The sequence below is a fragment of the Roseovarius sp. MBR-51 genome (genome assembly GCF_053628575.1).
Genome location: NZ_JBRJGQ010000008.1, coordinates 1 through 56,321 on the forward strand (window position 1 = coordinate 1; position 56,321 = coordinate 56,321).

Here is a 56,321-nt window from a genome sequence, read left to right on the forward strand (position 1 = left end):
TCTCGCAGACTGGCGAGGACGCCGGAACCCGCAAGGCGACCTATGAGGAATCCGTCGGCTGGTATGCGGGGATCACCGCGGACATGTTTAACTGAGCGGATAAGTGTAGATGAACACCTCATGCTGGCCGGGCGCGCATTGCGCCCGGTCGCCTCGTAATCCCGCCTCAGACGGCGGCCTTCATCAAGCCTTCGTCGCGGATCTGCTTCTCCGCCTGATCAAGCGACATCCACGCCCGCTCGATCAGCGTGTCGATCTCGGATTTCGAAATCACCAGCGGCGGTGAGATGATCATCCGGTCGCCAACGTGGCGCATCACCAGATTATTGGCAAAGCACCGCTCACGACAGATATAGCCCGCCGTGCCCGGCTCGGATGCAAACTTCGCGCGGCTCGCCTTGTGCGGGGTCAGCGCCAGCGAACCCATCATGCCGATGATCCGGGTTTCGCCCACCAGCGGATGCTCGGCCAGCGTGTTCCATTTCTCTTGCAGATAAGGCCCGGTATCCTGCGCCACGCGCTCTACAATCTTTTCCTCGTCAAGAATCCGCAGGTTCTCCAACGCGACGGCGCAGGACACCGGATGCCCGGAATAGGTATAGCCGTGGTTGAACTCACAGTCGTTGATCACCTTGGCCACCCGGTCCGACACCAAAGAGCCGCCAATCGGCGCATAGCCAGAGCTCAGCCCCTTGGCGATGGTCATGATATCGGGGCGAATGTCATAGGTCTGACTGCCAAACCAATTGCCGGTGCGCCCAAACCCACAGATCACCTCATCGGCAATCAGCAGGATGCCATATTTGTCGCAAATCCGCTGAATCTCGGGCCAGTAGCTGTCGGGCGGGATGATCACGCCGCCCGCGCCCTGCACCGGCTCTGCGATAAAGGCCGCGACACGGTGCGCGCTGAGTTCCTCGATCTTGGCCTCAAGCTGCCGCGCGCGCTCCAGTCCAAACGCCTCGGGGTCGCTATCGCCGCCTTCGGCATACCAATGCGGCTGATCAATGTGGTGAATGTTCGGAATGGGCAACCCGCCTTGGGCATGGATACCCGACATGCCGCCCAGACTGCCGCTGCCCACGCTCGACCCGTGATAGGCATTCTTGCGGCTGATGATGATATTGCGCTCCGGTTCGCCCAACTGTGCCCAATAGGTGCGGACCATGCGGATATTGGTGTCATTCGCCTCAGACCCCGACCCGGCGTAGAACACATGATTGAGATCACCCGGCGCCAGTTCGGCCAGTTTTGCAGCCAGTGCGATGGCGGGCACATGGCTGGTCTGAAAGAACGTGTTGTAGAACGGCAGTTCCAGCATCTGCCGTGCCGCCACGTCCGCCAGCTCCTTGCGCCCATAGCCGATATTGACACACCAGAGACCGCCCATCCCGTCGAGGATCTCATTGCCTTCGCTATCCGTAAGGGTCACACCCTTGGCGCGTGTGATGATCCGCGCGCCTTTGGTCCCCAATTGATTGCCATGGGTAAAGGGGTGCATGTGATGCGCGGCATCCAGCGCCTGCAATTCAGCAGTCGGCATGTGATTGGTGATCATCGTCATGGCATTCCCTTTCCAGAGTCGGTTGAACTGCGCAAGCGCAGCCGGTGCACCCAAAATATGATCAAATTATCTGGTGTCAATCGAATCAGTAAGCGGCACCAGATCGCTCAAGAGAATGGCGCACTTGCTCCATTCCCTGAATCACATCCTCACGAATGGCGCGCGCTGCGGCCTCTGCGTCATGGGCATGCATCGCGGCCAGCATGTCCTTGTGCTTGTCCGGCAGGTTCTGCGTGCCCATGCGTCCACAGACCACCCGGAGCGATGGCCCGAACCGAAGCCAGAGCCCATCCGCGACATCCGCAAGGATCGGCGCCTGCGCAATCTCATAGAGCCGCTTGTGAAATCGGTAGTTCAGTTCAAGATAGGCCCGCAAATCCCCCCGCAGGATTGCACGATCCAATTCATCATCCAACGCTGCCAGTTGATCCAGATCCACAAGACTCGCCCGCTCTGTGGCGCGTAGCGTCAAATATGGGTCAAGCCATTGTCTTGCATAGATCAATTCGCTGATATTATCGGCCGTCAACAGGGGCACACAGACCCGGCGATTGCCCTGAAATTCCAACGCGCCTTCTGCGATCAGGCGGCGGATTGCCTCGCGCACCGGGGTCATGCCCGCCTCCAGACGCTCCGACAGCCCTTGAATTGTCACGGCCTGACCGGGCGCAAGATCCCCGAACAGAACCAAATCGCGAAGCTGTCGATAAATCAACTCATGCGCGGGCAGGCGGGGCATATCGCCCCCGTCAGTGCTGAATTTCTGTGCGGCGGTGTTCATCTACAAAGCATTCCGATCAAGCAGGTCTACGTCTGGCCTTGCGAGTTTAGCTTCTGCATGAAAACATTACCATATTGCCATGAGCGGTATTTTTTGATCAAATCCGCTTTAAGGCAGACACATGCCGACCAACGGGAGAACATGATGCGAAATCTGATACTGACCACGACAGCCACGATCGCGCTCGGCGCTTTTGCCGCGCAGGCGCAAGAGGTAAGGGTCTACAACTGGTCCGACTATATCGACGAGGAACTTCTGACCAAGTTCGAGGCGGATACCGGGCTCAAGCTTATCTATGACGTGTTTGACAGCAACGAGGTTCTGGAAACCAAGATGCTTGCTGGTGGGTCAGGCTACGATGTGGTCGTGCCGACTGGGACCTTCCTGCAACGGCAAATACAGGCGGGCGCATTCCAGAAGCTGGACTTGTCGAAACTGCCCAATCACGAGAACATGTGGGACGTGGTCAGCTCGCGTACCGAGCAATACGATCCCAACAACGCCTATTCGATCAACTACATGTGGGGCACCACCGGCATCGGTGCCAATGTCGGCAAGGTCAAGGAACTGCTGGGTGAGGATGCGCCGCTCGATAGTCTCGAACTGGTTCTCAACCCCGACAACATGGCAAAGCTTGCGGAATGTGGCGTGCACTTCCTCGACGCCCCCGCTGAAATGATCCCGATGGCGCTGAAATATATCGGCGAAGACCCCAACAGCCATGACCCCGACGTGATCGCCAAGATCGAGCCTGTGTTGATGGCGGTGCGTCCGCATATCCAGAAATTCAACAGCTCGGAATATATCAACGCGCTCGCCAATGGCGATATCTGCGTGGCTGTGGGCTGGTCCGGTGACATTCTTCAGGCCCGTGACCGCGCCGCAGAGGCCGACAATGGCGTCGAAATTGTCTACAACGCCCCCAAGGAAGGCGCACAGATGTGGTTCGACCAGATGGCGATCCCCGTTGATGCCCCCAATCCCGACGGCGCGCATGCGTTCCTGAACTTCATCATGGACGCGCAGAACATGGCCGCCGCGTCGAACTATGTCTATTACGCCAATGGCAACAAGGCGAGCCAGGAGTTTCTCATTGAGGACGTGATCGGCGATCCGGCAATTTATCCGTCGGAAGAGGCTCTGAACAATCTCTTCACGACTACACCCTATGACGCCAAGGTTCAGCGCGTCGTGACCCGTCTCTGGACCAAGATCAAATCTGGCACCTGACCCGGACAGACAAGTTACCCGCGCATGGCCAATCCATGCGCGGGCGATCTCAAACAGTCGGGGGCAGGTATGGCACAAGTTGTTTTCGAGCCTTGGAACGATCCAGCGGCAAAGCCACTCATTCAGTTCAAAGGCGTGACCAAGCGGTTTGGTGAATTTACCGCGATCGACAATCAGACATTCGACATCTACGAGCGCGAGTTCTTCGCGCTGCTTGGCCCCTCAGGCTGCGGCAAGACCACGATGATGCGTATGCTGGCAGGCTTTGAAAAGCCGACGGAGGGCAAGATTCTCCTTGCTGGTCAGGATCTTGCACCGATCCCCCCCAACAAGCGCTCTGTGAACATGATGTTCCAGTCCTATGCGCTTTTCCCGCATCTCTCAGTCTGGGAAAACATCGCCTTTGGTCTCAAACGCGATAGTAAACCCAAGGACGAGATTGCCGCCCGCGTCGACGAAATGCTCAAGCTCACGCGCCTGCAACAATTCGCCAAGCGCAAGCCGCACCAGATTTCCGGTGGTCAGCGTCAGCGCGTTGCCCTTGCCCGCAGCTTGGCCAAGGCCCCCAAACTCTTGCTGCTCGACGAACCGCTTGGCGCGCTCGACGCCAAATTGCGGCAGGCGACCCAGTTTGAACTGATGGATATTCAAGAGAAAACCGGCACCACATTCGTGATCGTGACCCACGATCAGGAAGAGGCGATGACCGTGGCCAGCCGCGTCGCGGTGATGGACAACGGGAGCATCATTCAGGCCGACACGCCCGCGCGCATCTACGAAATACCCAATTCCGTCTATGTCGCCGATTTCATCGGCGAGGTCACGATCATCCCCGGCACCGCCCGTAAATCCGGCGAGGGATATGAAATCGCCTATGCCGAAGGCATGCCGCCTCTCTATGCTGAGAGCGAGACCAGTTTCGACAATGGCGAGACCTGTCACATTGCGCTACGCCCGGAAAAGGTGGTGATCAGCGCCGAGCAACCGACAGACCGTCGCAACGCCGTGCAGGGCAAGATCATCGACATCGCCTATCTTGGCAACCTCTCGACCTATCACGTTGCCTTGCCCAATGGTCAGATGATCAAGGCGCAGACCGCCAATACCCGCCGCCTGTCCCGGCGTGGCTTTACTTGGGAAGACACCGTCTGGCTATCTTGGACCGACACCGCCGCCGTTTTGTTGAAAGGGTGACGTGATGCGCCGCTTTACCCTGATTTTCCTGCCCTATATCTGGCTTCTAGCCCTCTTCATGGTGCCGTTCCTGATCGTCTTCAAGATCAGCCTCAGCGATATCGCCACAGCCATTCCACCCTATACGCCAACCTTGGATTTCACTGAGGGCTGGCAGGGGATCAAGGCGTTTTTCAGCGCGCTGGACCTAGAGAATTTCGCCTTTCTGACGACCGATGATCTCTACTGGAAGGCGTATGTCTCGTCACTCCAGATCGCCTTCTTTGCCACCCTCCTGACCCTGTTGGTGGGGTATCCCATCGCCTATGGCATGGCCAATGCGCCGGATCACTGGCGCCCGACCCTGATGATGCTGGTGATCCTGCCGTTCTGGACCAGCTTTCTCATCCGGGTCTATTCTTGGATGGGCATCCTCTCGACCGAGGGCTACCTCAATCAGCTTCTCTTGAAACTCGGCCTGATTTCCGAGCCGCTGATCATCCTCAACACGCCCACGGCGGTCTATATCGGCATCGTCTACACCTACCTCCCGTTTATGATCCTGCCGATCTATTCCGCGCTCGAGCGGATGGATGGCTCCCTGCTCGAAGCGGCCGAGGATCTGGGCTGTTCGCGGATCAAGGCATTCTGGTTGATCACGGTCCCCCTATCGAAAACCGGCATCATTGCCGGATGCTTTCTGGTCTTCATCCCGGTGATCGGTGAATTTGTCATTCCCTCGCTCTTGGGCGGGTCGCAAACCCTGATGATCGGCAAGGTGCTCTGGGAAGAATTCTTCAACAACCGGGATTGGCCCGTGGCCAGCGCCGTGGCCGTCGTTCTGTTGCTGATCCTGATCATCCCCATCGTGCTCTTTCAACGCAACGAGCAAAAACAGCGGGAGGCCGAAGAATGAGACGGCTCACATGGTTCAACACCACCTCGCTCACGCTTGGATTCGCCTTTCTCTACCTGCCGATGATCATCTTGATCACCTATAGTTTCAACGAATCCAAGCTGGTGACGGTCTGGGCCGGGTTCTCGACCAAGTGGTATGGCGAATTGCTCAGCAACCAGTCCTTCCTCGATGCCGCTTGGGTGACGGTCAAGGTGGCGGTGGCCTCCTCGACCATCGCCACGATCTTGGGCACCATGGCGGCTCTCGTGTTGGTGCGTGCCGGGCGGTTCTATGGCCGCACGCTGTTTTCTGGCATGATCTACGCGCCTTTGGTCATGCCCGAGGTGATCACCGGCCTGTCGCTCCTTCTGCTCTTCATCGGCATTGGGATGGATCGCGGGATTTTCACCATCATTCTCGCGCACACCACCTTTTCGATGTGCTTCGTCTCGGTCGTTGTGTCGTCGCGCCTTGTGACCTTTGATCGCTCGCTCGAAGAGGCGGCGCTCGATCTGGGCTGTTCGGCCTTCGATGCCTTCCGCCTCGTGACCCTGCCCATCATCGCACCCGCGGTCATTTCCGGCTGGCTTCTGGCCTTCACCCTGTCGCTCGATGACCTCGTGATCGCCAGCTTCACCGCCGGTCCCTCGGCCACCACCCTGCCGATCAAGATCTGGTCGGCGGTGCGTCTTGGTGTCTCGCCAGAAATCAACGCGCTCTCGACCATCATGATCGGGATCGTTGCGGTTGGGGTCATCTCCGCCTCGCTGATCACGAAACGCGCCTCGCTGCGCCAACAGGCTGACGAACGCGCCGCCGTGCACGCATGACCCGTGTTTTCCCCGCCCATGCTTATGGGGAAGGCCCGCGCGAGCGCTGTTATTGGCCGACCACGGCGACGCCGCCCGATTACCCCTCAGCAGAGGGGGACATCACCTGTGATGTCGCGGTGATTGGCGCTGGCTTTACCGGCCTGTCCACCGCGCTGCATCTTGCGGAGGCGGGGCAGGATGTCCGGGTGTTCGAGGCCCAGATACCCGGTTGGGGCGCATCGGGCCGCAATGGTGGCTTTTGTTGCCTCGGTGGCTCTGCCGCCTCTGACGCGATGCTGCGCAAAATTCACGGCGAATCCGCCCGGCGCGAGTGGCGCCGCACCGAGGTCGAGTCGGTCAATTTCACCCGTTCCCTGATAGAATCCCACGGCATCGCCCCGGACATCCATTCCGATGGCGAAACCGTGCTCGCCCATACGCCCAAGGCCGCCGCCAGCTTTGCCGACCGTGCGATACGGATCAAATCCGATTACGGGCTCACGCCCACCTTGATCCCCGGCTCCGAATTGACCCAGATGGGGATGAAAGGCCCGTTCTACGCGGCGCTCACCACGCCCCTTGGCGTGGCCCTCAACCCGTTCAAATACACAGCTGGTCTGGCACAGGCCGCAAGCCGGGCGGGCGCGCGTATCCATTCCAACACGCCCGTTACAGCGATCCAACAAACCGGACCCTTCACTCTCACCACACCCAACGCACGCATTACAGCCCGCCGCCTGATCGTCGCCACCAACGGGTATTCCTCGGATGACCTGCCGGGTTGGATGCGCGCGCGGTATATTCCCACCCAATCCAACGTCATCGTCACCCGCCCCCTGACCGAGGATGAGCTGGCCGCCCAAGGCTGGACCACGCGGCAGATGTGCTATGACGACCGCTTTTTTCTGCATTACTTCCGCTTGATGCCCGACAATCGCATGCTCTTTGGCATGCGCGGCGGTCTCTTCAGCTCGCCGGGCTTTGATGCCCGGATGCACCGCACCATCCGGCGGCATTTCGAGGCGATGTTTCCCGCTTGGGCGCATGTCGAAACACCGCATAGCTGGAATGGCCTCTTGTCCCTTGCTCCGGATCTGACCCCCTATGCCGGGCCGATCCCGGATATGCCGGGCGCCTTCACTGGCCTCTCCTATCACGGCAATGGCGTCGCAATGGCGAGCTATGCCGGTGCGATCCTTGCCGACCTGGCGCTGGACCGCACCCCACGCGCCCTTTATCCTGAGATCATGCGCAAACCGCCGCGCCGCTGGCCTCTGGGCCGGTTCCGGCGTGCGATGCTCTGGCCACCCTATGCTCTGGCCACGCTGACCGGAGGCTGATCCTATTCCGGCGTCCGGGCCGAACGTGCCCGATTGCGCTGAATACCCAACTGCCGCTCACGCAGAATGATGATGATGCCCGCGAGAATGACCAGAGACGCCCCTGTCAGCATCGCGCGCGTCGGCACCTCATCAAAGATGAAATAGCCAATCCCCAAGGCAAAGAGGATCGACGCATAGTCAAACGGGGCCACCACACTGGCATCAGCAAAGCGATACGAAGACGTCAGAAAGATCTGGCCCAATCCGCCAAGCAATCCCGCCAGAACAAGCAGCCCAAGCTCCGGTCCGGTCGGCATGACCCATCCGAACGGGATCGTCAGAAACGACAGCAATGTCGATGTGACCGAGAAATAGAACACAATCGCGCTGGTCTCCTCGGTCTGCACCAATTTGCGGACATAGATTTGCGCGAGCGCGGCACAGATCGCCCCCGTCACAGCCAGCATCGCGCCCACCGCCTGCATCGTCTCTACCGTCGGCCCACTCAGGGCCGTCAGGCGCGGTGCGAGAACGATCAACACACCCCCAAGGCCAAGCGCCACCGCGCCAATCCGAAAGACGCCGACCTGTTCATTGAGGAACATCGCGGCAAAGATCACCACCAACAGCGGCGCGGCATAGCTGAGCGCCGTCACCTCTGGCAACGGCAACATGCCCAAGGCGGCAAAGCCAAGGCCCATCGCCGCCGTGCCCACGAATCCCCGCCAAAAATGGCTCATCGGGGAGGTGGCCCTGAGACCCGTGCGCAGATCCCCTCGCAGCGTCAGCCAGATCAGGATCACCGGAATCGCAAAGAACGAGCGAAAAAACACCGCCTCGCCCGGCGGCACATGCGCCGCCGTGGCCTTGATCAGCGATGACATGGTGATGAAGAGCATCACCGAAATGAGCTTGAGCGATATTCCGGTCAGAGGGCGCATGTTCTTGGGTCCATCGCCCTATGATCTGTCAATTCAGTCTCTGTTCCGCCTCAGGCGTCGGTTTCCGCCGCCTTGCGTGGCAACACCCAATCGGCCCGCGGGAAATGACAGGTATAGCCCTGCGGGAACCGCTTGAGATAATCCTGATGCTCCGGCTCCGCCTCCCAGAACTCCCCGACCGGCTCCACCTCTGTCACAACCTTGCCGGGCCACAGCCCACTCGCCTCGACATCGGCAATCGTGCGCAGCGCCTCGGCCTTTTGCGCTTCGTTGCAAAAGTAGATCGCCGAGCGATAGCTCATGCCCATGTCATTGCCCTGCCGGTTCACCGTGGTCGGGTCATGGATCTGAAAGAAGAACTCCAACAACCGACGATAGGTGACCTTGGCCGGATCAAAGTGGATCTCGAGTCCTTCGGCATGCGTCCCGTGATTGCGATAGGTGGCATTGGGAACATTGCCGCCGGTATAGCCCACGCGGGTCGATATCACGCCCGGAATCTTGCGGATCAGATCCTGCATACCCCAGAAACAGCCCCCTGCCAGTACGGCACGTTCGCTCATGCTACATCCTCCACCTGATCGAGATACGCTTCGTATCCCTCTGCTTCCATGTCATCACGATGTATGAATCGCAGGCTCGCTGAATTGATGCAATAGCGTAACCCGCCCCGATCCCGCGGCCCATCGGGAAAAACATGGCCAAGGTGGCTATCGCCATGCGCGCTGCGCACCTCCGTCCGGATCATGCCCATCGTGAAATCGTGCGACTCTTTCACATGCGCAGGTTCAATCGGCTTGGTGAAACTCGGCCAGCCGCACCCCGATTCGTACTTGTCCGAACTGGCAAAGAGCGGCTCGCCGCTGACAATATCCACATAGATCCCCGGCTCCTTGTTGTGCAGATACTTGCCGGTGCCGGGATGTTCTGTTCCGCTCTGCTGCGTCACCCGGAATTCTTCGCGGCTGAGCGCTGCGAGTTTCTCCGGGGTTTTGCTGTATTGGGTCACGGTAGACACCTCCTGTTATCATTCTATGGTAACAGATGGGGTGGCGCTGCAAAAATCAAATAGCGTGGCGTGATCCGCAATGCCTGTGACGGCGTATCTCTACAGGTTGACAGGAGGATATCATGCGCCTGCTCGTTCTCATTCTTGCGTCCCTCTTCGCCCTGCCCGCCGCAGCGCTCGACCTCACCGCGCCCTTTGGCAATATCGACGGCGGTGAGATCAGGCTGTCGGATTGGTCTGGCCAGCCCGTGCTTGTGGTCAACACCGCGTCACGCTGCGGCTTTACCCCACAGTATGACGGGCTTCAGACGCTCTATGACCGCTACCGTGACAGGGGTCTCGTCGTGCTTGCCGTGCCATCGGACGATTTCCGCCAAGAGCTGTCCAGCGAGGCAGAGGTCAAGGAATTCTGCGAGGTCAACTTTGGCCTCGATCCACCCATGACCACCATCACATCCGTGAGCGGCGATGCTGCGCATCCGTTCTATGCGTCCCTCCGCACTGAGACCGGATTTGCCCCGTCCTGGAACTTCAACAAGGTTCTGATTGCGCCCGATGGCCGCGTGATCGGCACCTGGGGGTCGACCACTCGCCCAACCTCTGGCCAGATCACGCAAAAGATCGAGGCGTTGATCAACTAAGGCTGGGATGCCCGGTAGCCCTCGGCGGCACAAACTCCAGCGATCTTAGAAAAATGCCCCGGCGTTTCCACCGGGGCCAACTGGCAAGCACTTTCGTGAGTGATGGCGCTGCCAATTTGATCGTACACTGCGCGCAACTCGTAAACCTGACCACTCGGGCACATGTCGCAGAAATCAACCTTGTCTTCATGGGGAATAACCGGGCTTTTGTCCCGTATGGAAAACCTTACCTTAGGGCCAATTCAGGGCATGACGTTGCGTAAACCACGGCATGAAAAAGGCCCCGGCGTTTCCACCGGGGCCAATATCAAACGACGACTGCGTTTCAGTCGGCGTCTTTATCACCCTTCTCGGGCGCGACCTCTTCACCAGTGACCTGATCGACCACCTTCATCGACAGACGCACCTTGCCGCGATCGTCAAAGCCCAAGAGCTTGACCTTCACGTCCTGACCTTCCTTGAGCACGTCGCTCGGATGGTTCAGACGACGGTTCTCGATCTGGCTGACATGCACCAGACCATCCCGCTTGCCAAAGAAATTGACGAAAGCGCCAAAATCCACAAGCTTGACGACCTTGCCGTCATAGACCTTGCCCTCTTCCGGCTCTGCCACGATCGACCAGATCATGTCATAGGCCTTCTTGATCGACTCACCATTCGGCGAGGCGATCTTGATGATGCCCTCGTCGTTGATATCGACCTTGGCACCCGACACTTCGACGATCTCGCGGATCACCTTGCCGCCCGATCCGATGACTTCCCGGATCTTGTCGGTGGGGATCTGCATCGTCTCGATGCGCGGCGCATGAACGCTGAACTCTGCCGCACCCGACAGCGCCTTGTTCATCTCGCCGAGGATGTGCAAACGACCGGCTTTCGCCTGCTCCAGAGCTTTCTTCATGATCTCGGGCGTGATGCCCGCAACCTTGATATCCATCTGAAGCGAGGTGATGCCATCGGCGGTGCCCGCCACTTTGAAATCCATGTCGCCCAGGTGATCTTCATCGCCCAGAATATCCGACAGGATCGCAAAAGAGCCGTCTTCTTCCAGCACCAGACCCATGGCCACACCGGCCACGGATGTCTTGAGCGGCACCCCCGCGTCCATCATCGACAGCGACCCGCCACAGACCGAAGCCATGGACGAAGAGCCGTTCGATTCGGTGATCTCAGACACCAGACGGATCGTGTAGGGAAAATCGGTCGCGGGCGGCAGAACCGCCTGAAGCGCACGCCAAGCGAGCTTGCCATGGCCGATTTCACGACGACCCGGAGGGCCAACGCGCCCAGCTTCGCCCACCGAATACGGAGGGAAGTTATAATGCAGCAAGAAGTTCGATTTGAAATTCCCGTGCAGCGCGTCAATGAACTGCTCGTCATCGCCGGTGCCCAGCGTGGTCACGACCAGCGCCTGCGTTTCGCCGCGTGTGAAAAGCGACGACCCATGGGTGCGCGGCAAGAGACCGGTTTCGCAAACGATCGAACGGATCTCATCCAGACGACGCCCGTCGATCCGGTTGCCATTCTTGACCACATCGCCGCGCAGAACACTCGATTCCAGCTTCTTGAACGCTGAACCGAGGTTTTCATCGGCAAGCTGCTCATCGCTCAGCTTGGCCTTGATGGCCTCGCGAGCCGCAGAAATCGCATGGGTGCGTTCTTGCTTGTCGCGAATGGCAAAGGCGGCGTGCATCTGCTCTTCACCGGCGGCTTTGACCGCTGCGTAGAGCTCCGAATAATCCGGCGGGGTAAAGTTGAACGGCTCTTTCGCGCAGTCTTCGGCGAGCGAGATGATCAGGTCACAGACCGGTTGAATTTGCTCATGCGCAAACGTCACGGCGCCCAGCATTTCCTCTTCAGTCAGCTCATAGGCCTCGGATTCGACCATCATCACGGCATCTTTGGTGCCCGCGACAACCAGATCGAGCCGCTGCTCGGGATTGTTGCGCAGATTGTGCATGTCGTCGATTTCGGGGTTGAGGATATACTCCCCATCTACAAAACCCACCCGGCAACCGGCGATCGGACCCATGAAGGGCGCGCCCGAAATGGTCAGCGCCGCAGAGGTTGCGATCATGGCCACGATATCGGGGTCATTGACCAGATCGTGGCTGAGAACGGTGCACATCACCAGCGTTTCATGTTTGAAACCCGGCACGAACAGCGGGCGGATCGGACGGTCGATCAGGCGTGCGGTCAGCGTCTCTTTCTCAGAGGGCCGTGCTTCACGCTTGAAAAAGCCGCCGGGCACTTTGCCGGCTGCATAGTATCTCTCTTGATAATGAACGGTCAGCGGAAAAAAGTCCTGACCGGGCTTTGCCTCTTTGGCAAAGGTTACATTGGCCATGACCGAGGTCTCGCCAAGGGTGGCAATGACCGTTCCATCCGCCTGACGGGCGATCTTGCCAGTTTCCAGAGTGAGGGTCTCTTCCCCCCACTGCATCGATTTTTTCGTCTCTTTAAACATCACGTTTCCTAATTTGGCCGATCCGGGCGTATCCCGTCGGGCCCATTTGCATCCGGGGCCGCATTGCCCCGCGGCTTTTTGTTCTTCATCCTGCGCTCCCGGCAAAGCCAAACCGAGACAGCAATCGGATCATACGAAAACCGCGCCCTTTTAGAGGCGCGGTATTTTGTCTTAGCGGCGGATGCCGAGGCGCTTGATGAGGTCCAGATACCGGCCCTCGTTCTTGACCTTGAGGTAATCCAGCAGCTTGCGGCGCTGTGCGACCATCATCAAAAGGCCACGACGACCGTGGTTGTCTTTCTTGTGGGTCTTGAAATGCTCGGTCAGCGTGGTAATCCGCGAGGTCAGAATGGCAACCTGCACTTCCGGCGAACCAGTGTCGCCTTCTTTGGTTGCGAATTCCTTGATGACGCGGTCTTTTTCTTCTGCGGTAATCGACATCGGGGTCTCCTTGCATAAAGTGTGTCGGGCACAAGCCGGGATGTCGTCCAGCAAGGTCCATGGAAAGCCCTCGGGACCGTGCCCAAAGGATACGCGCGTATAGGAGAAAATCTCTGGAATTGAAAGCGCGAATCGCTGCGGCTGCGCCCTGCGGCTAGAGGCCGCTGATTTCGGCCAGCGCGCTCTTCGGTATCAGCGCGATGTGATCCAGCGTCAAGCCGGATGCATTGGCGATAGTTGCAATGGCAACACCGTTCAACATCAGGTTTTGAACCGGGCCGCCCTCTGCATCTGGTTCAAGGCTGAGCGTGGGATCACCGCCACTCAACGGATCATAAAAGACCAGGAGCCGGTCCTCTTCAGCGTCAAAATCGACGATCTCCGCCGCGTGACCCGCCGAAATCCAATCCCCCAGCAGAATCAAATCGGCCCCCTCCCCCGCATCCACCACATCGTCCTGACCGGCGAGGATCAGATCGTCACCGGGGCCACCATTGAGAAAATCACCACCGTCGATGTCATCCAGACCAACGGTCGCCGGATCATCAACCAGCCCAACGACCACATCATCATCCCAGCCGCCAAACAGCGTATCACGCCCCAAACCCCCATGCAGCGTGTCATCGTCCAGATCACCGTGCAGCGCATCGTCGCCCGCATCCCCGCGCAAGAGATCATGTCCGGCGCTGCCGACAAGGCTGTCATCGCCCACCCCGCCAGACAGATCATCCGCGTCATTATGGCCATAGAGCGCGTCGCGCCCCTCCCCCCCCGCGAGCACATCGGCCCCGTCGCCGCCATGGAGGGTATCATCGCCAGCCTCGCCGGAAATCCGATCATCACCCTGAGCGCCAAGCAGACTGTCATTCCCGGTCCCGCCGGAAATCGTATCATCTGCGTCCAGACCGTTGATCTGATCATCCCCCTCGGTCCCGGTGATGTCCTCTGCCTCAGGTGTCCCACTGACGATCGCGCCCGCGGCGACAGGCGGCTGCGGACCAAACACGCTCTCGATCAGGTCAGGCCCCTCGGTGCCGTCCTCATCTTCGCCGCTGTCGGTCTCAACCTCCTCCGCCACGGGTTGAAATCCAACGAACGCCGCCGCGCCAACGGCGACCATTCCCAGAAGACTCGCAAACATCAGCATCGCACGCCACTCACATTGACCCGCGATAATTAGAAGCCCTCTGCGCCCTTCTGGCAAATCTTTCCCGACGCCATGGTTAACGGCCTAGCGCCCCGGCGGGACAACCTCATAGCCCTGCTCTTCGGGCTCATCATCCACCATTTCCGCCGGAAACCCAGGCGCGCGAATATCAAGACCGGTCGCCTCTTCCAGTCGCCGGATGATATCATCCGATTGCGCCCGCGCGCCATAACGCCGGATACCGTCGTCAAAGATCGAGATCATCAGAGGCGAAATTTCCAGCGGCACGCCCGCATCATCGGCGATCTTCTGAAACAGCCCGATATCCTTTTTGACCAGATCCATCGTGAAACTGATGTCGCGGCTCCCGTTGAGGATCACCTGACTTTCGGTCTCATGCACAAAGGACGTGCCCGAACTGATCTTGATCGCCTCATAGGTCGTCGCAAGATCAAGGCCGGCCCCCTTCATCGTCACCATCGCCTCGCAGAGCGTCAGCAGATTGGCGGTGGCCAGATAATTTGTCATCACCTTGAGCAGAGACGCGCTGCCAAGGTCACCCGTATGCAGAACGCGCCGCCCCAAGGTTTTCAAGAGCGGCAGAATGCGTTCGAACGTCGCCCGGTCACAGCCAGCGAAGATCGAAATATTGCCGGTATCGGCGCGGTGACAGCCGCCCGACACCGGACAATCCACCGCCGCCCCGCCCGCCGCGATGACCAACCCGCCCAGACGGCGGATTTCATCGGCGTCGGTGGTCGACATTTCCATCCAGATCTTGCCGGGTCCGACCTCGGGCAGCATCTGTTGCATGACCGCATCCGAAGCGGCAGGCGAGGGCAGGCAGGTGATCACCACGTCGCAATCGCGCATCATCTGCGCTGGGCTTGCGGCCGCCTTGGCCCCGCGCGCGACAAAATCGCCAACCAGCTCGGCGTTCAGGTCATGCACCGTCAGATCGTGACCGTTGCGCAGCAGGCTGCCTGACAGCTTGCCACCAACATTCCCCAGCCCGATGAAACCGATTCTCATGTCGCTCATTTCCCTTCCCTGCACCGCTCTATGGACGGCTGAGCGCAGCCTTTTGCGATTCGCCTCAGAAATGCAAAGCCATTTGCGACACAAACAGGGAAAAGTGTTCAGCGTCGGCGCAGCGTGTCACCAAGGCTCAGCGTCGGTTCCAGCGTGATGCGCTGCGCACCGGCTCCGCTTCACCGGGGCTCACGGCCCGCGCTGCGATGATCTCGGCCGCCTTACGCCCGATTTGCAGCCGGCAGGCATCCATCGTCGCCAATTCGCGCGGCAGCCCCTTGAGAAGGTCCACACCGTTGAACCCCGCCAGCCCCATCTGTTCTGGAATGTCGATTCCCTGTTCCAGCAGATAGAGCAAACCGCCGGCCCCGATCATGTCATTCGAGTAGTAGAGGAAATCCAGATCAGGCGTGCGCCGCAGCATCTCAGCGGTCATTTCCCGCCCCTTGAGCAGCGCCGATCCCCCCGAATAAAACTCGTGATCCGCCATCTCGATCCCGGCCTTGGCCAGCGCCTCTGTGAACCCCTCGAACCGTTTGCGCGCCCGGTGATCGAGCGGCATCTTGGTGCCCATGAACCCGATCCGCCGATAGCCCGCCTTGATGATCGCCTGCGCCATCTGTTGCCCAGCGCGCCGGTGCGAAATCCCCACGACCGAGTCGATGGGCGTGCCGTCCACATCCATGATCTCGACCACGGGTATCCCGCTCGCCCGCAGCATGGCGCGGCTGGCATCCGAATGTTCCAGTCCCGCGATGATCACCCCAGAGGGCCGCCAGGACAGCATCTCATAGAGTACTTTTTCTTCCTTTTCCGGTCGGTATCCGGTCAATCCAACCACCGGTTGGAGATCGGTCTCCTCCAGAACGGCACTGATCCCGGTCATCACCTCGGGAAACACCATGTTGGACATCGACGGGATGATAACCGCCACCAGATTGACCCGTTGGCTGGCCAAGGCGCCCGCGATCTTGTTGGGCACATATCCCAACCGCTTGGCCGCCTCGAGCACGCGCTGCCGGGTGCCGTCTGACACATCGCCCTTGTTGCGCAGAACCCGACTGACCGTCATCTCCGACACGCCCGCCGCTTCGGACACATCGCGCAGGGTCAGGGGGTGTCGGTCATGTTGTGTCACGGGATATATCCACAAAGTCTGATGCCCATTGTTACCGCGAACGCCCGGACAGGATCAAGCATGCTGCGTCGTCCCACACCAAAACGCCCCGTCATAGAAATCGGACGATGACAAACGCCCCCGCGCGCGCTAATCAAGTCCCCGCGTGGCCCCGTGGCTCAACAGGATAGAGCAGCCCCCTCCTAAGGGGCAGGTTGCAGGTTCGAATCCTGCCGGGGTCACCAAGAGTATTCAGACCACGCTGTATTCGCGGGGCATTTATCCCCGCGCTGAGCGAGTTGAGGACTCGCCTTGGTTTCAGCGTTCTCCCAAAGCACCGCAGGCCCGCCTTACAGCTCCTGCCTCATTCTGCCCTTCATCACCCGCATCCGCTCCATAGTCTCCCGGTGCCGCTGTTCCATCAGCCGTTCACTCCGCCCCGAGACCTCCTCGAGCGCGTTGAAATCCTCGCGGCAGACCAGCGCCGCCACCTCTTTGCCATGTCGAAAGATCAGCACCCGATCTCCCGTCGCCATGACGTGATCAAGGTAGTCGCGAAAATTCGCGCGGATCTTGCGGGTGTTGGCATTGACGAACATGAGTGGCACTCCGGGGTTTTGGCGGGCTGAACTCACCCTGCCTTGATCCCGGTTAACGTCACCTTGACGCGCCGTACGCCCGCCATCCACCCCGCTTTGGTAACGTGTACAAAACGCGCGTACCTCTTGTACGGGCTGTACACATGGTCAGCCCGGCAAACTGCCGTTCAGGACATACTTGAGAATATCCACCACCTGCGCCGGTTCCCGCGCCACGGCGAGTGCTGCGGCATCCACCTCCTTGAGCGCATGGTCATGTTCCGGGCGTTGCAGGATGATCAGCGACTTGCCAAGCGCGGCTGCATACCCCGCATCAAAAGCGGCATTCCACTGCTTGTAGTGTTCACCAAAGCGGACAACCACAACATCTGCGTCTGCGAGACCCTTGCGGGTGCGGATCGCATTGACCATCGCCCCCTTGTGATCGTGCCAGTATTTGTTGGGCTCTTCCCCCAAAATTGCGACACCGCAATCGTCCGAGGCCGCGTGATCGGTGACCGGACTCAAGAACTTGACATCAAGCCCTTGAGATCCCTCAATAATCTGATCCCGCCAGTCGGTGTGGATTTCTCCGGACAGATAAACCGTCAGCATGGTGTCCTCCTCTTGTCTCAGCCCCGCAGCACCCCGCCGGTGGCCTTGGTCACTTTCTCGATGATCTTGGCCGAAACAGTCTCTATTTCGGCCTCAGTCAGCGTTTTATCACGTGGCTGCAGCCGCACGGTGAGGGCCAGAGATTTCTTGCCCTCGCCCAGATTGCCGCCGATGAACGCGTCAAAGATACGCACATCCTCGATCAATGCCTTATCTGCGCCGGTCGCCGCATTGATCAAGGTCAGTGCTTCGATTTGCGCGTCAACGACAAAGGCGAAATCCCGTTCAACGGCTTGCAAGTCACTGATATCCAAAGCGCCTCTGCTCGCCGAGGTCTTGCGCGGCAGGGGAATTTCCGCTGGATACAGGGTAAAGGCCACGGCAGGTCCTTTGACATCCAGCGCCTGCAGAATGCGCGGATGAACCTCTCCGAACACGCCCAGCACCTTCTTCGGGCCAAGACAAATCCGCCCATGCCGACCCGGATGGAACCAGACCGGACCATCCCGCAGGATCTGTACCTTGGACGGTGCGCCAATCGCGGACAGGATCGCTTCTGCATCCGCCTTGGCGTCAAACACATCAACGACCCGCGCGCCCCCATGCACGTCCTTAGGTCCGGTGCGACCAACCAGCAGACCCGCTACCTGTAGGTGTTGCTCTCCCGGTTCACCCCCATGGAATGCGTGCCCCACCTCGAATAGCGCCAGATCCATGATCCCTCGCGCCTGATTGCGCGCCGCCGCTTGCAACAGACCGGGCAGCAAATCCGGGCGCATATGACTCATGTCCGAACTGATCGGATTGGCCAGCATTGTGGCATCATCTCCACCGCCAAACAGCGTCGCCGCCGCATGGTCGATAAAGCTGTAGGTGACACATTCGTTATAGCCGAGCGCCGCACCTGTGCGCCGCGCGATCTGCTCGCGCTTTTGCATCGGGCTGAGGATTGGTTTAGGCACGCCCGGCAGCGCGCGCGCCATTGGGCGGCCTTTCAGTTTGGTCAGCGACGCAATCCGCGCCACCTCCTCCACCAAATCGGCCTCGCCCAGAATATCTGGTCGCCAGCTTGGGACATAGGCCATATTGCCTTCAATCTTGAACCCAAGAGCCGTAAGTGTCTGGCGTTGCTCGCTTTCTGGAATATCCATACCTACGAGAGATTGCACGCGAGCTGGGTCGAGCCGATAGGCACGGCTCACATCCGGCACCTTGCCCGCAACCACGCGGTTGGACGGAACGCCACCGCAAAGATCAAGGATCATCTGCGTCGCCAGATCCAGCGCCTCCATGTTGAACGCGGGATCAATACCACGCTCGTTGCGATAGCGCGCGTCGGAATTGATCCGCAGGGCACGGCCCGTCGTGGCGATTTGCACCGTATCCCAGACCGCCGCTTCGAGAAACACATTCACGGTCTCATCGGTGCATCCCGTTGGAAGCCCGCCCATGATGCCACCAATGCTCTCGATGCCGGTGTCATCGGAAATTACCACCTGACCGGGGCCAAAGGTATATTCCTTGTCATCCAGCCCGATCAATGTCTCGCCGCCCGTTGTGCGATGCACGCGCAGATCACCGCTCACCTTGTCGGCGTCGAACACATGCAGCGGGCGGTTGCGGTCATAGGTAAAGAAATTGGTGATATCGACGAGGGTCGAAATCGGACGCAGCCCGATGGCCCGCAACCGCTGCTGCAGCCACTCGGGCGAGGGGCCGTTCTTGACTCCTCGGATCAATCGTCCGGCAAAAACATCACAGCCGCCGGTCGCGGTATCCTCGTCAATCGTCACACCGATGGGACAGGAAAATTGCCCTTCAATATCAACGGTTTTGGCGGGTTTCATCGTGCCCAGTCCCCGCGCCGCGAGATCGACAGCGATGCCGCGCACGCCAAGCGCATCGGGACGGTTTGGGGTAATTGCAATCTCGATCACCGGGTCCACCTTGGCGGGGTCATGTGTGGCCAACCAATCAGTGAACCGCGCACCAACTTCGCCCGAGGGCAGTTCGATGATGCCGTCATGCTCTTCGCTCAACTCCATCTCGCGCTCGGAACACATCATGCCATAGCTCTCGATGCCACGGATTTTGCCCACGCCGATGGTGGTGTCGATGCCCGGCACGTAGACGCCCGGCTTGGCGATCACCACAGTAATGCCCTCCCGCGCATTGGGCGCACCGCAGATGATCTGTGTCTCACCGTCCGCCGTGGCCACCTGACAGACACGCAGCCGGTCCGCATCTGGATGCGGTTCCGCCTTGAGCACCTTGCCGATGGTAAAGTCACGCAGCCGCGCGGCGGGATCGGTGATCCCCTCCACCTCCAACCCCAGATCGGTCAGGGTCTCGGCGATCTCGGTAACCGAGGCCGTGGTTTCCAGATGCTCTTTCAGCCAGGACAATGTGAATTTCATGCGTGCTCTTCCGCCTGCAAATATGGGTTACAGAGGGCTTTACCGGATATGTCGGGCATGGAAAACCCCGCATTGCTGCGGGGCTTTGTCTTGGTTGCCGGTTCAGGCGGATTACTTCTTCCAGCGGCCCGAGAAATCAAAGGCGCTGTCATAACCAAAGAGCGCGACAGAGCCCCCGGTATGCAGAAAGACGACGCGCTCGCCCTTCTTGAAATGGCCCTTGCGAATGAGGTCGATAAAGCCTGCGGCCCCCTTGGCCGAATAGACCGGATCAAGCAGGATCGCCTCTAGTTCGGCAAACATGTGAATGGCTTCGATGCCGGATTCCGTGGGAATACCATAGCCTTCACCGACATAATCAGTATTTGCGACGACATCCTCACGCTTGACCACTCCGGCGCAGCCCAGCTTTTCAGCAGTGGCACAGGCGAGGTTATAGACGTTCTCTTCCTGCTTTGCCTTGGGCGCGCGCACGCCAATCCCGAGGAGTGGAATCTGCGCATTCATCGCCTTGAGGCCGGTGATCAGCCCCGCCTGCGTGCCAGCACTGCCGGTGGCATGAACAATGTGATCCACCTTGAGCGCCCGATCATTGAACTGCGCCAGCATCTCAAAGGCGCAGTTGACATAGCCGAGCGCGCCCGTCGGGTTCGACCCACCACCGGGGATGGTATAGACATTGCGCCCTTCGGCGCGGAACTTGTCCGCGACCTTTTCCATCTCGGCATTCATATCGCCGCCCCCGGGGCGTTTTTCTGTGGTCGCCCCATGCATGTGATCCAACAGAACATTGCCACCATTGTTGTAATTGGCGTTGTTCGATCCGGTCCGATCCTCAAGCAGCAGGTGGCAATCCATGCCCAGCTTGGCGGCGAAAGCCGCCGTTTGGCGCGCGTGGTTGGATTGGGTGGCGCCTTGGGTCATCACCATATCCGCGCCCTGCAATTCCGCCTCGGCCATCAGGAATTCCAGCTTGCGGGTCTTGTTGCCGCCGGTGCTGAGGCCGGTGCAATCATCCCGCTTGATCCAGATTTCCGGACCGTTCAATTCCTTGGTCAACCGGTCCAGCCGCTCGAGCGGCGTGGGCAGATGGGCGAGAAAGCGGCGGGGATAACGGGCAAGATGCATGGGTGTCCTCCATTAACATGCGTTTTCCGTAGGCTAAGGCGGGACATAGACCGCGTCTAATGCTATTATCGCCCCATATAATGCAAGGATTGCAATATGCGGTTGGAATGGTTGGATGATATTCTGGCGGTGGCCGATGCCGGATCACTCGTCCGCGCCGCCGAGATACGGCATGTCAGCCAATCCGCCTTTACCCGTCGGCTGCGTGCGATCGAGGAGGCGCTTGGCGTGCCGCTCTTTGATCGGCGCCGCAAACCTGTCGTCCTCTTGCCCGATATCGAGGCGCAATCAGGCGAGATGCGGGCGCTGGCCACGCAATTGCGCCACCTGCGCGAGAGCCTGATGCAGAGCGCCGGCGCGCGTGGCCTCACGCTCGCCTGTCAGCATGCCATCACCACCACCCATTCCCCGGCGATTGTCAGCATCCTGACCGCACAGGGCGGGCGGCCGGTGCGGGTGCGCTCTGACAACCGCGAGGAATGTCTCTTGCGCCTCTTGTCGGGCGAGGCCGATCTGGCGGTCGTCTATGCCGTGCCTGAAATTGCGCCACTCACGCTCAACCGCAGCTTTGAGCAGGTTCTTTTGGGGCGCGAGCGGCTAAGGCCCGTGGCGGCCCCGCGTCTGGCGCAGGGTAATGACCTGCCGTTCATCGGATATCCGGCAGATGTATTTCTGGGGCAGATCATGGCGCGCGCGATCCTGCCGCGTATTCCGGCAAACCGCATCCTGCGCCGCCGCGCCGAAACCGCGCTGACGCTGGCGGCGCATGAATATGCGCGCCGGGGAATCGGGGTGGCATGGCTGCCCGAAGGCATGGTGCAACGCGATCTGGACGAGGGGCGATTGGTGCCCCTTGATAAAACGCTGCCGGGGCAAGAGATGGAGCTTTGGATGATCCGCCTGAGCGAACGCAACGATGATGGCTGGGCGCATGACTGGTCGCGGCTGGTCGCGGCATTGGGGGTCTGAGCCGCCTCAGATCACCCGGATCACATCCTTGTCGATGGCAAGCATATAGCCCCGCCGCGCGATGTTCTTGACCAAGAGTTCACTCACCAACTGATTGCCCAAGGTATCGCGCAGGCGTTTGATCCGCGTGGCGCCTGCCGCCTCTTCGCAATCCTCAGGCTTGCGCCCAGAAATCACCGCCTCAATCTCGGCCCCGCTCATCACGTCATCATCCATCCGCGCCTCGGCCAGAACGCTGAGGGTTTCCATGGCCGCCTCGGTCAGCTTGAAACCCATGTCGTTGAGATAGACGGTCTTCTCCTCTCGGCTGATCAGAAGGGAACTGACCTGAATTCCCGAACGCTCGATCTGCGCCATGCGGCGGTTGAGGGTGATCAGCATCACCAGAAACAGCAATGAGGCGACCAAGAGCGCTGTGGCGAAAACCAGCAGCACAAAAATCACCATCCGGTAACTGACCAGCGTTTCCGAGAATGCCGTGCCCGAAAGCGCCAGAATTTCCAGCAGTTTGATTTCGCCTTGACCGGTCAGTGCATCGTTCTCGACAAAGATCCGCTCGACCCGCGCATTAAAGGCGTTGGCGTCCGGCAGGCTGAGAAACAGGAAAACGGCCGCAATTGTGAGGATCGCCACAATGCCACCCACTCCGGCAATCACCACGCGGTTGCCAGATCGGCGTGCATCGGCGGCGGTGGTGGTTATCCCGCGCATCGGCGCGCCTGTGAAAAAGTCACCTCAGTTTTCCTTCTTCGACAGCACCTTGAGCAAGGTCAGCCCTTGCTGTGCCAATTGCGCTCGAAGGGCCGCCTCTGCCGAGGCGCAGGGCGCGTTCACGACCGTCACGTCGTAATAAAGCTCAAGCGGTTTGTCGCGCTTGGCCTTGTATTCCACCTGACAGGCCGCATGCGCCGAAGATGCGGCAAGGACGAGGCCAAAGGCAAGAATGAGGGGGCGTATGCTCTGTGTCATGTGGCGAAGATGCGCCAAGGCCAGCAGCTATTCAATAACTTGTGCGACGGAGTGACCGGGAAACGGCGTGTTATCTGATATCATCTGGGCGTTATTGCCTGTCTGGACAGCCCGACCCCACCCTTAGGTCACAGCGTCCGGTCATGTGGGCCGACGCAGAGTAACGACCGTCAGCATCCTGAAAGGAATGACCATGCATCGCAAGTTCATCGCTCTCATCATCGGCGCGGCTCTGACCGTGACCAGCCTCACCGCGGCACCTGTCCAAGCGCAGAACCGGGGCGAGACCGCCGCCATCATCGCCGGTGTGGCGGCGCTGGCCATCGTCGGCGCCGCGATTTCCGACGACCGCAACCGCGACCGCCGCAAGGATTATGTCACACGTGGCCACGGATATCAGCAGCCCTACTATGCCCCCAAAAGACATCACAAGCAGGTCTACAAGCACAGCCCCAAGCGGCATCACTACAACCAGCAGCGCTATTATCAACCCCAGCGTGGCTATGGGCGTCCACACCAAGGCCGCCCGGTCTATCAGCGCGGTTATGGCAACCACGTTCCTTACCACCGGGACAATCATCGCAACTAATCTCGCCGCATCTGAAAGGAGCGTCCGATGTTCAGCAAGTTCACTTCAGTCCTTTTGGTCGGCGCTCTTGCGCTGACCACGGTCACCGCAACGCCTGCGCTTGCCCGCGATAAGAGCGACAATCGCAACCTCGCCGTTGGGCTTGCCTTGGGCGCAATCGTTGGCGCGGCGATTGCCAGCAACAGCAACAAGCAGAAAAACAGCGGCGGGTATCGGGACGACGATGGTCGAAACGACTACAACAATGATCGTCGTCATAACAACGCCTATGACGATCGTAGCTATGACAACGGTCGCGGTGGCTATGGCAACACCAATCGCCGGGCACAGCGCGTCAACTTGCCGGGGGCCTGTCGTGTCTACGCGGGCAACCGGGCTGGATATTCTGGTCGCTGCCTGAACCAGCGCTACGGCTCTTACAATGCCCTGCCGTCAGCCTGTGCCGTGCGCGTAGGCGGGCATCATCAGGTGATCTATCGAGACAACTGTCTGAACCAATACGGCTATTACTGAACCCTTCAAGCAGATGGGAGGGGGAGGGGCTTGCTCCTCCCTTTGCATTTGCCGTCGCCCTGTGTATTTGCGGGCCATGTCCGGTCCTGATTTCAGCCACGAACACACCGCCCATTCACAGGGCTATCGGCGCATTGTCGGTGTTGACGAGGTCGGGCGCGGACCGCTGGCGGGGCCGGTGACCGCCGCCGCCGTGATCCTCGATCCGGGCAATATTCCCGAAGGCCTGAATGATTCCAAAAAGCTGGGCGCTGCCCGTCGCGCCGCGCTCTGTGACGTCATCCTCGCTACTGCACATGTCAGCGTCGCCCATGCCAGCGTAGACGAGATTGACCGGCTCAATATCCTGCGCGCCTCGCATCTGGCGATGGAGCGTGCAATTGCCGGGCTTGGTATTGCGCCTGACCTCGCGCTGATTGATGGCAACCTGATCCCGCGCGGTCTGACCCTTCCAGCCCGCGCCATTGTGCGCGGCGATGCCATTTCACTCTCGATTGCGGCGGCCTCAATTGTGGCGAAAATCAGGCGCGATCAGATCATGTGGGATTTGGCGCAACAGTTCCCCGGTTATGGCTGGGAGCGGAACGCAGGATACCCGTCGAAAAGCCACAAGCAAGCGCTTCTAAATCTTGGGGTGACCCCACACCATAGACGTTCATTCAAACCAGTCCACAATATATTGTATCAAGAAGAATAACTAACCCTCTGATTCAAAAAAGAAATTGACGGCGAATCAGCTTTGACTCATCTTGGTCCCCAACCACCAGAGCGCAAAAGCGCCGGGACAGAGGCAGAAGATGACAATAATGACCAAAGCCAAGAGCGCGCCTGCGCTCCCTCTCAATACGATTATAGCTGGGGATTGCATCGAGGTGATGAACAGCTTGCCAGAGGCAAGCGTCGATCTCATTTTTGCCGATCCACCCTATAATCTCCAACTCAAGGGTGATCTGCATCGTCCTAACAATAGCCAGGTGGATGCGGTCGATGATGCGTGGGACCAGTTTGCCAGCTTCGCTGCTTACGATAAATTCACCCATGACTGGCTCAAGGCGGCGCGCCGACTGCTTAAACCCCATGGGGCAATCTGGGTCATCGGGTCTTATCACAACATTTTCCGGGTAGGGGCGGCGTTGCAAGACGCGGGCTTCTGGATCCTGAACGATGTGATTTGGCGCAAGTCCAACCCGATGCCGAATTTCCGCGGCAAACGCCTGACCAACGCGCATGAAACGATGATCTGGGCCTCGAAATCAGAGGGCGCGAAATACACCTTCAATTACGAGGCGCTGAAATCGCTGAATGATGGCGTGCAGATGCGCTCGGATTGGGTGCTCCCGCTGTGCACAGGGCATGAGCGGCTCAAGGATGATAAGGGTGACAAGGCGCATCCGACGCAAAAACCCGAGAGCCTGTTGCACCGCGTCTTGGTCGGGTCCACCAACCCCGGAGATGTCATTCTGGATCCCTTTTTTGGTACGGGTACCACAGGGGCTGTCGCCAAGATGCTGGGCCGCGACTACATCGGCATCGAGCGAGAAGCCGCCTATCGCGTGGTCGCGGAAAAGCGGCTGGCAAGCATTCGCAAATTTGACCGCGACGCGCTTCAGGTCTCGACCTCGAAACGGGCAGAGCCGCGTGTGCCCTTTGGTCAGTTGATCGAGCGCGGCATGCTGCGTCCCGGTGAAATGCTCACATCCATGAACGGGAAATGCGCCGCGAAGGTGCGCGCTGATGGCACTTTGGTGGCTGATAGTATCAAGGGTTCGATCCATCAGGTCGGCGCACATCTCGAAGGCGCGCCCTCTTGCAACGGCTGGACCTATTGGTGCTTCAAGCGCGAGGGCAAGGTTGTGCCCATCGACGTGCTACGCCAGCAAATACGTTCGGAAATGGAAGAGCGCCCCAACTGATTCCCAAGACACCGCCGGTGCCCAAGGCCTGACTTTCTCGGGCACCATTGACTTGCCCCGCCTTTATGGCGGGGCTTTTTTCGTCATCGGTCCGGGGCAGGAGTGACAAGGGCGGTCAGCTCGGAAAAGAGTGTATTGGGCTGCAATAGTCTCTGATTCATATCCCAGAGCGCTTTGATGCGCCCTGCAGACAGAACATGACCAGCCATTGCACCTAACTTGGCCCTTATGTCCGCCTCGGGCATCGGCGCTTCAGGTCCGCCGCGCGCATTGACATCGCCTGAGGAAAGTCGCCGCCCGTCCCGCAGGATGGCCGTGACATCCGACCATCGCCCGGCGGGAAAGCGGGCGGAGTGGCGTGGTTCTTCGCGCACGGTGATACGGGCATGTAACTTGGCCACCTCTGCATTCCGAAGACCTGCGCCGGTTATATGTTCCGGACCGATCCGACCATGAACCAACAAGGACGCCAGAGCAAAGCCAAGCGAATACTGTGCCTCGCTGGTGGTGGTGGGAAGTCCGGAGTAGAGCGCAGCAGATTCAGCAAAGGTCGCAACCTCAAGCGTCTCGATTTCGGGTCCAGTAACCCCGTGTTCGACCATCAGCACGCGAACGCCTTCGAGCGCACCATGGGCCCAACGACAGATTGGATAGGGTTTTATGTAATTCCGCAAGAGCGTCCAATCCTGTCCCAGATCCTCCCAAATATGCGTCACGTCGGCCCCTTCGACCGTGATGGCGGGTGCACCGATAAAGCCGCGCTCGGCCTGTATCAGAGACGAAACTCCAACCAATGCACCCATTCCTGAACCATCATGCAGCATGGTTGGATTGGCAATCTCGCGCATCATCTGACTGCGCGGCCCATGGTATTCGGCGATACCCATGGCCTGACGTAACACTTCGGGCGTTTGCCTCCGAAGATGTGCCCCGAGTGTCGCGACCCCCAATGCATTCCATGCCCCCGACGTGTGGTAATCAGCGGTGGTGGCATGCAGCGCGACGCCTGCCCGTGCGGCTACCTCATAGCCCACGGCAAGGGCTGTGAGCGCCTGCCGCCCGGTCAGATCCAAGGATTGCTCGGCATAGGCAAAGAGCGCTGGCACTAAGGCACAGCCGATATGCCCTTTGGTCGGGTTGTAACCATCATGCCCATCGAGATTGTCAATCTGCGTGGCCAAGGCCCAAGCCGCCCCCGGCCTTGCGCAGCGTCGACCATCAAAGAGCAAAGTTGCGCTGTGTTTGTCACTATTCGCACCATGAAAATCAACTGCAAACTCGCGCGCGATCCTGCTCACGTCGAGCGATGCCGCCCCTGCCGCCACCCCGAGCGTGTCGATAAGCAGTAGTGCGGCCCGTTCAAGCACCGCCTCAGGAATGGAAACCGAAGAATCAAGCGAAAAGTCAGCGATCTTGTCAAACTGAAGAGGCACAGGAGCAAAGGACATCAAGGTATCTTTCTGCAAGGAACATTCCCTCACCCTGACGCGATTACGCGCACCCTTGAGTCCTGTTTGCGACATGTCCTATCCTGCAATCTCCTCTTGCAGCATGAGAAATCCGCTGTTAGCTATTTGAAACATCCGTTGGGGTGCCCGTTTTCGGGCTGAGAGACATTACGTCAACCCATCGAACCTGATCCGGTTGATACCGGCGTAGGGAACGGACATCAGCACGCAACACGCGTCCCACGTCCGTTTCCCTCGACATGAGAGGACTGGCCGATGGTGGCAACGGCATTGACAATCGCGGGCTCCGACAGCGGCGGAGGTGCGGGGATTCAGGCGGATCTCAAGACCTTTTCGGCTTTGGGTGTTTATGGCACCAGTGTGATTACCGCGGTGACCGCACAGAACACCTGTGCGATCACCGATGTACATCCCGTTCCGAATGCCGTTGTTGCCGCTCAGATCGCTGCTGTTTTGGGCGATATCAGGGTCGATTGTATCAAAATTGGCATGTTGGGCGATGCCAGTCTGATCGAGACGGTGGCAAAGGCACTGGTGGCGTACTCCGGACCGATCGTGCTTGATCCGGTCATGGTTGCCAAATCCGGAGCAAAGCTCTTGCCGGATGCAGCCCGAGAGGCTTTGATCGCGCTGCTTTTGCCGCGTGCCGATCTATTGACCCCGAACTTACCCGAGGCCGCGAGCCTTCTAGCCACGTCAGAGGCTGAGGATAACGCTGAAATGCAAGCACAAGGTCGGCGCCTGCGTGAGATGGGTGTTCAAGCGGTACTGATGAAGGGTGGACACGGACGAGGCGACACTTGCAGCGATTGGCTGATCTTTGACGAGGCAGTGCGGTTCGACGCGCCTCGTATCGCCACGCGCAATACCCACGGGACGGGATGCACCCTATCCTCTGCCATCACGGCGGGGCTCGCAAAGGGGCTAACATTGAACAAAGCGGTAGAAAACGCACATATCTGGCTGCATCGCGCGATTTTGGCCGCCAGCACGTTGGAGATCGGCCAAGGACACGGACCAGTTCATCATTTTCACGAGATCTGGAAATGAGCAAGGCGATCACCATACGAGGGGCGGGGATCGTGGGTCTCTGCGTTGCCACAGAGTTGATAGCACGTGGCGCGCGAGTGATCCTGCGTGATCCCGCGCCAGAGCCGGGGCCAACGGCATGTTCTTGGTGGGCGGGGGGTATGCTTGCGCCGTTTTGTGAAGGCTTCAGCGCAGAGGAACCCGTCGTGCGCCTGGGTCAACAGGCGGCGGATTGGTGGTCAGCACAGGGCGTCAAAGTCGAGCGTAAAGGCACTCTTGTTGTAACGTTGCAACGTGATCGCCGCGAACTGGATCAATTTGCCCGAAGGACAGAGGGGCATCGGTTAGTGTCAAGTGAGGAATTGGCCAAGTTAGAGCCGCATTTGGCTGAGCATCACGACCGTGCGCTATACTTCAAAGATGAGGCGCACATTAACCCGCGCATGGCCCTCGCGCAGTTGCGGGATCGGCTTGTTCGCTCTGGCGTCGTATTTGAGCAAAGCGCTGAGAACCCGCATGGCCCTGTGATCGATTGCCGCGGACTTGCGGCGCAAGATGCATTGCCTGAACTGCGCGGCGTCAAAGGCGAGATGGTCATCCTGCGCGCCCCAGATGTGACCCTAAGTCGGCCCATTCGTCTACTTCACCCCCGCTTTCCGCTCTACATCGTCCCACGTGGGGACGGTGTTTTGATGCTAGGCGCGACGCAGATCGAAAGTGAGGACCGCGGGCGCACCTCGGTCCGGTCTGTGATGGAGTTGCTCTCTGCTGCCTATGCACTGCACCCGGCCTTTGGCGAGGCGGAGGTGATGGAGATCGGTGCAGACGCGCGCCCCGCTTTTCCCGACAATCTGCCGCGCATCGTTCGCAAAGAGGGCACGATCTATGCCAATGGCCTCTTTCGTCACGGCTTTCTTCTGTCGCCTATCGTGGCACGGATGGTGGCCGGTTTGGTGACAGGCGACAATGCAAACCCGGAGTTTTTGGCCCATGAATATCACGGTTAACGGCACCACGCAGGATACCGCAGCCACAACGCTCGACGCGCTGCTGGTCGAGTTGGGGTACGCGGGGGCCAAGGTGGCCACAGCGGTCAACGAAAGTTTCGTTCCCGCCGCAATCAGGCCAGAACAGAGACTGAATGACGGCGACCGCATCGAGATCGTCGCACCACGGCAAGGGGGCTGAGATGCCTGTTTTCTACGAGACCGAGATCGCATCGCGGCTGATGTTGGGCACTGCGCAATACCCCTCGCCGGCGATCCTCGCGCAGGCGTTCCGCCGCTCTGGCGCGGGTATCGCCACCGTTTCGGTGCGCCGGGAGTCCGGGGGCGACCGCGCGGGACAGGCATTCTGGGACATGATCCGCGAACTAGGCGTGCATGTCCTGCCCAATACGGCCGGATGTCACTCGGTGCGCGAGGCGGTGACTACGGCGCAGATGGCGCGCGAGATCTTTGACACCAACTGGATCAAACTGGAGGTGATCGGCCATGCCGACACCCTGCAGCCCGACCCCTTTGGATTGGTCGAGGCGGCGCGAATCCTGTCTGACAACGGGTTTCAGGTGTTCCCCTACTGCACCGAGGATCTCGTGCTCTGCGAGCGGCTTGTCGAGGCCGGGTGCCGCGTTCTGATGCCTTGGGGCGCACCTATTGGTACGGGGCTGGGACTCAACAATATCTATGGGTTGCGCAGTTTGCGCGCGCATTTCCCCGATCTGCCATTGGTGATCGACGCAGGCCTTGGCCTGCCATCACAGGCGGCACATGCGATGGAATTGGGCTATGACGCCGTTCTCCTCAACACCGCCGTCGCCAAGGCTGGCGATCCGGCCATGATGGCCGAAGGGTTCGCGCGCGCGCTAGAGGCTGGGCGGCTGGCCTTTGAAGCCGACCCGATGGAGCCGCGCGATATGGCGGCACCTTCGACCCCCGTTTTGGGGAGGGCCTTTACCTGATGACCTTGCCGCGTTTCTATCCGATTTTCGATCACGCCGACTGGTTGCGCCGTCTGCTGCCGCTAGGCGTGGGGTTGGTCCAATTGCGAATCAAGGATGTTTCCAGCGACATGCTGGAACAGCAAATCGCGCTGGCACAGGGTCTTTGCCGCGCCCATGGCGCAATTCTCGTGGTCAACGATCACTGGCAGGCGGCGATTGATGCAGGCTGCACTTGGGTGCATCTGGGGCAAGAGGATCTCGATGCCGCCGATATCCCTGCGCTCCGCCGCGCCGGGATCAAGATCGGGCTCAGCACCCATGACCATGCCGAACTGGACCGCGCGCTATCCTATGCCCCCGATTACGTGGCGCTTGGTCCCGTCTATCCGACCATCCTGAAAAAGATGAAGTGGCATGAACAGGGGTTGGACAAGCTGACGGAGTGGAAGCGCCTGATCGGCGACATCCCCCTCATTGCGATCGGCGGCATGTCGGTGGAGCGTGCGCAAGGTGCGTTCAGCGCCGGGGCAGATGTGGTCTCGGCCGTGACAGACATCACCCTTCACTCCGATCCCGAGGCGCGGGTGCGGCAATGGTTGGACGTGACTGGATGAGCCGCTACGCGCGTCAGATCGCTCTCCCTGAGTTCGGGACCGTGGGACAGGACCGGCTGGCCGCGGCGCATGTACTGGTCGTGGGCGCGGGCGGGCTGGCAGCGCCAGTGCTGCAATACCTCGTGGGCGCGGGCGTCGGGCGGATCACGTTGATGGATGGCGACCGCGTTTCCCTGAGCAACCTGCACCGCCAGACGCTGTTTCGCATGACGGATATCGGCCAACCTAAGGCGCAGGTCGCGGCGCTGCATATGACCGCTCTCAACCCGGACTGCGTGATTTCCGCCGTGTCAGAGCCACTCGATCCCCTTAATGCCCCCGCTCATGTGGCAGCCGCAGATCTGGTTCTTGATTGCGCCGACAGTTTCGCAGCGAGCTACATTCTGTCCGATACATGCCTGACACAGGGCACACCGCTGATCAGCGCCTCTATCGTTGGCACCTCTGGCTATGTGGGCGGCTTCTGCGCGGGCGCGCCCTCGTTGCGCGCGCTGTTCCCGGATTTACCTGACCGGCTGGGCAGTTGCGATGCCGATGGCGTACTTGGCCCGTCGGTCGGCGTTGTTGGTAGCCTTCAGGCGCAGATGGCATTGGCGCTTCTGGCTGGAATAGAGCCTGATCCGCTTGGTCAACTCGTGACATTTGAGGCGATTGGACATCGCTTTGGCGGCTTCCGCTTTGACGGTGCGCCCGAGCCAGAGGATGGTTTCCGCTTTATCGCGCCCGGTCAAATCACGCCCGATGACTGGCTGATCGACCTGCGCGCCGAGACCGAGAGCGGTCCCGCCTTGCCAAACGCCACCCGCCACAGTGTTGCCGATTTTGATCACCCCGACACCCGCCCCCAAGGCGCACGCGCCGTGCTTGCCTGCCGGTCCGGCCTGCGGTCTTGGCAGGCTGCAACGCGGCTGCGCGGTCATTGGGACGGAGAGATTGCCTTGATCGCCCTTGGCGACGTTCAACAGGAGACTGACACATGAGATACCTCACCCTGATTATTGCCCTTATGGCCAGCCCGGCCATGGCACAGGACAAGATGACGCTCATTCTGGACTGGTTCATCAACCCGGATCACGGCCCGATCATCGTAGCCGAGGAACTGGGCTATTTCCAAGACGCCGGGCTCGAGGTCGAGGTTATCGCCCCTGCCGATCCGTCCGATCCGCCCAAGATGGTTGCGGCCGGTCAGGCCGACCTTGCGATTTCCTACCAGCCGCAGTTGCATATGCAGATCGAGAACGGGCTGCCTCTGCGCCGCGTTGGCACGCTGGTCGCCACGCCGCTCAACTGCCTCTTGGTGCTCGCAGATGGGCCGATCAAATCCACCGCTGATCTCAAAGGCCGCAAGGTGGGCTTCTCGGTAGCGGGCGTCGAAGAGGTTTTGCTCTCGACCATTCTTGCGCAGCATGGCCACAGCCTGAGCGATATCGAACTGGTGAGCGTCAACTGGTCACTCTCGCCCTCGCTCATGTCAGGCCAAGTGGACGCGGTGATCGGCGCCTATCGCAATTTCGAACTCAACCAGATGGAGATCGAAGGCGTGCCGGGGCGGTGTTTCTACATCGAGGAAGAGGGCGTGCCCGCCTATGACGAGCTGATCTATGTCGCCAATCCCGACACGATGAATGCCGACATGATCCGCCGTTTTCTGCATGCGACCGAGCGTGCGACGCAATACATCATGAACCACCCGCAAGAGAGCTGGGAGATTTTCGCAGGCACCTCGCCCGAATTGCAGGACGAGTTGAATGAAAAGGCCTGGGTGGACACCTTTCCGCGTTTTGCCACCCGGCCCGCGGCGCTGGATCACGCACGCTACAAGCGGTTTGAACAGTTCCTGCTCGACACTGGAATGATCGAAAATTCCACGCCCGTCTCGGGCCTTGCCATGGACCTGAACGCGGAATGACTGACGGATATGGGGCAACCTTTCCCCGCTTGCGCGATGCGGCGGGGACGGTTTGGCAGGATTACACGCATCACGCCTTTGTCGAGAGGCTGCGCGAGGGCACGCTGCCGCGCAAGGCGTTCCTTGGCTATCTGGTGCAGGACTACGTGTTTCTCATCCATTTTGCCCGTGCCTGGGCCTTGGCCGTGACCAAGGCCGACGCACTCGAAGAAATGCGCGCCTGTGCTGCCACTGTCGATGCGCTGGTCAATCACGAACTCAGCCTACATGTGAAAACCTGCGCCGAGGCGGGGCTGAGCGAAGAGGATCTTTACAGCGCCGAAGAGCATCCCGCCAATCTGGCCTATACGCGCTATGTGCTCGATGCGGGGCATTCCGGCAATTTCCTCGATCTGCTGGCGGCGCTTGCGCCTTGTGTCATGGGCTATGGCGAGATTGGCGCGCGGCTGGGACCGGTTGCGGCGGGTCATCCCTATGCCGATTGGATCAACACCTATGCAGGCGACGCCTATCAACAGGTGTGCCGCGATGCGGGCGCGCTTTTTGATGGGGCTGTGGCCCGTCGTCTGGGCGCGGGGGCCGAGAGCACGCCGGGTTGGGCGCGCCTCTGTCAGCGCTTCACCACCGCCACGCGGCTCGAAGTGAGCTTTTGGGATATGGGTCTCTCATTTGGCCACTGACTCAAATCGCGGCGCGGCCTGACATATTCAGGCCGCGCGGCTGGCAACGACAGCAAAGAGCGCGACATAAGTGAGCTGATGCGCGGCCTGATCGAGACCAAGGTAATGCCAGAAGCGCGGGTCCGTCTCGGTCATGGCCTCGTTAGAGACGCGGCGCGCCTTGGCCCAGTCGATGTGATAATGCACCGCGACCTCTGCGAGTGCGAGACCAAGCGCCAATTCCCACGGCAGAGCGAACCAGAGCAGGATGGGCAGGCTAAGTGCTCCGTGCAGCCCGGCATGGAGGATGCCTGACGGATGCCCGTAGCGACCTTTGTTTTTGGCCATCCATCCGGTCTGGAACTGAAAATCACCAAGGTAATGTTTGATCTGAAACAAGATCAGAAAAAGACTTAGGTTGAAAATGCTCGTCATGTGACACCTCGCGGCGCGGGCGTGTAGGCGGAGCTTTCAGTGCAACGGTTCTCCGACAGAAACGCGATTTGATTCAAATTTGGTCGAGCCGTAATTCCGAAAGTTTAGCATATCGTACAGGGTGATGCATCAACGCCGCGGGAGTCCCATGGCGACAAGGGTTTCCAAATCGGTCTTGATACCTGCTACTAGCGCGGGCCACTTTGGAAAGTGAAAACCGTACTTGATCACCTCAAGTGTGAAATCAGGACGCACAGTGAGCGCTTGCTCCAAGGCTCGTTGAGCGGTGCCCCGGTCGCCCGCACGCAGGGACAGGACAGCATAGGCCGAATGCACAAATGCCTCGGCCCCCGGATTGCGCGCCGCCGGTTCGAGATATTTGCGCATGTTCTCACCCAAGGTCATGTCGCGCATCCAGATCGCAACGGCGAGCATCCAGTAAAAGGACCAGAGCATCGGGTCTTGCGGGCTGAGGCGAATGGCCTCCAACCCAGCCTCTTCCATCTCTGCGGTGTCGGGGGTCTTTTGAAAGAGGTTGATAAAGGTCTGCGCATTATAAACCAGCGCGTCATTGTGATTGAGGGCACGCGCGCGGGCCAGAGCCTCGCGCGCGTCCTTCTCTTGCCCTTGTAGGGTCAAGAGCTGCGCTAGGGTGATATGCCCCAGTTCAAGCCGGTCATCGAGTTCGATGGCGCGATTGGCGTGATGCATTCCCTTGATCACATCCTCGCGTGGATTGCGGCTCCGGCCGGAATAGATTCGCACCGCATGCACCCGACCAATCAACGCATGCGGCAGCGCATAGGTCGGATCGGCCTCAGCTGCTGCGTGAAAGAGGGCGGTCGCATTGCGAATGCCGCCGGTGGTCCGCATGTCGATCTCGGTCAATCCACGCTGGCACATTTCCCAGGCCGAAAGGCTCTCGGTCGGTTTGGCGCGGGACATTGCGCGTTCATGCGCACCGATTTCGGGGGTAAGTCCGGTGACGATACAGCGCGTGATGTCATCCTGAAGCGCAAAGAGATCAGCCATGTCACGGTCATAACGATCTGACCAGATTTGATGGCCTGTCTCGGCCTCGATCAGTTGCGCGGTGACACGCAGACGTGCGCCCGCGCGGCGCACAGACCCTTTGACCACGTAACGCACACGCATGTCCTGCGCGATCTGGCGCATGTCCTGTGCCCGGTCCTTGTAGGCAAAGGAGGACCCGCGAGCGATCACAAAGAGCGAACGAAAGCGCGACAGCTCGTTGATCAGATCCTCGGCGATCCCATCGGCAAGAAAGCCGTCCTCGACTGAAGACGACAAGTTATCAAACGGCAGGACGATGACCGAAGGACGATCAGCGCTTTGGGTCACGGTGCTGCGGCTCTCTGCCTCGACCCCTGTGGCGATATGCCAGACCTCGACTGGTGTTGGGATGTTTCGGACATATTGCATGCCCTGTCCGGTGATGCTCAGACTGGCATCTTGCGCCAGCATATCGCGCACTGTGCGTGACACGCAGATGCCGCCGGGGGACGACAGCGTTTCGAGCCGAGCCGCAATATTGACCACATCGCCCAAGACATCAGATCCGTCGATCAGAACGCTGCCATGATTGATACCCACCCGCAAACGAATCCGCTGACCCTCTGACCGATTCAGCTCATGTGCGGCAATCGCACGCTGTGCCGACAGAGAGGCATATACTGCGGCTGCCGGACCCGGAAATTCGACCAGTAGCCCGTCACCCATGGATTTGACGACCCGCCCGCCATGCGAGGCAATAGCCGGGTCGATTATGTTCTGGCGCAGCAGCCGAAGGCGGTCAAAAACCGCATCTTCGTCCATCGCAACAAGACGAGAGAACCCCACCACATCAGCGGCAGCGATGGTTGTCGCCCTGCGCTCCAGCGTCTTCACCTTTTTCCCCTTTGTCGCGGTGCCCTTTTCCCCGTCCTATCTCTAGGACATGCGGGTGATCTTTGTCACCTGAGCATTTAGAGTGATAGTTAGTGTGGGTGCCATCTGAGTCCAGATATCAAGCCAACCTTTTGACAGGACGGTGACGGCTGGTTTGTCGCTAAAGATCAGCCCAAGCGTCAAAGGAAGCGAAATCCAGATCATACCGTAATAGGCAGAGATCTGTTTCAAAGGGCCGTATCCCTGAACGGAATAGGCGTATTCCAACATGCCGGTGAGGATGAGCAGATCATTCTTGGCGAGAAAGTCGTAAAAGCTGTCATACTGTAGCAACTCTGTCGGCGCGCTCAGCGGCATCGGCAGGGTCAGGCCACGATGGAGCGCCAGCAACACGTCATACTCCGCGAGGCGCACGAAAATCTCGGCCTTGACCTTGTCCGCATCGAAACCCGCCATCCAGGTCTCGGGATCGGCAAACGGTTGGTTGGCCTCGTAATACCCCTTGAGCAGGGTGTAATCGTCATAATCCATCAGCGTCGCCGGGGCAGGCACGCCAGGAAACTGTCCGGTCGTCACCATGGCGCGGATGGTGTGGCCCGCCGGGTCCTGATGGTCGGCTGTCAGATACATGCCCTCGCGGATATTGCCCTCCATGAACCCGCTGGCGGCGAAATCTGCCGCCATATGATTATAGGCAGGCGAGAGATAGCAGGTGCCTAACTCGCAGGCTGTCGGCTGACCATCGGGCGAGGGGGCATCAAAGGTGACAGTGTGCGTCTTACCACCGAAACGAGCTGAGGACTCGAGGATTTCGACACTGGTGTATCCCAACCCTTGCAGACGATGCGCGAACATCATCCCAGAGGGACCGGCCCCCAGTACGATGATCGGCGCCGCCTTGTCAGTGGGTAGCGACCAGCCAAGATTCGCCTGCTGATCCAGTAAGAGCCCGCCATACTGCCAGCATTGCAGCACGGATTCAAAACAGGTCGAGCCGTGCACAAAGACGGTGCTGTTCTTGCCCTGAAGGCTCAGGTAATTCCAAGGCCCACCCGCGCGCAGCCCGTCAATGTCGAAATGGTCGAAATAGGGCGTCCGCAGATCGACCGTCGCGCCAGCGCTGTCGGTGACGATCTCGTAATCGGGATAGGGCCACCAGTCGAGTGTGGGCAGGGTCTGTTCCAGATTTGCGAGGAACTCGGCTTCGGTCATCGGCGTATCGGTAGGCCCCTGCAACTGATAGACGGTGACAAGGTTCTCGGTCATGGAGTTTGCGGTCTCGAGCGAGAATTGCTTGGCTGTCTCGTTACGAAAGCCGCTGACATGTCCCGCCATCGCGCTAATTTCCGTGGGGGCGAGGATGATGCCGTACTTCGGGGCAGGACTGGGGACTGTTACGCGCACCAACGTGGTGTGAAAGGTGAAATTGCACAGCTTTCCGAACACGTCTTGTTCCGTCGCGGTGTAATCGCAGATATTGCTCAGGTTACGCGGCTCACAGGCAATGACCAGAAGATCACAGGTCTTGGTCGTGGGCGCGGCCCCGTCAATCGACAGGGTTAGGGTGACGGGTGTGCCGGGGCATTTATCTGCGTTCAAAATCGGTCTCCTGAATTGGGTGATGGCTCGTATCCCCGGAATAAGGGGCAGGTCAGAAGGTACATCAATTTTCCAATTGGTTGAATCAATTTTGCTGACCACGCCTTTTCCGCGTGCATCGTCTGGATGCTGTGTCCTCAATCGCCCGGAGTTTCTGGGTCAGGAGAAAGGATCAGCCGCGAGACGAGATCCGACTGGAGAGAAGATCACCCGTTTCTGTCAGAATTGGATAGGCAACCATGGTAAAGCTGGTGTTCACCTGTTTGAGCGCGCGCAACGTCTCTTGGTGGATATTGCTGGTTTCAATGCTCTCGGCCAAACCTTCGCGCAGGCGACCGAGGTGGGCGCGTTGCAACTCTTGTTCGAGCGTGCGGATACTGTCCTTTTCGGCCACCAGTTCGCGGGCATCGTCAGGATGCTGGGTCATCATCACACTGAGCGCGAGCTGTGTATTGGCCAGAACCCGGTCGTGGAAATCACAGATTTCTTGCCATCCGGGTCGAGAGAACTGCACGCCTTCGCTGTTCAGACGACGGGCGAGGCTCAACATGGTGGTCGCAATGGCGTCCCCCCCAGCTTCAAGATTGGTGGCAATCGTAGAGAGGTCCATCGAGCGTTGGCTTCGCTCCTCGTTCAGACCGTTGCGGTTGAGTTGCGCAAGATAGAGTTTGGTGTCGAAGTGGCGTTTGCGCAGAGAACTATGGGTTTCGGTGATGGCCTCGGCTGTGGCGTCGTCCCACTGCGCATAGAGTGCCGGGATCGGGCGCAGCATCGCTTCGACCATCTCGCCAATACGGATCACCTCGCGCGTGGCGCAGGATAGGGCTCGGTCCGGGTTGCCAAGCGCTCCGGGATCAAGCGCGGTGATGTGATCAAGTGCCGAAGGTGTGTTTGGGTTGGGAATAAGTGCACCGATTGCCCGCGAGGCTGTGCTTGTAAACGGCAGGATCAATAAAAGCAGCGCCAGGTTAAACAGGATATGCAGGTGAATAGCCTGCGCTGCCGGAGTTGCCCCCAGCCAGCCCATCGGTGGCTGAAAGGCCGTTAGGGCAGCCAACGTCAGTGCTGCGCCCCCACCGCGCAATATAAGATTGGAGAGGATCAATCGTCGCGCCTCGACATCAGCGGCAAATGTCAACGCAAAGGCGATAAAGGCACCGCCAAGATTTGCCCCGAGGATCAGTGCGATTGCGGCTGTGGTCGGCATCAGCCCTTGAAGCACTAGCGTTACAAAGAGCAGTACGGCGGCCACTGAGGAATGGACGAGCCACGCAAAAACAGCGCCGATTACAAACGCTGTGAGTGTATCGCGCCCAAGATACTGCATGGCTGCGACCGCTGCTGTGCTTTCGGTTAACGGCTCAGTTGCAGCGCGCAACATGTCCAGCGAGACAAAGATCAGCGCCAGCCCGATCAGGATGCGTCCGCCTTGTCGCACACGTTTCTGATGTCCGCGCAGGAACATCACCACTCCCGCCAGCAAGAGAACCGGGATAAGCCAAGTCTGGCGTACCAAAAGCAGCTTTGCGACCAAGGCTGAGCCCAGATCAGCGCCCAAAAGGATTGCCAGCCCTGCCGCCACAGCGATGCCGCCTGACGACACGAAATTGGCAGTAAGAACGGCAACGGCGGTTGAACTCTGCAGAGCCATGGCCGAGGTCAAGCCGGTCAAGGCCGCAAGAATTCGGCTCTGACCTGAACGGCGCAGCCAAAGGCGCAACTGGGCGGAAAAGGCACGTTCCACGCCAGTGCGGACGAGGCGCACAGACCAAATCAGAAGCGCCGCCGCCCCAGCGATCTCAAGAAAGAAAAGTGTAAGGTTGGGATCTTCCAAGGCTGTGGCTCATGCTCCGGCTGGAATCTGAAAGCACCGAGAGTGACCTGTGAGGCAAAGCGGCGCAAGGGGGCGCTGGGCAGGATTCGCGAAGTGTGACAGTTTTGTGAAGCTTTTGTGACAGGCGGCCGATCAACGATAGGTTCGATCCTCTATGGGTGTCGCGTCGATCTGGGCCAACAGGCGGTCAAGCAGGCTCTGTTCCGCACGATTGAGCACGGCGCGCGGGTTCCAGACCACATGCACATCCACCGCCGCCGTCTGGTCATAGGGTGGCAATTGCCACAATAGCCCGTCTTGCACATCGCGTGCCGCCACATGCAGGGGTAGCGGACCCACACCAATCCCGGCGATGATCATGCGCCGCACCTCTTCCAGATGGCTGGAGGTGGCGATGATCTGATCCCCCAATTCCGACTGCGCCCGCATCAGAGTCACGGGTTTCAGCGCGTCCTGTAAACGGTCGGTCTCAAAGCTGACTGCAGAACGCCCGGCAAGATCGGCGCGGGTCAAATCGCGCTGCCCAAAGAGCGCGTGGCGCGGCCCACAAAAGAGGCCAAAGAACTCTCGATAGAGGCGCATATACTCCAGCTTGGGGTTGCGCTGATGCACGAGGCAGATGGCAAAGGAGGCAGAACGCGCCGACACCGTTTCAATCGCCTGCGCTGAGGAATGCACCTCAATGGCGAGCGTCGCGCGCGGGTTCTCGGCGTGAAATTCCGCCAGCACCTGATCAAAAACTGGGCAGATCACATGAGAGGCCAACGACAGCCGCACATGTCCCGTCACCTCATCCGTCATGTCGCGCATGAGGGTCGAGAGGCGCAGGATAGAGCCTTGGATATCCAGCGCCTCGCGATACAGAACTTCGCCTGCCTCGGTCAGCGCGAAATGCCCCGGCGCGCGGTGAATGAGACGCTTGCCCACCCGATCCTCCAGCCTTTTCAACGCCGTAGACACAGACGGCTGCGTGAGACGCAAGCGATGTGCGGCGTCAGTGACCGAAGTGGACTGCGCCAGCACGACAAAGGTGCGCAAGAGATTCCAATCCATCTCGCGCATGATGCGTTCGGGGCTGTTGCGATCTTCTATAGGCTGCATCTATTGTCACAATTCCTATTATCTATTTGATTAATGATTGCCTGCTTTGCACCCTGCTCGCAAGCCCGGACATCATGGGCAAAGCGTGAAGGGACGATGCATGTCGGTCCAGGCCCGCGAAGCGAGGCAGCCCTGGATTCTGTTGTCACCCGCCTTGGGAGCGGTGGCGCTGCTTTTGCTCGTGCCACTGATGTTCATCGTGGTCTATTCGTTCTGGCTCCGCTCGGCCATGGGCGCAGATACCGTCGGGTTCTACCTCGACAATTGGCAAAAGACGCTCACCGATCGCTTTTACCGGGACATTCTCCTCAACACCCTGAAAATAGCGGCAATCACCACGGTGATTTGTGCCCTGATGGGCTATCCGGCGGCCTATTTCATCGCCCGGTCACGCAGCAACAAGATGGTGTTGCTGCTCTTGCTGATGCTGCCATTCTGGATCAGCTATATCATCCGCACGATGAGTTGGATCAACATTCTGGGAACATCAGGCGCGCTCAATTCTCTGCTCCTGTCCCTCGGGATCATCAGCGAGCCGATCCAGATGCTCTATAACGAGGCGACCGTGATCCTCGGCCTCGTGCATTTTCTGCTGCCTTTCATGGTCCTCAATGTCTACGTGAGCCTTGAGGGTATCGACACCAACCTCGAGGATGCCGCCAATTCGCTCGGGGCAACGCGGTGGCAGGCGTTTACCCAAGTCACCCTTCCCCTCTCGCTCCCCGGCCTCGCGGCGGGCGGATTGCTGTGCTTCGTGCTTGGCGCGGGCACCTATATCACGCCGGTGATCCTCGGCGGGCCGCGCGATGCGATGTTCGCAAATCTCGTGTTTGAGGCGATCATCACACAGCTCAACTGGCCTCTCGGCTCTGCTCTGTCGCTCTTGTTGCTGATCGTGCTGGGCCTCTTGGTGGCGATCTACAACCGTTATCTGGGCATGGCGCAACTGGCCAAGGGGCTGGGCTAATGGGCTGGCAGATCATCCGCGCCTGGACCATTGTGGTCTATGGCTTCATGTTCCTGCCGGTGGCAGTGGTGGTCTTGTTGTCCTTCAACGCCAATCAGTTTGGCAGCTTTCCGATGACCGGCGTCTCGCTGCACTGGTTTCAGGAATTGTGGAACAATGACGCAGTGATGCGCGCCTTTCGCACCTCGCTGGTGCTCGGGCTGATGACGGCGGTCATTTCCACCACGCTGGGGATTTTGGCCAGCCTTGCGTTGGTGCGCTACAACATCCCTGGTCGCAACGCGATTACCACGCTGCTGATCGCGCCCATTCTCGTGCCTGAGGTGGTTCTGGCGGTGGCGCTCTTGCTCTTTCTCAACTGGCTGGGCATCGGCAAGAGCTTTGCGCTGCTGCTTGCGGGACATGTGATATTCACCCTGCCGTTCGTGATCCTCGTCGTGCAAGCGCGCCTTGTCAGCATCAAGCGCGATGTAGAGGAAGCGGCGCTCAGCCTTGGCGCCTCGCCGGTGCAGACCTTCTTTGCCATCACCCTGCCCCTTATGCTGCCTGCGGTCGCTGCCGGCGCGCTCTTTGCCTTTACCATCAGCTTTGATGACATCACCGGCACACTCTTCTGGAAACCTGGCGGGGTCGAGACCGTGCCGACGCAGATTTTTTCAATGTTACGCAATTCGATCAGCCCGGAAATCAACGCACTCGGCACCGTGATGATCGTGATGACGGTGGGTCTGCCCCTGCTGGGTGCGGCGGTGGCCCGCAAACTCGCCATGAAAGGCGGCACCTGAGAACCGCCCCAACATTCAACAAGGAGACCTGAAAAATGGATAGTACAACACGTTACCAACGACTGCTGGATCGCTACCGCAACGGCGATCTGGACCGACGCAATTTTCTGGGCCTGATCGGGGCTGCGGGCCTCGCGTACGGCGTGCAAACGCCCTTTGCCAAATTCGCCCATGCACAGGATGTGAAACAGGTCCGGTTTGACGGCTGGGGCGGTGTCGTGTCCGAAGCATTCCGTACATATGCGTTTGACCCCTACACAGCAGAGACCGGGATCACTGTGGTCGATGGCACCTTTGCGGGCGGCGATGAATATCTGGCCCAGGTCCGCTCGAGCCAGGAGGGTGAATATAATATCGCGCACCTGTCCGGCGTGTTCGACTATGCCCGCTATGTGAATTTCGGCCTGACGGTGGAACTCAACCTCGACAATATTCCCAACATGTCGCTGGTGATGGATGCGCTGACCAACGCGTTCCGCAAGGTGACGCCGGATTACCTCTCGGCGGTGCCCTACGATTACGGCACCACGGGGCTGGCCTATAACCGCAAGTATATCTCCGACGAAGAGATGAAGGAAAAGGGTGCCAAGATCCTGATCGACGAGGCCTACAAAGGCAAGATCGGCGGCTGGACGGATTGGCGCACTCGGGTCTGGTATGGCGCGTTGCAGACCGGGCAAGACCCAAACAATATTCAGGATATGGAAGCGGTCTGGGATGCGATCCGCAGTCACCGCGATCTGGCACTGAAATACTGGTCATCGGGCGCAGAGCTTATGAGCCTTCTGGCAGAAGAGGAAATCTACGTCACCGAAGGCTGGTCGGGCCGCATCGCCGCCCTGCAACAGGAAGGTCACGACATCGGCTATTACGACGCCCCCGGCAGCTTTGCCTGGCAGGAATGTCTGCATGTGCTCAAGGGCAGCCCGGTCGAGGCCTGCGAAGAACTCTTGAACTTCATGCTGGCGCCCGAAACCTCCATCGCAGTGGCCGAAGGGCAGAATTATCCGCCCGCTCTCGACGGGACCAAGGTCGATCTTGGTGCCAAGATCCCGACCCTGCCCGCCTATGATCCGACCGGCACGCTCGAGTCGTTGACCTTTGCTGACCCCGCCTATTGGAATGGCAACGAGGCCGAATGGTCCGAAACCTTCAGCCGCGTCCAACGCGGGTATTAACCTGTTGCCGCGCCCCTTTGTGGGGGCGCGGCCCCTTGACCCAAAAGGACCCCGCCGATGAGCGCCGTCACCCTCAGCAATATCGTCAAGCGGTTCGGCACCTTTACCGCCGTGCATCGCACCACCTTGGACATCCCCGAGGGCGCATTTGTCACGCTTTTGGGTCCGTCCGGCTGTGGCAAGACGACCAATCTGCGGATGATCGCGGGGTTGCTCGATCCCACCGAAGGCGAAATCCTCATTGGCGGCAAGCGGGTCAACGATGTGCCGATCCACAAGCGCAATCTTGGTCTCGTGTTTCAGAACTATGCGCTTTTCCCCCATAAAACCGTGGCCGAGAATGTGGCCTTTGGCCTCAAATACCGCAATGTGCCGAAATCCGAGATTGCGGCCAAGGTGCGCGACGCCCTCGACCTCGTGCAACTGCCCCATGTTGGCGACCGCTACCCCAAGGAACTGTCGGGCGGTCAGCAACAGCGCATCGCCTTGGCCCGTGCCATCGTGATCGAGCCGGACGTTTTGCTCTTGGATGAACCGCTATCGGCGCTCGATGCAAATCTGCGCGAAGATATGCGGGTAGAACTCAAACGCATTCAGGAACGCATCGGCGTGACCACGGTCTTTGTCACCCATGACCAATCCGAGGCGTTGGCAATGTCCGATTTGATCGTCGTGATGTCTGAGGGGCGCGTGGAGCAGGTGGGCAAGCCTGAAGAGGTCTACAACACACCCGCCTCCGAATTCGTTGCGAACTTTCTCGGCGCATCCAACATCTCCGACGGGCGTTGCATCGAGCACGGCGCGACGGTCGTGGTTGAGGATGCCATCTTTGGCCGTGTCACCGTCCCTGCGGCCAAGGCCCCCAACCTGACCGGCACTGGCAAGGCTAAGCTGGTGGTGCGTGCTGAAAAGCTGCTGCTTTCAAAAACGCCCGCACCCGCGGGTGTGATTTCTGTTCCCGCCACCGTGGAAACGGTGGATTATCAGGGACAGGCGGTTCGGTATTTCGTGCGCGCGGGGGAGGTGCAGTTACAAGCCATCAACATGATCGACGACCACCCGTTTGCAGCGGGTGAGGCGGTCCATCTGCATTTGCGCCCGCAGGATTGTGCGGCGTTACCGGGATAACGCAATGAACGTAAAACCCTCTCATCTTTTTTATCAGGGGCGCGAGCGCAAGCCGGTGCTCGATCAGGCGCGCGGCGTCTATATGTGGGACGTGGATGGCAAGCGCTATCTCGATGGGTCCTCCGGCGCGATGGTCTGCAACATCGGCCATTCGAATGAGAATGTGCTCGAGGCAATGCGCCGTCAGATGGAGAAATCCACCTTTGGCTATCGCCTGCATTTCGAGACCGAGGCCTCAGAGAAACTCGCCGCCAAGACCGCAGCCCTCTGCCCCGAGGGGCTGAACCGGGTGTTTTTTGTCTCGGGCGGGTCCGAGGCGGTGGAATCTGCCATGAAGCTGGCGCGGCAATATGCTCTGGCCATTGGTCAGGGCAGTCGGTGGAAAATCATCAGCCGCGCACCGTCGTATCACGGCTGCACGCTCGGCGCGCTTGCAATCACCTCTTATGCGCCGCTGACCGATCCCTTTCTGCCCATGATGCAGGCGATGCCGAAGATCCCGGCACCGCGCGCCTACCTGGATGGATTGGACGCCGACCTTGAGGCGACAGGCCACCACTACGCCGACATGCTCGAGGCCAAGATACTGGAGGAAGGCCCCGAGAGCGTGCTGGCCTTTGTGGTCGAGCCCATCGGCGGCGCCTCTACCGGGGCACTGGTGCCGCCGCGCGGCTATATGGAGCGCGTGCAAGAGATTTGCCGTAAATACGGCGTGCTCTTCATTCTGGACGAGGTGATGACCGGTGCAGGACGGACCGGCAAATTCCTCGCCTCAGAGCATTGGAACCTCGCCCCCGATATCGTCGTCATGTCCAAGGGCTTTGCCGCTGGCTATGTGCCGCTTGGCGCGATGGTGGCGCATGAGCGGCTGGTCGAGCCGGTTTTGGATGCGGGCGGCTTTCTGCATGGCTTTACCTATGCAGGCAATCCGCTGGCCTGCGCCGCTGGTCTCGCGGTGATCGACGAGATCGAGCGAATGGATCTGGTGGGCAACGCCGCGCACATGGGCGACCGGCTGCAAGAGCGCCTGCGCGGCCTGATGCAGCGCTACGCCATCATCGGCGACGTGCGCGGTAAGGGCCTGCTCACCGCGTTCGAGTTCATGGCGGATCGCGGCACTAGGGCCCCGCTGCCCAAATCCTTGCGCGCCTTTGACCGTTTTGTGCAGATCGCCTATGAAAAGGGGCTGATCGTCTATGCGCGGCGCACCCGTGACGGGATCAAGGGGGATCACATCATCGTCGCCCCCCCAATGATCGTGACCGAAACGCACTTGGACGAGATTACCGAAATGCTGGATGCCTCGCTGGCAGAGTTTACAAACGAAATCCGCCCCGCGCTGGAGCAGGCCGTGTAATGCGCGAGATTATCATTACCTGCGCGCTGACAGGCTCGATCCACACGCCCTCAATGTCGCCACACCTGCCGATCACGGCTGACGAAATCGCCCATGCCGGGATCGAGGCGGCCGAGGCGGGAGCGGCCATTCTGCACCTGCATGCGCGTGATCCGCAAACCGGGCGGCCCTCTGCCGACCCCGCACATTTCCGCGCCTTTCTGCCCCGGTTGAAACAGGGCTGCGATGCGGTCCTGAACCTCTCGACCGGGGGCAGCGCGACCATGACGCTCGATGAACGGCTGGCCGCGCCCATCGAGGCCGCGCCGGAAATGGCCTCACTCAACATGGGCACTATGAATTTCGCGCTCTATCCGATGGCAGAGCGGATCACCGACTGGCGGCACGATTGGGAGCAGCCCTTTCTCGAAGGCTCGGATGATCTGGTGTTCAAGAACACCCCCCGAGACATCGCCCGCATCCTGACGGAACTGGGCGAGGAACGCGGGGCGCGGTTCGAATTTGAATGTTACGACCTGAGCCACCTCTACATGCTGCGCCATTTCGCGGATCGCGGGCTGATCCGCGCGCCTTATTTCATCCAGTTCGTCTTTGGTGTTTTGGGGGGAATGGGCGCGGACCCCGAGAACCTCACGCATATGGTGCGCATCGCGGACAAGCTCTTTGGTCAGGATTACATGTTCTCCGTGCTGGCCGCCGGGCGCCATCAGATGCCGATGGCGGCGCAGGCGGCGGCAATGGGTGGGCATGTGCGTGTGGGGCTTGAAGATAGCCTGACCATTGGGCGCGGCACGCTGGCACACTCCAACGCCGAACAGGTCACCAAGGTGCGCGGCATCGTCGAGGCGTTGGGCCGGGTGGTGGTCAGCCCCGATGAGGCCCGCGCGCTCTTGGGGCTCAAGGGCGCAGACCGGGTGGCAATCTGAACCATGGCAGAATTCCGGATGGTCGAAACTGAGGATGATCTGGCCATGTTGGACACGGCCTTGCGCCAACTCAGCGCGGATTTGGGCGATGCCCATAGCGCCGGGCTGGACGCCTTGCGCGCCGGGCTGACGGGAGAGATACCGGCGGCCTATGGTCTGCTCGCGGTGGAGGGGGATTTGATCGGTGCCGCCCTTTTTGGCCCGATGTTTTCCACCGTGCGCGGGGCGGCGGGCGTCTATGTCTCTGACCTCTGGGTCACAGAGGCGGCGCGCGGCAAGGGGTTGGGCCGCGCACTCCTATCTCAGGTGGCGCGCCGCGCAGGCACACTCTGGCGGGCGGAATGGATGATGCTGGCGGTCTACGCCCACACCCCGGCTTCACGCCGGTTCTACGAACGGCTGGGTTTCGAGGCGCAGGATCAAGTGACACAGATGCGGTTACCTCAGGCAGCGATGCGCAGATTGATGGGAGAACACGGATGAAGGCAATTTTTGACGAGCGCCAATGGCGGCATGATCCCAAGCATTTCATGGCCAACGGGGTGATCAAGCCAAGCCCCGAACAGCCCGAGCGCATCACGCGGCTGACGGACGGGGCCAAGGCGGCTGGCTGCGACTTTGTGTTGCCCGACGATGCCGGGCTTGGCCCCATCGCGGCTCTCCATTCGCCAGAGTATGTTACCTTTCTGCGCAACATCTACGCGCGATGGCAGCATATCGACGGCGCGGGAGAAGAGGTGATCCCCAACATACATCCCGCCAACCGCAGCGATAATTACCCCAAGTCTGCAGTCGGGCAGGCCGGCTACCATCAGGCCGATACCGCCTGCCCAATCGGGGCGGGCACGTGGGAGGCTGCCTATTGGTCGGCGCAGACCGCCGTGACTGGCGCGGACATGCTTGCCGCCGGAGAGCGGGCCGCCTATGCACTCTGCCGTCCGCCGGGGCATCATGCCTTTGGCGAGCTGGCTGGGGGGTTCTGCTTCCTCAACAACGCCGGGATTTCGGCAGAGCGGTTGCGCGCCTATGGGCTGCGCGCGGCGATCCTTGATGTCGATGTGCATCACGGCAATGGCACCCAAGGCATTTTCTATGATCGCGACGATGTGCTGACCATTTCGATCCATGCCGATCCTGCGCGGTTCTATCCCTTTTTCTGGGGCCACGCCGACGAGCGTGGCACGGGGCGCGGCAGGGGCTATAACCTCAACCTGCCGTTGGAACGCGGCACAGGCGATGATGCCTATCTGAAAACGCTCGACATCGCTCTGGAGCGGGTGGCGAATTTCGGGGCCGATGTGGTGGTCGTGGCGCTTGGTCTTGACGCCTACGAGGGCGATCCGTTTCAAGGGTTGGCCATCACCACGCCCGGATTTGGGCGCATCGGGGCGGCGATTGCGGGGCTGGGGCTACCCACCCTCTTTGTGCAAGAGGGCGGGTATCTCTGCGCGGAGCTAGGGCGGAACCTGACTTCGGTCCTGACAGGCTTTGAGGGGGTGTGACCATGCCCGATGTGATCGTGATCGGCGGCGGCATTGCCGGGATCAGCGCGGCGGCAGAGCTTGCGCGCGGCGGTGCCGATGTCGTCGTTCTCGAGATGGAGCCGCAGATTGGTTATCACGCCACAGGCCGCTCCGCCGCCATCTTCATCCGCAACTACGGCAATGCCACTCTACGCGCCCTCAATGCCGTGGCGGAGCCGATTTTTGAGCATCCGGGCGAGATCAGCGACAAACCTTTAATCAGCCCGCGCGGCGAATTGATGGTCGCCTCCGAGGAAGAATTGCCGATCCTCGACGCCTATCTCGACGGCTCGACCGGCATCGACCGTCTGACCGGCAAAGAGGCCGCCGAAATCGTTCCAATTCTGCGCGCCGACCGCATCGCGGGCGCGATGATCGAACGCAACGCGCGTGGCATCGACGTGGACCTCTTGTTACAAGGATATGCGCGCATGCTACGGGCGCGTGGCGGACAGATCGTGACCGGCGCTCAGGTCACAGCCCTGTCGCAGAGCGCCGGGTTATGGCAGGTCGAAACCGCACAGGGTCAGCATAGCGCACCAATCATCGTCAACGCGGCGGGTGGCTGGGCGGATGAGGTCTCTGCCTTGGCCGGATTGCCGCGCGCAGGATTGCAACCCTACCGGCGCTCAGCCGCTATCATTCCGGCACCCCAGGGCTATGAAACGGAGCATTGGCCGATCTTCGGCTCTATCGCAGAAACATGGTATGCCAAGCCCGAAGCGGGCAAGTTGATGGTCTCCCCCGCCGATGAAGACCCGGTCGCCCCCCATGACGCCTGGGCCGATGACATGGTGCTGGCCGAGGGGCTATATCGGTTCGAGCAGGCGGTCAGCGTGCCGGTGACACGGGTCGAACATAGTTGGGCAGGCCTGCGCACCTTTGCCCCAGACCGCACGCCGGTGGTGGGGTTTGATCCGCAGGCGGACGGTTTTTTCTGGCTGGCCGGGCAGGGTGGCTACGGCGTGCAGACCGCGCCTGCGCTCTCACGGCTGACGGCGGCGCTGATTGCAAGGGGCGTGCCGGATGTGCCGGATCACGTTCTGGCGGCCATGGCACCGGGGCGGTTCAGACCGGCATAGGGGGCCGAGTGGCGAGCAATCACCCCTGCGTCTTGGCCTTGATCGAGGCGAACTTGCGCAAGAGGTGGTCCTTCATCAGCTTGCCACAGCGTTCGGCATCCCGCCTGCTCAGCGCGTCTAGGATGGCCTCATGTTCCTCGACTGCCGCGCGCCAGCGTTCCGCAGTCAGATTGGCCTGATAGCGCGCACGCTGCACGCGATAGGCCAGTAATTCATGCGAGCGCAGCAGCATATCATTGCCCGCAGCAGCGAGGATCGTCTTGTGGATTTCCTGATTGATACGGAAATAAGTCGGGCGGTCTGCCTCGTCAAACGTGCGGCGCAGCGCCCGTGTCATATCTGCGATCTCGTGAAGGATGTCTTCACTCGCGTGCTCGGCCGCCAATTCCCCTGCCAGTCCTTCCAGAGCGGCCAGTACGCAGAACACCTCGGCCAGTTCAGCCTCGCTCTGCCGGGTGATGACTGCGCCGCGATGCGGGATGAGGTCGAGCAGGCCTTCGGCGGCCAGCACCTTTAGCGCCTCGCGCAGCGGCGTGCGCGATACGCCAAATTGCTCGGTCAAGACTTTCTCGTTGATCTTCTCACCGGGCAGCAATTGACCCTCGAGGATCATCTGGCGCAGGCGGTTGGAAATCTCGACGGCAAGGGCTGTTCGTCCGATTGGATCGGGTTTGAGGGCGGTCATGGGGGTCTCTTGACTATGGTCATCCATCATTTCGGCCCTCCCTTACAGTAGTTTCCGACGCTCTGTCGAAGATTTCCGCGATGTGCAGCGCGCGGCGTTCCGTCCCGTCAAAGATCTGGTGACGGCAAGAGGTGCCATTGGCAATCAGGAGATCATCCGGGGCGGCGGCACGCACCGTAGGCAAGAGCGACAATTCCCCCATCTTGAGCGAGACCTCGATGGTCTCTGCCTGATAGCCAAACGCCCCCGCCATGCCGCAACAACTGCTCTCAATGGTCTTGTGGTCAAGACCGGGGATCAGCGTCAGCGCCGCGCCCATATCGCCCATCACCCCTGCCGCCTTCTGATGGCAATGGCCGTGGACATGGGCGGTCTGCCCCAGTTCGGGCAGGGGCAGATCGAGTTTCCCCACTCGGGATTCACGAGCGATGAATTCCTCGAAGAGATAGGCGTTTTCTGCCAGCAGGCGTGCGTCGTCACCGGGCAGAAGCGTCAGGAACTCGTCACGCAGCGTCAGCAGGCACGAGGGTTCCAGCCCCACCACCGGGACGCCCGCGCGCACATGAGGCAGGAGGGCATCAAGGGTCCGCCGCGCCTCTGCGCGAGCCTGTTCGATCATCCCCGCCGCCAGATAGGTCCGCCCACAGCAGAGCGGGCGACCGGGCGATTGGGCGGTGATCACCTCATAGCCTGCGCGCGTCAACACGCGCAGCGCGGCACGAGGAATCTCGGGCTCCATCCAGCGATTGAACGTATCGGTAAAAAGGATGACCTTGCCCGCCTTGGCCGAAGACCGGGCGCGTTTGACCTCTGAATCCTTGAAAAAATCTCTCCGGAAGAGCGGCAGTGAGCGCGCTCGCGCCAGCCCGGTCATCCGCTCTCCAAGGGCTGCCAGCATCGGCACGCGGTTGCGCAGCGCGATGAGGCCACGCAGCACCACGGCCATCCGCGCATAGCGCGGCAGCTCCGCAATCAGCCGTGCGCGCAGGCCGAATCCCAGCTTTTGCCCACGCTGATACAGCACCTCAGTCTTCATCTTGGCCATGTCCACGCCAGTGGGACATTCGCGCTTGCAAGCCTTGCAGCCGACGCAGAGCTTCATCGTTTCGGCCATCTCGTCGGAAAAGAGCGCCTCATTGCCAAGTCGCCCCGACAGGGCCAACCGTAGCGTATTGGCGCGGCCGCGCGTTGCGTCCCGCTCGTCGCGCGTCACACGGTAGCTGGGGCACATCGCCCCGCCCGCCAGCTTGCGACAGGCGCCATTGTTGTTGCACATCTCGACCGCGCCCTGAAAGCCGCCGCCCTTGCCGGTCCAGGCGGACCAGTCATGCCCGGTCTTGAGGTCAGCGAAATCATAGCCCGGCGGATAGCGCATCAGGCTGCGGTCATCCATTTTCGGCGCATGCACGATCTTGCCGGGGTTGAGGCGGGTGTCGGGATCAAAGGCCGCCTTGACCTCTTCAAATGCCTTGAGGATTTGCTGGCCGAACATCGCGCCGTGAAACTCTGACCGCACGATCCCATCGCCATGTTCGCCGGAATGCGAGCCCTTGTATTGCCTCACCATCTCAAACGCGGCTTCAGCGATCTCACGCATCTTGCGCACGTCTTGTTCCAGCTTGAGGTTCAGAACAGGGCGCACATGCAGGCACCCCTCAGAGGCATGGGCATACCACGTGCCGGTGGTGCCGTGGTTATGAAACACCTCCGTCAGCCGGTCGGTGTAATCCGCCAGATGCTCCAGCGGCACGGCGCAATCCTCGACGAAAGACACAGGCTTGCCAGCCTCTTTCATCGACATCATGATGTTGAGTCCCGCCTTGCGCAACTCGCCAATCTCGGCGGCAAGGGCCATATCCCAGACCTCGACCACACCGCCTTCATGGGCGTCCCCCTTGCCGAACCCATAGCCAAGGTCGGACATGGTATCGGCCAGCCGACGCATGTTCTCTTCGTTCTCGGGCGGGCTATCGGCGAATTCAACGAGCAGCATCGCGGCGGGTACGCCGCGCACGAATTGCTCCAGCGTTCTCGCGTAGAGCGGGATGGCGCGCGCAAGGTCGATCATTGTGCTGTCCACCAATTCGACCGACGTCGGCCCAAGCTCGACCAGTGGCTTGGCCGCTTCCATCGCGGCGCGGAAGGTGGGGAAATGGCAGACGCCCAGCACACGGGTTTTCGACGGCAACGGCGAGAGCCGGATTTCGATAGCAGTCGAGGTGGCCAGCGTACCCTCGGACCCGATCAGCAGATGCGCAAGATTGATGGGCCTGTCACCGGGGACCAGCGCGTCGATATTATATCCGCCCACGCGGCGCTGCACCTTGGGGAATCGCGCGGCGATTTCCTCAGCCTCGCGTGCGCCCAGATCAAGCATTTGCCGCAACAGGGGTTCTGGCACGCGATTGCCCGATCCGGGGCCGAAATCGAACGGCGTCCCATCGGCCAGAAACCCCTCGATCCGCTCCACATTGTCGCGTGTCGTGCCATAGCGCAGCGACCGCGAGCCGCAGGAATTGTTTCCCACCATACCGCCGATCGTGGCGCGCGAGGCGGTCGAGACATCGACCGGAAACCAAAGGCCATGCGGCTTCAACGCCCGGTTCAGATCGTCCAGAACGATCCCCGGCTCGACCACCGCACGTCGACCCGCGACATCCAGCTCCAGAATTCGGTTTAGGTATTTCGAGCAGTCGACGATCAGGCCGGAGTTGACCGTCTGCCCACATTGAGAGGTGCCGCCGCCGCGCATCGTCAGGGGCAAACCCGCCTCACGCGCAGCGTCCAATGCGGCCAGAATATCCCCCGGCGCCTTGGCAATGAGCACTCCCGCTGGCATGATCTGATAGATCGAGGCATCGGTCGCGTAACGCCCGCGCGAAAAGGCATCAAAGCGCGTTTCGCCCTGCACCTCACGGTCGAGGCGCTGTTGAATTGTACTGCCGAGCATGGGTCCCCGATCCGGTCGATGGTCTGAGTTTAGTCTTGACAGAATATTGAATTCAGAATTCAATTCAACAAAATTCACCTGTGTGCCAGCGATGGCGATTAACAGAACCGGCTGCACAGGGACGTATCTTGGGAGGATCGACAATGACCGCTGGCCGCCACTTTCTACAAATCCCCGGCCCGTCGAACGTGCCGGATCGAATCCTGCGGGCGATGGATTTCCCGACCATGGACCACCGCGGCCCGGCCTTTGCCGAAGTCGGCCGCAAGGCGCTCGAGGGTATGAAGAGAATTTTCAGGACTGAATCGCGCGTGGTGATCTATCCGTCCTCCGGCACCGGCGCTTGGGAGGCGGCACTGGTAAACACGCTCTCACCGGGCGACACGGTGCTGATGTATGAAACCGGCCATTTTGCTATGCTCTGGCAGAAACTGGCGCTGAAAATGGGGCTCAATCCTGTCTTCATCGACAGTGACTGGCGCGCCGGGGCGGATACCGCGCAGATCGAAGAGCATCTACGCGCCGACAAGAGCCACGACATCAAGGCCGTCTGCGTCGTGCATAACGAGACCTCGACCGGCTCTGTCACTGACGTGGCCGCCGTGCGCCGCGCGATGGAGGCCGCCAATCACCCGGCGCTCTTGATGGTCGATACGATTTCCTCGCTCGCCTCTGTAGACTACCGGCATGATGACTGGGGGGTGGATGTCACAGTCTCCGGATCGCAAAAGGGTCTGATGCTGCCGCCGGGACTATCGTTCAATGCGATTAGCGCCAAGGCGATGAAAGCCTCCGAGAGCGCCGCTCTCAAACGCTCTTATTGGAGCTGGGCGGAAATGGCCGGGCCCAATGACGCCGGCTATTTCCCCTACACCCCCGCGACCAACCTGCTCTATGGCCTGAACGAGGCCATTGACATGCTGCACGAAGAAGGGCTCGAAAATGTCTTTGCCCGGCACAAGCGGCACGGTGCTGCGGCGCGTGCTGCGGTCGAGGCGTGGGGCCTTGAGGTGCTGTGCAAAAAGGCGTCGGACCGCTCGCCCGTGCTTACCGCGGTGATGATGCCCGAGGGACATTCTGCCGACAACTTCCGCTCCGTCACCTTGCGCAACTATGATATGTCGCTGGGCAACGGTCTGTCCAAAGTGGCGGATCGGGTGTTCCGTATCGGTCACTTGGGGGATTTCAATGATCTCATGCTGATCGGCACATTGGCCGGTGTTGAAATGGGCCTGCGAGATGCAGGCGTGCCGCACCGGGCCGGGGGCGTGCAGGCGGCGATGGAAGTGCTGGGTCAGAAATTTGATAGCGCCCGCGCTGCAGCCTGACGATCGCGCGTTCCGGGTGGGAAGAGGAGCCTGCCCGGAACATTACGATCCCTACCGGGAGAACGCATGACGACCGCGCGGCAAAATCCGCGTCAATAACGAGAAACCAAGGGAGGAAGACCATGAAAAAGACATTGATTGCATCCGTAGTAGCGTCCTTCGTCGCGCTGCCCGCAACGGCCGCAGATATCACGATGAAGTTCGGCCATGTCGGTGCACCAGGATCACTATTCGAGGCGACCGCGGATCACTATGCCGCCTGCGTCGCTGAGAAATCTGGCGGTAAGGTTGAAGTTCAGACTTTCGGCTCGTCGCAGTTGGGCAAGGACAAGGAACTCTTGCAAAAACTCAAGCTGGGTCAGGTGGATTTTGCGCTACCCTCATCAGTGATGTCTTCGGTGGATGGCATCTTTGGCGTCTTCGAGATGCCCTATATCATCAAGGATCGCGACCACATGCGCCGCGTTCAGGATGCGATGATGGACAAGTTTCAGGGGGCAGCCAACGAAAATGGCTATCACATAGTCGGCCTGGCCGAGAACGGCTTTCGTCACATCACCAACAACACCCGGCCGATCAATGTCCCTGAGGATCTGCAAGGCATCAAGCTACGCACGCCCAACGGCGAATGGCGCGTCAAGATGTTCCAGGAATACGGCGCCAATCCAACACCGATGGCCTTTTCTGACGTGTTCACCGCTTTGCAGACGGGCGTGATCGACGGGCAGGAAAACCCCTATGCCCAAATCGCCTCGGCCAAGTTCCAAGAGGTACAGAAGTATCTCTCGATCACGGGCCATGTCTATACGCCTGCGTATATTCTGGCGTCCAAAAAGCATCTGGATGAACAACCTGACGACGTGAAGGCGGTGCTGACCGACTGCGCCGGTGAGACGCAGACCTTCACATATGAGAAAGCAGCAGAGCTTGAAACCGAGCTTCTCGACGTGATCAAAGAGGCCGGCGTCGAGGTGAACGAAGCCGACAAGGCAGCGTTCATCGAAGCGTCCAAACCAATCTATGATGCCTTCGCAGCCGAAGTTGAGGGCGGTCAGGAACTGATTGATGCCGTTCTTGCTCTTGGCGAATCGAGCTAAGAGCGACTGTCGGCGGTCCCGCTCAGGGACCGCCGTTTCACCGTGGACATGACATTGCGGATCAATCCCGGCCTAGCGCTGCCGGGCAGGTTCGATGCACTTGAACGCAGGACCAAATGAACGCTCTTCTTCAACGCACCAACCTGATCGCAAGCCGGCTTCTGGAATGGATTACGATCTTTTTGATGGTTGCGCTCACAGTAACCGTGATCGTCGCCGTTATTGCCCGCCTCATGGGGCAGAGCTTTTCGTGGTATGATGAAGTGGCCGCTATTATGCTCGCCTGGATTACCTATTATGGCTCGGCTCTCGCAGCGCTGCATCGACGACATATCGGATTCGACACCGTATTGCTGGCCATTCCGCCGCGTGGTCGCATGATTGCGGTCTTGATCGGTGAAGGTCTCGTTCTCTTGTTCTTCATTCTGATGGCGCGTGCCGGGTTTCAGGTGCTTGAGGTCCTTGAAGGCGATCATCTGACGGCCCTGACTTGGGTGCCGGTGCAATTCACCCAATCGGTTATTCCCATCGGTGCCATCCTGTTCATCAC

55 protein-coding genes, 1 tRNA gene, 1 pseudogene and 1 riboswitch (1 of these 58 running past the window's edge) are annotated in these 56,321 nt (G+C 60.0%); of the genes and pseudogenes, 33 read left to right on the top strand and 24 right to left on the bottom strand.

The window, feature by feature from the left end:
* The coding region (locus ACSSVY_RS12720) for an FCSD flavin-binding domain-containing protein (RefSeq protein ID WP_454270214.1) at positions 1 to 95 on the top strand (95 nt) is incomplete at its 5' end.
* Between the two features lie 71 nt (positions 96 to 166).
* Here ACSSVY_RS12720 and ACSSVY_RS12725 read toward each other — a convergent pair.
* Entirely contained in the window at positions 167 to 1,564 is a 1,398-nt protein-coding gene (locus tag ACSSVY_RS12725) for an aspartate aminotransferase family protein (protein ID WP_454269964.1), read from the bottom strand.
* Positions 1,565 to 1,649: 85 nt separating this feature from the next.
* Entirely contained in the window at positions 1,650 to 2,345 is a 696-nt protein-coding gene (locus ACSSVY_RS12730) for a GntR family transcriptional regulator (RefSeq protein WP_454269965.1), read from the bottom strand.
* Between the two features lie 141 nt (positions 2,346 to 2,486).
* Here ACSSVY_RS12730 and ACSSVY_RS12735 point away from each other — a divergent pair, with 141 nt between their 5' ends.
* The 5 genes from ACSSVY_RS12735 (at position 2,487) to ACSSVY_RS12755 (ending at position 7,798) form a co-directional block, all read left to right on the top strand.
* On the top strand, positions 2,487 to 3,575 hold the full coding sequence (locus ACSSVY_RS12735; protein WP_454269966.1) for a polyamine ABC transporter substrate-binding protein: 1,089 nt from the start codon (positions 2,487 to 2,489) through the stop codon (positions 3,573 to 3,575).
* A gap of 69 nt (positions 3,576 to 3,644) precedes the next feature.
* Complete coding sequence (locus tag ACSSVY_RS12740; protein WP_454270215.1) at positions 3,645 to 4,769, top strand: ABC transporter ATP-binding protein; 1,125 nt, start codon at positions 3,645 to 3,647, stop codon at positions 4,767 to 4,769.
* Between the two features lie 4 nt (positions 4,770 to 4,773).
* Entirely contained in the window at positions 4,774 to 5,664 is an 891-nt protein-coding gene (locus ACSSVY_RS12745; RefSeq protein ID WP_454269967.1) for an ABC transporter permease subunit, read from the top strand.
* The gene (locus ACSSVY_RS12750) at positions 5,661 to 6,476 is read left to right on the top strand and encodes an ABC transporter permease (protein WP_454269968.1); all 816 of its coding nucleotides are present in this window, start codon (positions 5,661 to 5,663) and stop codon (positions 6,474 to 6,476) included. The genes ACSSVY_RS12745 and ACSSVY_RS12750 overlap by 4 nt, the downstream gene beginning before the upstream one ends.
* Complete coding sequence (locus ACSSVY_RS12755) at positions 6,473 to 7,798, top strand: NAD(P)/FAD-dependent oxidoreductase (RefSeq protein WP_454269970.1); 1,326 nt, start codon at positions 6,473 to 6,475, stop codon at positions 7,796 to 7,798. The genes ACSSVY_RS12750 and ACSSVY_RS12755 overlap by 4 nt, the downstream gene beginning before the upstream one ends.
* Before the next feature lie 2 nt (positions 7,799 to 7,800).
* Here the strand turns inward: ACSSVY_RS12755 and ACSSVY_RS12760 are convergent, their stop codons facing one another.
* From ACSSVY_RS12760 to msrB, 3 genes are read right to left on the bottom strand one after another with little or no spacing between them, the layout of a single operon-like run.
* Complete coding sequence (locus tag ACSSVY_RS12760; protein WP_454269972.1) at positions 7,801 to 8,721, bottom strand: DMT family transporter; 921 nt, start codon at positions 8,719 to 8,721, stop codon at positions 7,801 to 7,803.
* Between the two features lie 50 nt (positions 8,722 to 8,771).
* A complete protein-coding gene (gene msrA / locus ACSSVY_RS12765) occupies positions 8,772 to 9,284 on the bottom strand; it encodes a peptide-methionine (S)-S-oxide reductase MsrA (RefSeq protein ID WP_454269973.1) in 513 nt (170 codons plus the stop codon).
* Positions 9,281 to 9,730 (bottom strand): peptide-methionine (R)-S-oxide reductase MsrB, encoded by a 450-nt coding sequence (msrB, locus tag ACSSVY_RS12770; protein WP_040650377.1) that lies wholly within the window; start codon positions 9,728 to 9,730, stop codon positions 9,281 to 9,283. Before msrB ends, msrA begins: the two co-directional genes overlap by 4 nt.
* Positions 9,731 to 9,852: 122 nt before the next feature.
* On the opposite strand from msrB, the gene ACSSVY_RS12775 reads away from it, so the two are divergent.
* Positions 9,853 to 10,371 carry a glutathione peroxidase gene (locus ACSSVY_RS12775; protein WP_454269974.1) on the top strand — a complete coding sequence of 173 codons (519 nt, stop codon included), beginning with the start codon at positions 9,853 to 9,855 and terminating at the stop codon, positions 10,369 to 10,371.
* A gap of 325 nt (positions 10,372 to 10,696) precedes the next feature.
* Here ACSSVY_RS12775 and pnp read toward each other — a convergent pair whose 3' ends face one another.
* The 5 genes and pseudogenes from pnp to ACSSVY_RS12800 form a co-directional block, all read right to left on the bottom strand.
* Positions 10,697 to 12,838, bottom strand: coding sequence for a polyribonucleotide nucleotidyltransferase (gene pnp / locus ACSSVY_RS12780; RefSeq protein WP_454269976.1), 2,142 nt, complete (start codon positions 12,836 to 12,838; stop codon positions 10,697 to 10,699).
* A gap of 171 nt (positions 12,839 to 13,009) precedes the next feature.
* The gene (gene rpsO / locus ACSSVY_RS12785; protein WP_454270216.1) at positions 13,010 to 13,279 is read right to left on the bottom strand and encodes a 30S ribosomal protein S15; all 270 of its coding nucleotides are present in this window, start codon (positions 13,277 to 13,279) and stop codon (positions 13,010 to 13,012) included.
* A 154-nt stretch (positions 13,280 to 13,433) separates the two neighbouring features.
* Positions 13,434 to 14,420 carry a calcium-binding protein gene (locus ACSSVY_RS12790; protein ID WP_454269977.1) on the bottom strand — a complete coding sequence of 329 codons (987 nt, stop codon included), beginning with the start codon at positions 14,418 to 14,420 and terminating at the stop codon, positions 13,434 to 13,436.
* Between the two features lie 90 nt (positions 14,421 to 14,510).
* Positions 14,511 to 15,506 (bottom strand): NAD(P)-dependent oxidoreductase, encoded by a 996-nt coding sequence (locus ACSSVY_RS12795; protein WP_454270217.1) that lies wholly within the window; start codon positions 15,504 to 15,506, stop codon positions 14,511 to 14,513.
* A gap of 59 nt (positions 15,507 to 15,565) precedes the next feature.
* Positions 15,566 to 16,596 (bottom strand): annotated as a pseudogene (locus tag ACSSVY_RS12800) (LacI family DNA-binding transcriptional regulator).
* 147 nt (positions 16,597 to 16,743) lie between these two features.
* On the opposite strand from ACSSVY_RS12800, the gene ACSSVY_RS12805 reads away from it, so the two are divergent.
* Positions 16,744 to 16,820: transfer RNA gene (locus ACSSVY_RS12805), tRNA-Arg, on the top strand.
* Positions 16,821 to 16,925: 105 nt separating this feature from the next.
* Here the strand turns inward: ACSSVY_RS12805 and ACSSVY_RS12810 are convergent.
* From ACSSVY_RS12810 to ACSSVY_RS12825, 4 genes are all read right to left on the bottom strand, one after another.
* On the bottom strand, positions 16,926 to 17,174 hold the full coding sequence (locus ACSSVY_RS12810) for a type II toxin-antitoxin system Phd/YefM family antitoxin (RefSeq protein WP_454269978.1): 249 nt from the start codon (positions 17,172 to 17,174) through the stop codon (positions 16,926 to 16,928).
* A 147-nt stretch (positions 17,175 to 17,321) separates the two neighbouring features.
* Positions 17,322 to 17,768: a YtoQ family protein gene (locus ACSSVY_RS12815; protein WP_454269979.1), complete on the bottom strand. Its 447-nt coding sequence runs from the start codon at positions 17,766 to 17,768 to the stop codon at positions 17,322 to 17,324.
* A 17-nt stretch (positions 17,769 to 17,785) separates the two neighbouring features.
* The gene (gene pheT / locus ACSSVY_RS12820; protein WP_454269980.1) at positions 17,786 to 20,185 is read right to left on the bottom strand and encodes a phenylalanine--tRNA ligase subunit beta; all 2,400 of its coding nucleotides are present in this window, start codon (positions 20,183 to 20,185) and stop codon (positions 17,786 to 17,788) included.
* A gap of 111 nt (positions 20,186 to 20,296) precedes the next feature.
* Positions 20,297 to 21,313: a D-cysteate sulfo-lyase gene (locus ACSSVY_RS12825; protein ID WP_009816711.1), complete on the bottom strand. Its 1,017-nt coding sequence runs from the start codon at positions 21,311 to 21,313 to the stop codon at positions 20,297 to 20,299.
* 96 nt (positions 21,314 to 21,409) lie between these two features.
* On the opposite strand from ACSSVY_RS12825, the gene ACSSVY_RS12830 reads away from it, so the two are divergent.
* Positions 21,410 to 22,282 (top strand): LysR family transcriptional regulator, encoded by an 873-nt coding sequence (locus tag ACSSVY_RS12830; RefSeq protein WP_454269981.1) that lies wholly within the window; start codon positions 21,410 to 21,412, stop codon positions 22,280 to 22,282.
* Positions 22,283 to 22,288: 6 nt separating this feature from the next.
* Here ACSSVY_RS12830 and ACSSVY_RS12835 read toward each other — a convergent pair whose 3' ends face one another.
* Positions 22,289 to 22,993, bottom strand: a complete 705-nt coding sequence (locus ACSSVY_RS12835) for a winged helix-turn-helix domain-containing protein (protein ID WP_454269982.1) — start codon at positions 22,991 to 22,993, stop codon at positions 22,289 to 22,291.
* Between the two features lie 24 nt (positions 22,994 to 23,017).
* Positions 23,018 to 23,251 (bottom strand): hypothetical protein, encoded by a 234-nt coding sequence (locus ACSSVY_RS12840; protein ID WP_009816708.1) that lies wholly within the window; start codon positions 23,249 to 23,251, stop codon positions 23,018 to 23,020.
* A gap of 193 nt (positions 23,252 to 23,444) precedes the next feature.
* On the opposite strand from ACSSVY_RS12840, the gene ACSSVY_RS12845 reads away from it, so the two are divergent.
* The 4 genes from ACSSVY_RS12845 (at position 23,445) to ACSSVY_RS12860 (ending at position 26,266) form a co-directional block, all read left to right on the top strand.
* Entirely contained in the window at positions 23,445 to 23,840 is a 396-nt protein-coding gene (locus ACSSVY_RS12845) for a hypothetical protein (protein ID WP_296430553.1), read from the top strand.
* 27 nt (positions 23,841 to 23,867) lie between these two features.
* Complete coding sequence (locus tag ACSSVY_RS12850; protein ID WP_454269983.1) at positions 23,868 to 24,353, top strand: hypothetical protein; 486 nt, start codon at positions 23,868 to 23,870, stop codon at positions 24,351 to 24,353.
* 76 nt (positions 24,354 to 24,429) lie between these two features.
* Positions 24,430 to 25,050 (top strand): ribonuclease HII, encoded by a 621-nt coding sequence (locus ACSSVY_RS12855; protein ID WP_454269984.1) that lies wholly within the window; start codon positions 24,430 to 24,432, stop codon positions 25,048 to 25,050.
* A 100-nt stretch (positions 25,051 to 25,150) separates the two neighbouring features.
* Positions 25,151 to 26,266, top strand: a complete 1,116-nt coding sequence (locus ACSSVY_RS12860; protein WP_454269985.1) for a DNA methyltransferase — start codon at positions 25,151 to 25,153, stop codon at positions 26,264 to 26,266.
* A gap of 83 nt (positions 26,267 to 26,349) precedes the next feature.
* Here ACSSVY_RS12860 and ACSSVY_RS12865 read toward each other — a convergent pair whose 3' ends face one another.
* Positions 26,350 to 27,714, bottom strand: coding sequence for an MmgE/PrpD family protein (locus ACSSVY_RS12865; RefSeq protein WP_454270218.1), 1,365 nt, complete (start codon positions 27,712 to 27,714; stop codon positions 26,350 to 26,352).
* Positions 27,715 to 27,843: 129 nt separating this feature from the next.
* Positions 27,844 to 27,945: riboswitch (TPP riboswitch) on the top strand.
* Between the two features lie 45 nt (positions 27,946 to 27,990).
* Here ACSSVY_RS12865 and thiD point away from each other — a divergent pair.
* Genes thiD through tenA form a run of 8 tightly spaced genes read left to right on the top strand, consistent with a single transcriptional unit; the run spans position 27,991 to position 33,909 of the window.
* Entirely contained in the window at positions 27,991 to 28,785 is a 795-nt protein-coding gene (thiD, locus tag ACSSVY_RS12870) for a bifunctional hydroxymethylpyrimidine kinase/phosphomethylpyrimidine kinase (protein ID WP_454269986.1), read from the top strand.
* On the top strand, positions 28,782 to 29,771 hold the full coding sequence (locus ACSSVY_RS12875) for an FAD-dependent oxidoreductase (protein WP_454269987.1): 990 nt from the start codon (positions 28,782 to 28,784) through the stop codon (positions 29,769 to 29,771). The genes thiD and ACSSVY_RS12875 overlap by 4 nt, the downstream gene beginning before the upstream one ends.
* Positions 29,755 to 29,952, top strand: coding sequence for a sulfur carrier protein ThiS (gene thiS, locus ACSSVY_RS12880; RefSeq protein WP_454269988.1), 198 nt, complete (start codon positions 29,755 to 29,757; stop codon positions 29,950 to 29,952). Before ACSSVY_RS12875 ends, thiS begins: the two co-directional genes overlap by 17 nt.
* A gap of 1 nt (position 29,953) precedes the next feature.
* Positions 29,954 to 30,724, top strand: a complete 771-nt coding sequence (locus ACSSVY_RS12885) for a thiazole synthase (protein ID WP_454269989.1) — start codon at positions 29,954 to 29,956, stop codon at positions 30,722 to 30,724.
* Positions 30,724 to 31,320 (top strand): thiamine phosphate synthase, encoded by a 597-nt coding sequence (locus ACSSVY_RS12890; RefSeq protein WP_454269990.1) that lies wholly within the window; start codon positions 30,724 to 30,726, stop codon positions 31,318 to 31,320. Before ACSSVY_RS12885 ends, ACSSVY_RS12890 begins: the two co-directional genes overlap by 1 nt.
* On the top strand, positions 31,317 to 32,300 hold the full coding sequence (locus ACSSVY_RS12895; RefSeq protein WP_454269991.1) for a ThiF family adenylyltransferase: 984 nt from the start codon (positions 31,317 to 31,319) through the stop codon (positions 32,298 to 32,300). The genes ACSSVY_RS12890 and ACSSVY_RS12895 overlap by 4 nt, the downstream gene beginning before the upstream one ends.
* A complete protein-coding gene (locus tag ACSSVY_RS12900) occupies positions 32,297 to 33,229 on the top strand; it encodes an ABC transporter substrate-binding protein (RefSeq protein ID WP_454269992.1) in 933 nt (310 codons plus the stop codon). The genes ACSSVY_RS12895 and ACSSVY_RS12900 overlap by 4 nt, the downstream gene beginning before the upstream one ends.
* Entirely contained in the window at positions 33,226 to 33,909 is a 684-nt protein-coding gene (tenA, locus tag ACSSVY_RS12905; RefSeq protein WP_454269993.1) for a thiaminase II, read from the top strand. Before ACSSVY_RS12900 ends, tenA begins: the two co-directional genes overlap by 4 nt.
* 27 nt (positions 33,910 to 33,936) lie before the next feature.
* Here tenA and ACSSVY_RS12910 read toward each other — a convergent pair whose 3' ends face one another.
* From ACSSVY_RS12910 to ACSSVY_RS12930, 5 genes are all read right to left on the bottom strand, one after another.
* Positions 33,937 to 34,323, bottom strand: a complete 387-nt coding sequence (locus ACSSVY_RS12910) for a DUF3307 domain-containing protein (protein ID WP_454269994.1) — start codon at positions 34,321 to 34,323, stop codon at positions 33,937 to 33,939.
* A 129-nt stretch (positions 34,324 to 34,452) separates the two neighbouring features.
* Complete coding sequence (locus tag ACSSVY_RS12915) at positions 34,453 to 36,231, bottom strand: adenylate/guanylate cyclase domain-containing protein (protein ID WP_454269995.1); 1,779 nt, start codon at positions 36,229 to 36,231, stop codon at positions 34,453 to 34,455.
* Positions 36,232 to 36,273: 42 nt separating this feature from the next.
* The gene (locus tag ACSSVY_RS12920) at positions 36,274 to 37,830 is read right to left on the bottom strand and encodes an NAD(P)-binding protein (RefSeq protein WP_454269996.1); all 1,557 of its coding nucleotides are present in this window, start codon (positions 37,828 to 37,830) and stop codon (positions 36,274 to 36,276) included.
* 172 nt (positions 37,831 to 38,002) lie between these two features.
* Entirely contained in the window at positions 38,003 to 39,664 is a 1,662-nt protein-coding gene (locus ACSSVY_RS12925) for a Na/Pi cotransporter family protein (protein ID WP_454269997.1), read from the bottom strand.
* 132 nt (positions 39,665 to 39,796) lie between these two features.
* Positions 39,797 to 40,765, bottom strand: a complete 969-nt coding sequence (locus ACSSVY_RS12930; RefSeq protein ID WP_454269998.1) for a LysR family transcriptional regulator — start codon at positions 40,763 to 40,765, stop codon at positions 39,797 to 39,799.
* A gap of 100 nt (positions 40,766 to 40,865) precedes the next feature.
* Between ACSSVY_RS12930 and ACSSVY_RS12935 the strand changes: the two genes are divergently transcribed.
* From ACSSVY_RS12935 to ACSSVY_RS12975, 9 genes are read left to right on the top strand one after another with little or no spacing between them, the layout of a single operon-like run.
* Entirely contained in the window at positions 40,866 to 41,732 is an 867-nt protein-coding gene (locus tag ACSSVY_RS12935; RefSeq protein WP_454269999.1) for an ABC transporter permease, read from the top strand.
* Positions 41,732 to 42,517, top strand: coding sequence for an ABC transporter permease (locus ACSSVY_RS12940; protein WP_045686025.1), 786 nt, complete (start codon positions 41,732 to 41,734; stop codon positions 42,515 to 42,517). Before ACSSVY_RS12935 ends, ACSSVY_RS12940 begins: the two co-directional genes overlap by 1 nt.
* A 35-nt stretch (positions 42,518 to 42,552) precedes the next feature.
* On the top strand, positions 42,553 to 43,695 hold the full coding sequence (locus ACSSVY_RS12945; RefSeq protein WP_454270000.1) for an ABC transporter substrate-binding protein: 1,143 nt from the start codon (positions 42,553 to 42,555) through the stop codon (positions 43,693 to 43,695).
* A gap of 57 nt (positions 43,696 to 43,752) precedes the next feature.
* A complete protein-coding gene (locus tag ACSSVY_RS12950) occupies positions 43,753 to 44,823 on the top strand; it encodes an ABC transporter ATP-binding protein (RefSeq protein WP_454270001.1) in 1,071 nt (356 codons plus the stop codon).
* Positions 44,824 to 44,827: 4 nt separating this feature from the next.
* Positions 44,828 to 46,180 carry an aminotransferase family protein gene (locus tag ACSSVY_RS12955; protein WP_454270002.1) on the top strand — a complete coding sequence of 451 codons (1,353 nt, stop codon included), beginning with the start codon at positions 44,828 to 44,830 and terminating at the stop codon, positions 46,178 to 46,180.
* A complete protein-coding gene (locus tag ACSSVY_RS12960; RefSeq protein WP_454270003.1) occupies positions 46,180 to 47,106 on the top strand; it encodes a 3-keto-5-aminohexanoate cleavage protein in 927 nt (308 codons plus the stop codon). Before ACSSVY_RS12955 ends, ACSSVY_RS12960 begins: the two co-directional genes overlap by 1 nt.
* 3 nt (positions 47,107 to 47,109) lie before the next feature.
* The gene (locus ACSSVY_RS12965; RefSeq protein WP_454270004.1) at positions 47,110 to 47,589 is read left to right on the top strand and encodes an N-acetyltransferase family protein; all 480 of its coding nucleotides are present in this window, start codon (positions 47,110 to 47,112) and stop codon (positions 47,587 to 47,589) included.
* The gene (locus ACSSVY_RS12970) at positions 47,586 to 48,608 is read left to right on the top strand and encodes a histone deacetylase family protein (RefSeq protein ID WP_454270005.1); all 1,023 of its coding nucleotides are present in this window, start codon (positions 47,586 to 47,588) and stop codon (positions 48,606 to 48,608) included. Before ACSSVY_RS12965 ends, ACSSVY_RS12970 begins: the two co-directional genes overlap by 4 nt.
* 2 nt (positions 48,609 to 48,610) lie before the next feature.
* Positions 48,611 to 49,711, top strand: coding sequence for an NAD(P)/FAD-dependent oxidoreductase (locus ACSSVY_RS12975; protein ID WP_454270006.1), 1,101 nt, complete (start codon positions 48,611 to 48,613; stop codon positions 49,709 to 49,711).
* 19 nt (positions 49,712 to 49,730) lie between these two features.
* Here the strand turns inward: ACSSVY_RS12975 and ACSSVY_RS12980 are convergent, their stop codons facing one another.
* Positions 49,731 to 50,396, bottom strand: a complete 666-nt coding sequence (locus tag ACSSVY_RS12980; RefSeq protein ID WP_454270007.1) for a GntR family transcriptional regulator — start codon at positions 50,394 to 50,396, stop codon at positions 49,731 to 49,733.
* A gap of 19 nt (positions 50,397 to 50,415) precedes the next feature.
* The gene (locus tag ACSSVY_RS12985) at positions 50,416 to 53,346 is read right to left on the bottom strand and encodes an FAD-binding and (Fe-S)-binding domain-containing protein (protein ID WP_454270008.1); all 2,931 of its coding nucleotides are present in this window, start codon (positions 53,344 to 53,346) and stop codon (positions 50,416 to 50,418) included.
* Between the two features lie 143 nt (positions 53,347 to 53,489).
* Between ACSSVY_RS12985 and ACSSVY_RS12990 the strand changes: the two genes are divergently transcribed.
* The 3 genes from ACSSVY_RS12990 to ACSSVY_RS13000 form a co-directional block, all read left to right on the top strand.
* Entirely contained in the window at positions 53,490 to 54,674 is a 1,185-nt protein-coding gene (locus ACSSVY_RS12990; protein ID WP_454270009.1) for a pyridoxal-phosphate-dependent aminotransferase family protein, read from the top strand.
* 122 nt (positions 54,675 to 54,796) lie between these two features.
* Positions 54,797 to 55,771 carry a TRAP transporter substrate-binding protein gene (locus ACSSVY_RS12995; protein WP_454270010.1) on the top strand — a complete coding sequence of 325 codons (975 nt, stop codon included), beginning with the start codon at positions 54,797 to 54,799 and terminating at the stop codon, positions 55,769 to 55,771.
* 116 nt (positions 55,772 to 55,887) lie between these two features.
* Positions 55,888 to 56,321, top strand: the 5' portion of a protein-coding gene (locus ACSSVY_RS13000) for a TRAP transporter small permease (RefSeq protein ID WP_454270011.1). Its footprint extends 121 nt past the window's final position; only the first 434 of its 555 coding nucleotides appear in the window; it begins with the start codon at positions 55,888 to 55,890; its stop codon lies off the right edge, out of view.

Coding starts and splice junctions, on each gene's coding strand:
- ACSSVY_RS12725 (WP_454269964.1), bottom strand. CDS start 1,564: ATGACGATGATCACCAATCACATGCCGACTGCTGAATTGCAGGCGCTG.
- ACSSVY_RS12730 (WP_454269965.1), bottom strand. CDS start 2,345: ATGAACACCGCCGCACAGAAATTCAGCACTGACGGGGGCGATATGCCC.
- ACSSVY_RS12735 (WP_454269966.1), top strand. CDS start 2,487: ATGATGCGAAATCTGATACTGACCACGACAGCCACGATCGCGCTCGGC.
- ACSSVY_RS12740 (WP_454270215.1), top strand. CDS start 3,645: ATGGCACAAGTTGTTTTCGAGCCTTGGAACGATCCAGCGGCAAAGCCA.
- ACSSVY_RS12745 (WP_454269967.1), top strand. CDS start 4,774: ATGCGCCGCTTTACCCTGATTTTCCTGCCCTATATCTGGCTTCTAGCC.
- ACSSVY_RS12750 (WP_454269968.1), top strand. CDS start 5,661: ATGAGACGGCTCACATGGTTCAACACCACCTCGCTCACGCTTGGATTC.
- ACSSVY_RS12755 (WP_454269970.1), top strand. CDS start 6,473: ATGACCCGTGTTTTCCCCGCCCATGCTTATGGGGAAGGCCCGCGCGAG.
- ACSSVY_RS12760 (WP_454269972.1), bottom strand. CDS start 8,721: ATGCGCCCTCTGACCGGAATATCGCTCAAGCTCATTTCGGTGATGCTC.
- msrA (WP_454269973.1), bottom strand. CDS start 9,284: ATGAGCGAACGTGCCGTACTGGCAGGGGGCTGTTTCTGGGGTATGCAG.
- ACSSVY_RS12775 (WP_454269974.1), top strand. CDS start 9,853: ATGCGCCTGCTCGTTCTCATTCTTGCGTCCCTCTTCGCCCTGCCCGCC.
- pnp (WP_454269976.1), bottom strand. CDS start 12,838: ATGTTTAAAGAGACGAAAAAATCGATGCAGTGGGGGGAAGAGACCCTC.
- rpsO (WP_454270216.1), bottom strand. CDS start 13,279: ATGTCGATTACCGCAGAAGAAAAAGACCGCGTCATCAAGGAATTCGCA.
- ACSSVY_RS12790 (WP_454269977.1), bottom strand. CDS start 14,420: ATGTTTGCGAGTCTTCTGGGAATGGTCGCCGTTGGCGCGGCGGCGTTC.
- ACSSVY_RS12810 (WP_454269978.1), bottom strand. CDS start 17,174: ATGTTCGTCAATGCCAACACCCGCAAGATCCGCGCGAATTTTCGCGAC.
- ACSSVY_RS12815 (WP_454269979.1), bottom strand. CDS start 17,768: ATGCTGACGGTTTATCTGTCCGGAGAAATCCACACCGACTGGCGGGAT.
- pheT (WP_454269980.1), bottom strand. CDS start 20,185: ATGAAATTCACATTGTCCTGGCTGAAAGAGCATCTGGAAACCACGGCC.
- ACSSVY_RS12825 (WP_009816711.1), bottom strand. CDS start 21,313: ATGCATCTTGCCCGTTATCCCCGCCGCTTTCTCGCCCATCTGCCCACG.
- ACSSVY_RS12830 (WP_454269981.1), top strand. CDS start 21,410: ATGCGGTTGGAATGGTTGGATGATATTCTGGCGGTGGCCGATGCCGGA.
- ACSSVY_RS12835 (WP_454269982.1), bottom strand. CDS start 22,993: ATGCGCGGGATAACCACCACCGCCGCCGATGCACGCCGATCTGGCAAC.
- ACSSVY_RS12840 (WP_009816708.1), bottom strand. CDS start 23,251: ATGACACAGAGCATACGCCCCCTCATTCTTGCCTTTGGCCTCGTCCTT.
- ACSSVY_RS12845 (WP_296430553.1), top strand. CDS start 23,445: ATGCATCGCAAGTTCATCGCTCTCATCATCGGCGCGGCTCTGACCGTG.
- ACSSVY_RS12850 (WP_454269983.1), top strand. CDS start 23,868: ATGTTCAGCAAGTTCACTTCAGTCCTTTTGGTCGGCGCTCTTGCGCTG.
- ACSSVY_RS12855 (WP_454269984.1), top strand. CDS start 24,430: ATGTCCGGTCCTGATTTCAGCCACGAACACACCGCCCATTCACAGGGC.
- ACSSVY_RS12860 (WP_454269985.1), top strand. CDS start 25,151: ATGACAATAATGACCAAAGCCAAGAGCGCGCCTGCGCTCCCTCTCAAT.
- ACSSVY_RS12865 (WP_454270218.1), bottom strand. CDS start 27,714: ATGTCCTTTGCTCCTGTGCCTCTTCAGTTTGACAAGATCGCTGACTTT.
- thiD (WP_454269986.1), top strand. CDS start 27,991: ATGGTGGCAACGGCATTGACAATCGCGGGCTCCGACAGCGGCGGAGGT.
- ACSSVY_RS12875 (WP_454269987.1), top strand. CDS start 28,782: ATGAGCAAGGCGATCACCATACGAGGGGCGGGGATCGTGGGTCTCTGC.
- thiS (WP_454269988.1), top strand. CDS start 29,755: ATGAATATCACGGTTAACGGCACCACGCAGGATACCGCAGCCACAACG.
- ACSSVY_RS12885 (WP_454269989.1), top strand. CDS start 29,954: ATGCCTGTTTTCTACGAGACCGAGATCGCATCGCGGCTGATGTTGGGC.
- ACSSVY_RS12890 (WP_454269990.1), top strand. CDS start 30,724: ATGACCTTGCCGCGTTTCTATCCGATTTTCGATCACGCCGACTGGTTG.
- ACSSVY_RS12895 (WP_454269991.1), top strand. CDS start 31,317: ATGAGCCGCTACGCGCGTCAGATCGCTCTCCCTGAGTTCGGGACCGTG.
- ACSSVY_RS12900 (WP_454269992.1), top strand. CDS start 32,297: ATGAGATACCTCACCCTGATTATTGCCCTTATGGCCAGCCCGGCCATG.
- tenA (WP_454269993.1), top strand. CDS start 33,226: ATGACTGACGGATATGGGGCAACCTTTCCCCGCTTGCGCGATGCGGCG.
- ACSSVY_RS12910 (WP_454269994.1), bottom strand. CDS start 34,323: ATGACGAGCATTTTCAACCTAAGTCTTTTTCTGATCTTGTTTCAGATC.
- ACSSVY_RS12930 (WP_454269998.1), bottom strand. CDS start 40,765: ATGCAGCCTATAGAAGATCGCAACAGCCCCGAACGCATCATGCGCGAG.
- ACSSVY_RS12935 (WP_454269999.1), top strand. CDS start 40,866: ATGTCGGTCCAGGCCCGCGAAGCGAGGCAGCCCTGGATTCTGTTGTCA.
- ACSSVY_RS12940 (WP_045686025.1), top strand. CDS start 41,732: ATGGGCTGGCAGATCATCCGCGCCTGGACCATTGTGGTCTATGGCTTC.
- ACSSVY_RS12945 (WP_454270000.1), top strand. CDS start 42,553: ATGGATAGTACAACACGTTACCAACGACTGCTGGATCGCTACCGCAAC.
- ACSSVY_RS12950 (WP_454270001.1), top strand. CDS start 43,753: ATGAGCGCCGTCACCCTCAGCAATATCGTCAAGCGGTTCGGCACCTTT.
- ACSSVY_RS12955 (WP_454270002.1), top strand. CDS start 44,828: ATGAACGTAAAACCCTCTCATCTTTTTTATCAGGGGCGCGAGCGCAAG.
- ACSSVY_RS12960 (WP_454270003.1), top strand. CDS start 46,180: ATGCGCGAGATTATCATTACCTGCGCGCTGACAGGCTCGATCCACACG.
- ACSSVY_RS12965 (WP_454270004.1), top strand. CDS start 47,110: ATGGCAGAATTCCGGATGGTCGAAACTGAGGATGATCTGGCCATGTTG.
- ACSSVY_RS12970 (WP_454270005.1), top strand. CDS start 47,586: ATGAAGGCAATTTTTGACGAGCGCCAATGGCGGCATGATCCCAAGCAT.
- ACSSVY_RS12975 (WP_454270006.1), top strand. CDS start 48,611: ATGCCCGATGTGATCGTGATCGGCGGCGGCATTGCCGGGATCAGCGCG.
- ACSSVY_RS12980 (WP_454270007.1), bottom strand. CDS start 50,396: ATGACCGCCCTCAAACCCGATCCAATCGGACGAACAGCCCTTGCCGTC.
- ACSSVY_RS12985 (WP_454270008.1), bottom strand. CDS start 53,346: ATGCTCGGCAGTACAATTCAACAGCGCCTCGACCGTGAGGTGCAGGGC.
- ACSSVY_RS12990 (WP_454270009.1), top strand. CDS start 53,490: ATGACCGCTGGCCGCCACTTTCTACAAATCCCCGGCCCGTCGAACGTG.
- ACSSVY_RS12995 (WP_454270010.1), top strand. CDS start 54,797: ATGAAAAAGACATTGATTGCATCCGTAGTAGCGTCCTTCGTCGCGCTG.